This window comes from Myxococcus sp. AS-1-15 (assembly GCF_020037055.1).
GTDB lineage: Bacteria > Myxococcota > Myxococcia > Myxococcales > Myxococcaceae > Myxococcus > Myxococcus fulvus.
The window spans coordinates 57672-112490 of the sequence record NZ_JAIQDF010000023.1 but is presented as its reverse complement, the minus strand read 5'-3'; the positions used below and the strand labels follow the sequence as shown (position 1 = coordinate 112490).

General features: G+C 70.4%; 57 protein-coding genes, 1 tRNA gene and 1 pseudogene (2 of these 59 running past the window's edge). 35 read left to right on the top strand and 24 right to left on the bottom strand.

The annotated features are described in order from the left end of the window. Positions 1 to 1292, top strand: the 3' portion of a protein-coding gene (locus K8625_RS40260) for a family 16 glycosylhydrolase (RefSeq protein ID WP_223745776.1). 67 nt of this gene lie to the left of the window's left edge; the window shows 1292 of its 1359 coding nt (coding positions 68-1359); its start codon lies off the left edge, out of view; its stop codon occupies positions 1290 to 1292. A 55-nt stretch (positions 1293 to 1347) separates the two neighbouring features. Here the strand turns inward: K8625_RS40260 and cml are convergent, their stop codons facing one another. From cml to K8625_RS40240, 4 genes are all read right to left on the bottom strand, one after another. Beyond that, positions 1348 to 2532 carry a CmlA/FloR family chloramphenicol efflux MFS transporter gene (cml, locus tag K8625_RS40255; protein WP_255652652.1) on the bottom strand — a complete coding sequence of 395 codons (1185 nt, stop codon included), beginning with the start codon at positions 2530 to 2532 and terminating at the stop codon, positions 1348 to 1350. A gap of 178 nt (positions 2533 to 2710) precedes the next feature. After that, the gene (locus K8625_RS40250; protein WP_223745778.1) at positions 2711 to 3265 is read right to left on the bottom strand and encodes a TlpA disulfide reductase family protein; all 555 of its coding nucleotides are present in this window, start codon (positions 3263 to 3265) and stop codon (positions 2711 to 2713) included. 99 nt (positions 3266 to 3364) lie between these two features. Beyond that, positions 3365 to 3730, bottom strand: a complete 366-nt coding sequence (locus tag K8625_RS40245; protein ID WP_223745779.1) for an HPF/RaiA family ribosome-associated protein — start codon at positions 3728 to 3730, stop codon at positions 3365 to 3367. A 395-nt stretch (positions 3731 to 4125) separates the two neighbouring features. Further along, the gene (locus K8625_RS40240; protein WP_223785682.1) at positions 4126 to 5127 is read right to left on the bottom strand and encodes a hypothetical protein; all 1002 of its coding nucleotides are present in this window, start codon (positions 5125 to 5127) and stop codon (positions 4126 to 4128) included. Positions 5128 to 5299: 172 nt separating this feature from the next. On the opposite strand from K8625_RS40240, the gene K8625_RS40235 reads away from it, so the two are divergent. Continuing rightward, positions 5300 to 5593, top strand: coding sequence for a hypothetical protein (locus K8625_RS40235; protein WP_223785681.1), 294 nt, complete (start codon positions 5300 to 5302; stop codon positions 5591 to 5593). A gap of 255 nt (positions 5594 to 5848) precedes the next feature. Here K8625_RS40235 and K8625_RS40230 read toward each other — a convergent pair. Beyond that, positions 5849 to 5922: transfer RNA gene (locus K8625_RS40230), tRNA-Arg, on the bottom strand. A gap of 171 nt (positions 5923 to 6093) precedes the next feature. On the opposite strand from K8625_RS40230, the gene K8625_RS40225 reads away from it, so the two are divergent. Next, complete coding sequence (locus K8625_RS40225; protein ID WP_223745782.1) at positions 6094 to 6243, top strand: hypothetical protein; 150 nt, start codon at positions 6094 to 6096, stop codon at positions 6241 to 6243. Between the two features lie 571 nt (positions 6244 to 6814). Here K8625_RS40225 and K8625_RS40220 read toward each other — a convergent pair. Next, positions 6815 to 7960, bottom strand: coding sequence for a CARDB domain-containing protein (locus K8625_RS40220; protein ID WP_223785680.1), 1146 nt, complete (start codon positions 7958 to 7960; stop codon positions 6815 to 6817). A 391-nt stretch (positions 7961 to 8351) separates the two neighbouring features. Here K8625_RS40220 and K8625_RS40215 point away from each other — a divergent pair, with 391 nt between their 5' ends. From K8625_RS40215 to K8625_RS40205, 3 genes and pseudogenes are all read left to right on the top strand, one after another. Continuing rightward, entirely contained in the window at positions 8352 to 9110 is a 759-nt protein-coding gene (locus tag K8625_RS40215) for a class I SAM-dependent methyltransferase (protein ID WP_223785679.1), read from the top strand. Continuing rightward, positions 9107 to 9799, top strand: a pseudogene (locus K8625_RS40210) (putative N-acetylmannosamine-6-phosphate 2-epimerase). The gene K8625_RS40215 and the pseudogene K8625_RS40210 overlap by 4 nt, the downstream one beginning before the upstream one ends. A 138-nt stretch (positions 9800 to 9937) precedes the next feature. Then, entirely contained in the window at positions 9938 to 10657 is a 720-nt protein-coding gene (locus K8625_RS40205; protein ID WP_223785678.1) for an autoinducer binding domain-containing protein, read from the top strand. 9 nt (positions 10658 to 10666) lie between these two features. Here the strand turns inward: K8625_RS40205 and K8625_RS40200 are convergent, their stop codons facing one another. The 11 genes from K8625_RS40200 to K8625_RS40150 all read right to left on the bottom strand — a co-directional run bounded on the left by K8625_RS40200 (position 10667) and on the right by K8625_RS40150 (position 21164). After that, a complete protein-coding gene (locus K8625_RS40200; RefSeq protein WP_223745872.1) occupies positions 10667 to 11956 on the bottom strand; it encodes a hemolysin family protein in 1290 nt (429 codons plus the stop codon). Between the two features lie 78 nt (positions 11957 to 12034). Further along, a complete protein-coding gene (locus tag K8625_RS40195; RefSeq protein WP_083560251.1) occupies positions 12035 to 12424 on the bottom strand; it encodes a response regulator in 390 nt (129 codons plus the stop codon). Between the two features lie 96 nt (positions 12425 to 12520). After that, positions 12521 to 13372: a metallophosphoesterase gene (locus K8625_RS40190; RefSeq protein WP_223745786.1), complete on the bottom strand. Its 852-nt coding sequence runs from the start codon at positions 13370 to 13372 to the stop codon at positions 12521 to 12523. Between the two features lie 63 nt (positions 13373 to 13435). Continuing rightward, entirely contained in the window at positions 13436 to 14644 is a 1209-nt protein-coding gene (locus tag K8625_RS40185) for a ceramide glucosyltransferase (protein WP_223785677.1), read from the bottom strand. Positions 14645 to 14781: 137 nt separating this feature from the next. Beyond that, on the bottom strand, positions 14782 to 15468 hold the full coding sequence (gene phoU / locus K8625_RS40180) for a phosphate signaling complex protein PhoU (protein WP_223785695.1): 687 nt from the start codon (positions 15466 to 15468) through the stop codon (positions 14782 to 14784). A gap of 23 nt (positions 15469 to 15491) precedes the next feature. Continuing rightward, entirely contained in the window at positions 15492 to 16235 is a 744-nt protein-coding gene (gene pstB / locus K8625_RS40175; protein ID WP_218035661.1) for a phosphate ABC transporter ATP-binding protein PstB, read from the bottom strand. 48 nt (positions 16236 to 16283) lie between these two features. Then, positions 16284 to 17195, bottom strand: coding sequence for a phosphate ABC transporter permease PstA (gene pstA / locus K8625_RS40170; RefSeq protein WP_223745788.1), 912 nt, complete (start codon positions 17193 to 17195; stop codon positions 16284 to 16286). Next, positions 17192 to 18199: a phosphate ABC transporter permease subunit PstC gene (gene pstC / locus K8625_RS40165; RefSeq protein WP_223745789.1), complete on the bottom strand. Its 1008-nt coding sequence runs from the start codon at positions 18197 to 18199 to the stop codon at positions 17192 to 17194. The genes pstA and pstC overlap by 4 nt, the downstream gene beginning before the upstream one ends. Positions 18200 to 18241: 42 nt before the next feature. Then, positions 18242 to 19063, bottom strand: coding sequence for a phosphate ABC transporter substrate-binding protein (locus tag K8625_RS40160; protein WP_223745790.1), 822 nt, complete (start codon positions 19061 to 19063; stop codon positions 18242 to 18244). A 49-nt stretch (positions 19064 to 19112) separates the two neighbouring features. After that, positions 19113 to 20381 (bottom strand): porin, encoded by a 1269-nt coding sequence (locus K8625_RS40155; protein WP_223745791.1) that lies wholly within the window; start codon positions 20379 to 20381, stop codon positions 19113 to 19115. A gap of 90 nt (positions 20382 to 20471) precedes the next feature. Next, positions 20472 to 21164: a response regulator gene (locus K8625_RS40150; protein ID WP_223745792.1), complete on the bottom strand. Its 693-nt coding sequence runs from the start codon at positions 21162 to 21164 to the stop codon at positions 20472 to 20474. A gap of 585 nt (positions 21165 to 21749) precedes the next feature. On the opposite strand from K8625_RS40150, the gene K8625_RS40145 reads away from it, so the two are divergent. From K8625_RS40145 to K8625_RS40115, 7 genes are all read left to right on the top strand, one after another. Continuing rightward, positions 21750 to 23147, top strand: coding sequence for a hydroxymethylglutaryl-CoA reductase, degradative (locus K8625_RS40145; protein ID WP_223785676.1), 1398 nt, complete (start codon positions 21750 to 21752; stop codon positions 23145 to 23147). A gap of 74 nt (positions 23148 to 23221) precedes the next feature. Next, positions 23222 to 24898: a PAS domain-containing sensor histidine kinase gene (locus K8625_RS40140; protein ID WP_223785675.1), complete on the top strand. Its 1677-nt coding sequence runs from the start codon at positions 23222 to 23224 to the stop codon at positions 24896 to 24898. Continuing rightward, positions 24895 to 26238: a sigma-54 dependent transcriptional regulator gene (locus K8625_RS40135; RefSeq protein WP_141332964.1), complete on the top strand. Its 1344-nt coding sequence runs from the start codon at positions 24895 to 24897 to the stop codon at positions 26236 to 26238. The genes K8625_RS40140 and K8625_RS40135 overlap by 4 nt, the downstream gene beginning before the upstream one ends. Positions 26239 to 26468: 230 nt before the next feature. Further along, entirely contained in the window at positions 26469 to 28013 is a 1545-nt protein-coding gene (locus K8625_RS40130) for a SulP family inorganic anion transporter (protein ID WP_223745795.1), read from the top strand. Further along, positions 28010 to 28765 (top strand): carbonic anhydrase, encoded by a 756-nt coding sequence (locus K8625_RS40125; protein WP_223785674.1) that lies wholly within the window; start codon positions 28010 to 28012, stop codon positions 28763 to 28765. The genes K8625_RS40130 and K8625_RS40125 overlap by 4 nt, the downstream gene beginning before the upstream one ends. A gap of 99 nt (positions 28766 to 28864) precedes the next feature. Continuing rightward, positions 28865 to 29710 (top strand): sulfite exporter TauE/SafE family protein, encoded by an 846-nt coding sequence (locus K8625_RS40120; protein WP_046714866.1) that lies wholly within the window; start codon positions 28865 to 28867, stop codon positions 29708 to 29710. Continuing rightward, positions 29707 to 30156, top strand: a complete 450-nt coding sequence (locus tag K8625_RS40115) for a DUF1634 domain-containing protein (RefSeq protein WP_223745797.1) — start codon at positions 29707 to 29709, stop codon at positions 30154 to 30156. Before K8625_RS40120 ends, K8625_RS40115 begins: the two co-directional genes overlap by 4 nt. 2 nt (positions 30157 to 30158) lie before the next feature. On the opposite strand, the gene K8625_RS40110 is transcribed toward K8625_RS40115, so the two are convergent. From K8625_RS40110 to K8625_RS40085, 6 genes are read right to left on the bottom strand one after another with little or no spacing between them, the layout of a single operon-like run. Continuing rightward, on the bottom strand, positions 30159 to 30662 hold the full coding sequence (locus K8625_RS40110) for a histidine phosphatase family protein (protein WP_223785673.1): 504 nt from the start codon (positions 30660 to 30662) through the stop codon (positions 30159 to 30161). A gap of 60 nt (positions 30663 to 30722) precedes the next feature. Next, positions 30723 to 31667: a metallophosphoesterase gene (locus K8625_RS40105; protein ID WP_223785672.1), complete on the bottom strand. Its 945-nt coding sequence runs from the start codon at positions 31665 to 31667 to the stop codon at positions 30723 to 30725. A gap of 12 nt (positions 31668 to 31679) precedes the next feature. Then, positions 31680 to 33035: a cell wall metabolism sensor histidine kinase WalK gene (locus K8625_RS40100; RefSeq protein WP_141327730.1), complete on the bottom strand. Its 1356-nt coding sequence runs from the start codon at positions 33033 to 33035 to the stop codon at positions 31680 to 31682. A gap of 20 nt (positions 33036 to 33055) precedes the next feature. Beyond that, positions 33056 to 33736: a response regulator gene (locus tag K8625_RS40095; protein ID WP_046714861.1), complete on the bottom strand. Its 681-nt coding sequence runs from the start codon at positions 33734 to 33736 to the stop codon at positions 33056 to 33058. Between the two features lie 56 nt (positions 33737 to 33792). Further along, positions 33793 to 34302, bottom strand: a complete 510-nt coding sequence (locus tag K8625_RS40090) for a hypothetical protein (RefSeq protein WP_223745800.1) — start codon at positions 34300 to 34302, stop codon at positions 33793 to 33795. Next, positions 34299 to 35222: a lipopolysaccharide assembly protein LapB gene (locus tag K8625_RS40085; RefSeq protein ID WP_223745801.1), complete on the bottom strand. Its 924-nt coding sequence runs from the start codon at positions 35220 to 35222 to the stop codon at positions 34299 to 34301. The genes K8625_RS40090 and K8625_RS40085 overlap by 4 nt, the downstream gene beginning before the upstream one ends. A 164-nt stretch (positions 35223 to 35386) precedes the next feature. Here K8625_RS40085 and K8625_RS40080 point away from each other — a divergent pair, with 164 nt between their 5' ends. Further along, on the top strand, positions 35387 to 35989 hold the full coding sequence (locus K8625_RS40080; protein WP_141327738.1) for a DUF177 domain-containing protein: 603 nt from the start codon (positions 35387 to 35389) through the stop codon (positions 35987 to 35989). Between the two features lie 138 nt (positions 35990 to 36127). Here K8625_RS40080 and rpmF read toward each other — a convergent pair whose 3' ends face one another. Then, positions 36128 to 36316: a 50S ribosomal protein L32 gene (gene rpmF, locus K8625_RS40075; RefSeq protein ID WP_046714857.1), complete on the bottom strand. Its 189-nt coding sequence runs from the start codon at positions 36314 to 36316 to the stop codon at positions 36128 to 36130. A gap of 524 nt (positions 36317 to 36840) precedes the next feature. On the opposite strand from rpmF, the gene plsX reads away from it, so the two are divergent. The 21 genes from plsX to K8625_RS39970 all read left to right on the top strand — a co-directional run. Further along, positions 36841 to 37902 (top strand): phosphate acyltransferase PlsX, encoded by a 1062-nt coding sequence (gene plsX, locus K8625_RS40070; protein ID WP_223745802.1) that lies wholly within the window; start codon positions 36841 to 36843, stop codon positions 37900 to 37902. 198 nt (positions 37903 to 38100) lie between these two features. Then, positions 38101 to 39033, top strand: a complete 933-nt coding sequence (gene fabD / locus K8625_RS40065) for an ACP S-malonyltransferase (RefSeq protein WP_141327742.1) — start codon at positions 38101 to 38103, stop codon at positions 39031 to 39033. 4 nt (positions 39034 to 39037) lie between these two features. After that, positions 39038 to 39784, top strand: a complete 747-nt coding sequence (fabG, locus tag K8625_RS40060; protein WP_223785671.1) for a 3-oxoacyl-[acyl-carrier-protein] reductase — start codon at positions 39038 to 39040, stop codon at positions 39782 to 39784. A 104-nt stretch (positions 39785 to 39888) separates the two neighbouring features. After that, positions 39889 to 40131 carry an acyl carrier protein gene (gene acpP, locus K8625_RS40055; RefSeq protein WP_046714853.1) on the top strand — a complete coding sequence of 81 codons (243 nt, stop codon included), beginning with the start codon at positions 39889 to 39891 and terminating at the stop codon, positions 40129 to 40131. Positions 40132 to 40215: 84 nt separating this feature from the next. Next, positions 40216 to 41472: a beta-ketoacyl-ACP synthase II gene (gene fabF / locus K8625_RS40050; RefSeq protein ID WP_223785670.1), complete on the top strand. Its 1257-nt coding sequence runs from the start codon at positions 40216 to 40218 to the stop codon at positions 41470 to 41472. 21 nt (positions 41473 to 41493) lie between these two features. Beyond that, a complete protein-coding gene (rpiB, locus tag K8625_RS40045) occupies positions 41494 to 41937 on the top strand; it encodes a ribose 5-phosphate isomerase B (protein ID WP_046714851.1) in 444 nt (147 codons plus the stop codon). A gap of 38 nt (positions 41938 to 41975) precedes the next feature. Then, complete coding sequence (glyA, locus tag K8625_RS40040; RefSeq protein WP_223785669.1) at positions 41976 to 43232, top strand: serine hydroxymethyltransferase; 1257 nt, start codon at positions 41976 to 41978, stop codon at positions 43230 to 43232. Between the two features lie 40 nt (positions 43233 to 43272). Continuing rightward, the gene (nrdR, locus tag K8625_RS40035) at positions 43273 to 43776 is read left to right on the top strand and encodes a transcriptional regulator NrdR (protein WP_223745806.1); all 504 of its coding nucleotides are present in this window, start codon (positions 43273 to 43275) and stop codon (positions 43774 to 43776) included. A gap of 10 nt (positions 43777 to 43786) precedes the next feature. Further along, positions 43787 to 44950 carry a bifunctional diaminohydroxyphosphoribosylaminopyrimidine deaminase/5-amino-6-(5-phosphoribosylamino)uracil reductase RibD gene (gene ribD / locus K8625_RS40030; protein WP_223785668.1) on the top strand — a complete coding sequence of 388 codons (1164 nt, stop codon included), beginning with the start codon at positions 43787 to 43789 and terminating at the stop codon, positions 44948 to 44950. A 108-nt stretch (positions 44951 to 45058) separates the two neighbouring features. Then, entirely contained in the window at positions 45059 to 45718 is a 660-nt protein-coding gene (locus K8625_RS40025) for a riboflavin synthase (protein ID WP_223785667.1), read from the top strand. A 40-nt stretch (positions 45719 to 45758) separates the two neighbouring features. Beyond that, on the top strand, positions 45759 to 46262 hold the full coding sequence (gene ribE / locus K8625_RS40020) for a 6,7-dimethyl-8-ribityllumazine synthase (RefSeq protein ID WP_223785666.1): 504 nt from the start codon (positions 45759 to 45761) through the stop codon (positions 46260 to 46262). A 3-nt stretch (positions 46263 to 46265) separates the two neighbouring features. Further along, positions 46266 to 46697, top strand: coding sequence for a transcription antitermination factor NusB (nusB, locus tag K8625_RS40015; protein WP_141327756.1), 432 nt, complete (start codon positions 46266 to 46268; stop codon positions 46695 to 46697). A gap of 25 nt (positions 46698 to 46722) precedes the next feature. Beyond that, positions 46723 to 47214: a M17 family peptidase N-terminal domain-containing protein gene (locus K8625_RS40010; protein ID WP_223785665.1), complete on the top strand. Its 492-nt coding sequence runs from the start codon at positions 46723 to 46725 to the stop codon at positions 47212 to 47214. A 59-nt stretch (positions 47215 to 47273) separates the two neighbouring features. Then, on the top strand, positions 47274 to 47648 hold the full coding sequence (locus K8625_RS40005; protein WP_046714844.1) for a response regulator: 375 nt from the start codon (positions 47274 to 47276) through the stop codon (positions 47646 to 47648). Further along, positions 47645 to 50272, top strand: coding sequence for a chemotaxis protein CheA (locus tag K8625_RS40000; protein ID WP_223785664.1), 2628 nt, complete (start codon positions 47645 to 47647; stop codon positions 50270 to 50272). Before K8625_RS40005 ends, K8625_RS40000 begins: the two co-directional genes overlap by 4 nt. A gap of 34 nt (positions 50273 to 50306) precedes the next feature. After that, complete coding sequence (locus tag K8625_RS39995; protein WP_223745810.1) at positions 50307 to 50873, top strand: chemotaxis protein CheW; 567 nt, start codon at positions 50307 to 50309, stop codon at positions 50871 to 50873. Next, positions 50870 to 51394, top strand: coding sequence for a chemotaxis protein CheW (locus K8625_RS39990; protein ID WP_223745811.1), 525 nt, complete (start codon positions 50870 to 50872; stop codon positions 51392 to 51394). Before K8625_RS39995 ends, K8625_RS39990 begins: the two co-directional genes overlap by 4 nt. A gap of 18 nt (positions 51395 to 51412) precedes the next feature. Beyond that, positions 51413 to 51793 (top strand): hypothetical protein, encoded by a 381-nt coding sequence (locus K8625_RS39985; protein WP_223745812.1) that lies wholly within the window; start codon positions 51413 to 51415, stop codon positions 51791 to 51793. Further along, complete coding sequence (locus K8625_RS39980; protein WP_223745813.1) at positions 51790 to 53766, top strand: HEAT repeat domain-containing protein; 1977 nt, start codon at positions 51790 to 51792, stop codon at positions 53764 to 53766. The genes K8625_RS39985 and K8625_RS39980 overlap by 4 nt, the downstream gene beginning before the upstream one ends. Positions 53767 to 53781: 15 nt before the next feature. Next, complete coding sequence (locus tag K8625_RS39975; protein WP_223745814.1) at positions 53782 to 54663, top strand: protein-glutamate O-methyltransferase CheR; 882 nt, start codon at positions 53782 to 53784, stop codon at positions 54661 to 54663. After that, positions 54660 to 54819: the start of a chemotaxis response regulator protein-glutamate methylesterase gene (locus K8625_RS39970; protein WP_223745815.1), read on the top strand. Its footprint extends 878 nt past the window's final position; the window shows 160 of its 1038 coding nt (coding positions 1-160); its start codon is at positions 54660 to 54662; the stop codon falls past the right edge of the window. Before K8625_RS39975 ends, K8625_RS39970 begins: the two co-directional genes overlap by 4 nt.

Below are 54819 nucleotides of genomic sequence, written 5' to 3'. Positions count from 1 at the left end.
GTGGGAACGAGGTTCCGGTGGAGTCCGAGCCGCCGCCGTTGGTCGCGCAGGAGCAGAAGGAGCTGGCCTACGACCCGGGGCCGGGCTGGAACCTGGCGTGGCAGGACGACTTCACGGGCTCGGCGCTGAACTCAGCGAACTGGAACGTGCTGACGAGCAATTACGACCCGGTGACGGGCAACTGCAACTTCGGCACGGGGGAGCTGGAGTACCCGCGCGCGCAGAACGTGACGGTGAGCGGGGGCAAGCTCATCCTCACCGCCGAGCGCACCAACGACGCGCCCAATGACTCGCGTTGTACCGGCTATGGGCCGCGCTCGTTCTACTCGGGGCGCATCCACACCAAGGGCAAGGTGGAGCGGACCTACGGCAAGCTGGTGGCGAGCATCAAGGTGCCGTCCGGCTACGGCATGTGGCCCGCGTTCTGGACGCTGGGGGCGAACATCTCCAGCGTCGGCTGGCCGGCGGCGGGGGAGATCGACATCCTGGAGTGGCACTCGAACGAGCCGTCGTGGATGAAGGTGGCCACGCACTGGGGCGAGGGCGCGAGGGATTGGGGCTCCGGGGCGAACCGGGGCTACAGCCTGGCGGATGCGTTCCACGTCTACGAGCTGGAGTGGACGGCGGACCGGATGGTGTTCCGCTTGGACAACCAGGTCCGGGCGAACGCGGACTTCGTGCACGCGGCGCAGGCGTTCCGGCAGAACCACTACATCCTGTTGAACCTGGCGCTGGGTGGGAACTGGTATGGCAATACGCCGGCGGGCAACGTGGACCTGCCGCTGGGGCAGCGCAAGACGATGGAGGTGGAGTGGGTGCGTTGGTACCAGGCGGGCAGCACGCCGGGGGGGACGCTGACGAACCCGGGCTTCGAGTCGGACATGGCTGGCTGGGCGACGTGGAGCCCCAACGGCACGGAGGCCGCGGACTTCAGCGAGACGCACAATGGTGGACACTCGGGCAGCTATCACCTGACGCACTGGAACAACGCCGCGCCCTTCGAGGTGTGGACGTATCAGACGGTGTCGGGGCTGGCGTCCGGCAACTACCGGGTCCGCGCGTGGGTGCGAAAGGGCGGCACCTTCGACCTGTCGCGCATCCAGGCGAAGACGTGTGGCTCGTGTGCGCCCGTGTTCACGGAGCTGGGGACGTATGGCGCGTGGACGCTGGTGGAGACGCCGGTCATCTCCGTCACCGGCGGCTATCTGGAGCTGGGCTTCCACACCCGTGCCACCACGGCCAATGGTGCCAACTTCGTGCACATGGATGATGTGCAGTTGGTGAAGCTGTAGCCGCTGCACGCCGCGCCGGAGGCTGAACGTCCCTCCGGCGCGGTGGGAGCCCGCGCTAGGGGGAGGGCACCCGCCTGCGTCGCAGGTTCGCCTGGGCGCTCAGCGTCACCGTCGCCATGAGCGAGGCATACGCCACCAGGGGCCACGCCGTGTCGCCGTCGAGCAGGACGACCATCAGCGTGCCCACGGTGCCGACGATGAGGCTCTGGACGCAGAAGTAGAGCGCGACGGCGGTCCCCGCCACGGCGCCGAAGGCCTGGAGCGCGCCGTTGGCGGTGACGGACGCCGCGAAGACGATGCCCGCCGCGATGACCCACATCGGCGCGACGAACGTCCAGAACGACGGGGCCGCGAACAACTGCCCCGCCGCGAGCAGGGCCGCGCCGGTGAGCAGCAGGAGCATGCCCCGCGTGAGGCTGCCCGCCAGGCCCCACGCCGCCACGAAGCGCCTGGCGAAGCGCGTCGTCGCAATCATCGCGAGCGCCGCGGTGGCAAAGGCCAGGCTGAACCCGAGCTCGGTGAAGCCCGCCTGTCCGATGAGGACCCGGGGCGCCGTGGAGAAGAACACGAAGAACGCGCCCATGGCCGAGCTGAAGCCCAGCGTGTACGTCCAGAACGCGGCGTCGCGCAGGATGGGACGGAACGCGACGGCGGGACGTGGCCCGTCCGCCGCGTGGGTTTCGTGCCACCGGGGCCACGCATTCACCACGGCCGCCGTCGCCAGGCCGCCGAGCGTGATGAAGATGGCCCGCCAACCGAAGTGTCTCGCGAGCAGCGCCCCGACGATGGGGCCCAGCGCGGGCACGCAGGCCAGCATGGCGCTGAACAGGCTGTAGATGACCGCGCTCTCCGGCCGCTCCGCGTAGACATCACGGACGGTGGCGAACGTGGCGACGAGCGCCGCGGAGGCGCCGACGGCTTGCAGAGTCCGCAGGCCGACGAACGTCATCGCGTCCGAGGTGCCCGCGAGCAGGAACGACGTGGCCGCGAACAACAGCGCGCCTCCCAACAACACCCGACGCCGACCGATGCGGTCCGACAAGGGGCCGAACACCACCTGTCCCAGCCCGAGCACCGCCATGTAGAGGCTGAGCGTGAGCTGGATGATGGCGGGAGACGTCTGGAGGATTCCGACCATCGCCGGAACCACGGGCAGGTAGATGTCCATGGCCAGCGAGGCCAGGAGGTCGAAGGGGGCCATCAGCAACAGCGCTGCTGGCACGGAGTACGTCCACGACAAGGTTTTCGAGTGAGCCACGATGGCATCCGCACAAAAGGGGAACAGCGGGCGGCCATCTGCCTCTCCACGGGAACGTGATGAGCTTTGGACAGAGGGCCGCGGCAACAGGGTCGCCGCGGCTCACTCATCTGCGGATTTGGTCGTTCCCATCCGTTGGCTCCGAGAGGTGCTCCGGACTCTACAACATCCACCGCCAGGACAGGCCGAGCAGGGTGGTGTAGCCCACCACGGAGCGCTCGATGCGCCCCTCGGCGGACAGGAAGAACACGGTGGGGAACATGCTCACCCGCCACGCTTCCTGTATCGAGTCGTCGCCGAGCAGCACCGGGTAGTCCACCGCGTGCTCCTGGGCGAAGCGCTGCACGGCGGCGACGTCTTCATAGGCCAGCGCCACCGACACGACGTGCGCGGAGTCTCCGGCGATGCGGCGCAGCTGGGAGAGGTTGGAGGACTCGGCGCCGCACACGCCGCACCACGGGGCCCAGAAGGCGAGCACCACGGGTTTTCCTCGCAGCGAGGCGAGCGACACCGTCTCTCCGGAGAGTGTCTGCACGGTGAAGTCCGGCGCGGGCGCTCCGGAGCCGGGCAGGTGGCGCGTCTGCCAGGCCGCGACGGCGGTGAACACGAGCGCCAGCAGCACCAGGTCCACGCCCCATCGCACCCACCAGCGCTGCCTCGCGCGGGCCCATGCGGCCCGTCCTCGCGCCAGCACGCCCGGCCCCGCCGTCTGCATCGGAAATCCTCCAGGAAAGGGACGCGCGACGCGCGTCATGGACCCATCCTGACATCGCCGGGGCCCTTCGGGGAGAAGGGCCCTCGGCGGCGCTTCACGTCAGAGGGGGCTGTGCTGCTCCTCGACCTCCCAGGGGCCGGTCCTCACGCTCTCGCTGTCCTGGCGGTGCGAGCGTCCCAGGGCCTTGCCCACCGCGTGGCCGGCGCGCTCCAGGGCCCGGTCCACCGCGCCGGGGAAGGTCGCGTCCATCGCCTCCGACGCGAGCTGTCCGCCGTGCTCCAGGCGCACCGTGACCTTCGCCACCTTGTCCACGCCTCCGCGTGGGCCGTTGATGTCTTCCAAGCGCACCGTCACCTCGCGGACCCGGTCGGACAGTCGCCCCATGGCGAAGCGCGCGCGGCGCTCGACGTGGGTGCGGAGGGTCTCGGTGAGGGTGAAGTGTCGGGCTCGGATTTCGATTCGCATCCTCGGCTCCTTCCGGCCCACCATGGGCCTATCTCCTATCTGCTGGTCCGCGGAGTTTCGCGCCAATAGGAAAAGCTCCCGGGAGGCTTCGAAAAAACGAAGGTCTCCGGGCGGGAATGCGGTGGAGCGTGAGGGTGTTGGACCCAGGCTACGTCCGGGCGGCGATGGGGACCCGTGTGTCTCGCGGCCGCCCGAGCGCCATGAGGATGCCTGACGCGCTGTACCAGCCGAGGACGTGACCGGCGCCCGTGCCCATCACCGGGATAGGGAAGTGGCCGAGTCCCTGTGGCCCGATGCGGCGCGGCATGGTCGCGGGGGCGTGATTTCCGAGGGGCAAAGGCAAGCTCGATGCGCCCGTGTGAGGAGGGAAGCCGCGGTGGCCGCCCCCCGAGTTGCTACGGACGCAGCGGGAGGCAGTGCTGCCGTAGTGCGACTTCCAATCCGTGATCCAGGATCTCGTCTGTCATGGGCAGTTCGCTGAACAGGCTGCCTCTCGATGGATGGTTGCTCAAGTAGAGTCGGTCGTGCAGGGTCGGGTCCTCGCTCGTGCGCTTGGCCAACCGTTGAAAGAACGGATAGAAGCGCATTGTCGAGGTTTTCCTGGCAAAGAGTTCCTTGTTGCCGAGAATCCAGACGTGGGCCCCAGTTATCTGTGCCAGTTGGCCAATGGCCTCAGCCATCGCCAGGAGGGATTCGTCGAGGATTTCCTGCTGCTTCGGGGACAGGTCGTCCAGTTCATCCATGTTGGAGCTGGCAAGGCTTGTTTGATTCAAGGCCAACACGAAGTCCCAACTGGGGACATCATGCCGCAACAGCACATGCATTGGTGCGCCTGACGGTCCCGCTGGGTGCAGGTAGCGACCGTCTCTCGCCTCCAGTTTCCCGGGATTGATCCCCGCCACGATCCATTTGATCTGGTGCGGACCCTCCTTCTCCAGGAGTCGATCCAGTTCCTTGTTCCAGATTGATTCCAGATGACCTTTGACTCCCTCGTGCCACCTGGCGACCTTCTCTTTGAGTGGCCTCAGCACCTGGCGGACCTGCTCCAATTGGTACTTGTTCAAGGCCGGAACGGGGGTCACCAGGACGAGTTGGGTCGTCTGGTCTGGCATCGTGAGCGTTGCCCAGCGGGAGCCCAATAGGGTTTTCGCCCGCACCTGAACCTCCACGTCATTAGCCGGGTGCAAGGGGACGTCTTTGGGGTTGACCTCGACCAGGATCTGCCGCGTGCGCCCTCGCGGGCCGTGCAGCAGCACAACCCGGGTGTCTCCCAGGTGAACAACAGCCAGCGCACCCTGGCTGGCAATCGCGGCAGTTGGGAACCGGGCTCGAAACCACCGGGTTGCCTCCTCGACTATGGGAACCGCGATCACGATGCTTGTGGGGAGGTCGTTCATATTCGGGGGCTCGAAGTGTGTCAGACGCCGGCAGAAGCTCAATCGCGCGTCACCCGGACGGGGTCGTTTGTGACGGAGTCCTGGGGTGTCGTCGACTCTCATGGACAGTCTATCGCATTCACCTCATAGTTGTGGTTGCCTCATGGGCACCCACTGGAAAGGCATACGGCCAATGAATATCCGTCAGGTTGCGGCGTTCGTGTTCTTCGCGGCGGTTTCAACGGGTTGTGGCGGCGTCTCCGACCCGGAATATCGTATCGAGCATGGTGAGAATGGCTCGATGGTCATTCACAGTGACTCAGGCTCCATGCCGGTGACATCGGGTACGGTCGTGAAGACCGACGGGACTGAGGCGAAGCTCTCTTCGACCGATACTACGCAATCCATTGTCTATGTCGACTGTTGCGAATACTGCGTGTTCTGGTCGGATGGCACCTTCTACTGCGCGGGATGCGACGTCTGCTGAGTCGCCTCGAGACCGCATGAAGCCATTGGCGCGCCCTTGCCTGGGCGGAGAGCCGGGGCGAGCCGTGGTGGTGTCTTGCGCCACGGTCATCCGGACGTCGAATCCCGGAGGCGGCCCGGTCCCAGCGACGGGACCACGCCACAGGCGCTTCGCTGACGGGGACATTGCCGCGAGTCTGTTGGGGGAGCCTGGAGGGGCAGGATTTCCCGCCCGGTCTCCATCAGTTTCCTGAGGAAGACCGGGCGGTTGTCCCTGCGCGCGATGCAGGAGTCGAACCTGCGGCCTTTGGCTCCGGAGGCCAACGCTCTATCCAGCTGAGCTAATCGCGCAGAACCGCTGCGGCGAGGGCACAAGTAGCCGAACTTGCTGGCCGACGCAAGCACACATTCGGCCTGAGGCTGGCGAGAGGACACTGCTGGCTGGCCCGCGGCAGCCTCCGTGCCCTAGGGTCGAGCAGGCACGGAGGCTCCTCCTGTCGGGACTCCTCCTGGAGGACTCGAATGACGCGGACGACTCGATGGGTGCTCCTGGGCGCCGTGGGAGCCCTGCTGGCCGCGGGGGCCGGGGCCTACCTCTGGGCCCGGGCCTATGTCCGACGGAGCCCCTCCATCATCCACCCGGATGAGCCCCTGCCGACTCCGCGGCAGTAGCCTCGAGGCGAGTCGAAGCCGCCCGGACTCCGCCTAGAGAGTGTTGCAGCGCAGGATTCCACTGAGGGTGCAGACGCAGACGCTCTCAGCTCCCGAGGCCGTGCAGCACGGCTCCCTGGAGCCGGGGGCGCAGACGCTTCCCACCAGGTCTCTGCACCGCGGCAGGTCGCCACACGCCGGGGGCGTCGTGGGACACGCGATGAACGTTCCGTTGCACGTCACCCCGGAGTTGTCCTGGGCGGAGCAGACCGTCGTTCCCGACGGACAACTCACCGACCCCGTGGCGCAGGCCGCCGTACAGGTCGACAGCTCCTGCGAAGACTCCTGGATGCCTTCCGTCGTGACGACATCTTCAGCAGACGGCGCTCCACAGCCCATGGCCATGGTCACCAGCAGTCCCAGTGCCGCTCCAATGCAATACCTCGTCGACATGGTTGCCTCCTTGGGGAGGATGCAACGGTATTCGACGAGAGATGGGCATGCCCATCCCAGGAATCTGGGATTGCGGAGTCATTGGGCCACTGCACCCCGTCCGGAACGACTCCGAGCGGAGTGCCGCGACCTCAATCCATTACAGCAGCGAGCAGAGCAGCCCGGGGTACGTCGTCCCCGAGGGGCAGCCCTCGCCCTGGCAATACCGGGCCCCCGAGTCGACGGCGGGGTTGCCCAGCAGCGCGGGAACGCGGACATGACAGGAGCCCACGGACTGGTTGCCCGTGTTGTCCGACACGCCATACACGAACGTGTAGACGCGGCCGTTGCCCAGCAGCGCCGCCTCCGCGCGCACCATCGCGGACTTGCCATCCGCGCTCAGCTTGATGTCGTCGCAGGCCAGCAGCCGCAGCAATGACAGCGCGTCGTTCTGCTCGTCGGAGGTGACGCGCAGCAGCGAGCCCGCCTGCGCCAGGGGCAGCGTGCCGCCACAGTTGTCCGTGGCTGGCAGGGCGCAGTCATCCAGCGACACCAGCACGTAGTCGGAGCCCGCCGAGGGCGTCAGGGTGATGCCCCGGCTCGCGCCCGGCGTGGGCGCCGTGACGTCGACCACCTTCACCGTCGCGGAGCAGGTGCTCGTGCTGGCGCCATCCGTCACATCCAGACGGACAGGCGTCGTCCCCAGGGAGAACGGGCCTGCGGGGGTCTGGCTCACGCTGAACGGCCCCGGGAAGCCATCCGGGTCGAACGAGCCGTGGTCCACGGAGGCCTGCCCCCGGCACGTCGCGTCCGCCTGGACGGTGACATCCTGGCAGCTCGCCACCGGCAGCTGATTCGTCGCACACGGAATCGGGAAGTCGAACGCGGCGCGGTTGTTCGCCTCGTCCCCCTCGTCGAAGACGCCGTCGTCGTCCGCGACCACCACCACCCGCTGCGTCCCCTCCGGCACCGTGAAGGAGAGCTGGAAGGGGAAGCGCTCACCCCCCACCAGGAAGGGAACGCTGACGATTCCCAGGCGCGTGCCGCCCGCGCCCGGCTCGCCTGCGTAGATGGCCGTCGTCGAGCCGGCGATGCCGGTGGCTCCCAGGTTCTGCACCGCCGCGGACAGCGTCAGCGCCGTGGCCTGGCAGGACGCCACCAGGTCCACCACCGCCAGGTCCAATTCGCCTACCGCCGACTCCTGTGTCTGCAAGGAGGATGGCGCGCCCACTTCGGAAGAGCTGCCATCGCAGCCGCCCAAGAGAAACAGCGCCGCGAGCGCGGGGAATCCATATACACGTGTCATGTCTGGCTCCGGTCAATGGCCTCGCAATGAGGCATGCCCATGTTAGGTCATTTGCGTGGGTGTATTGAACTGGGTCAAATCATTCACGCAATGACTCACCGAGGGGTGGTTTCCACCCAACCGAGGTTGTTCGTGTAACCGAGTCCCAGTCAGTAAAGCCCAGATTCCGTGTCCCCTGGGACCCGCCGTGCATCACGGTGTCTGAAACGGCGAGAAAGAGCGGGCGCCCGCCCGGGGTGTCTGGGATTCGCCGCGGAGGCTCGGGCGCCGTCCGGCGCGAGGGCAGGGGCGCGGCCATCGCTGAAGGGGCCCATCCTGTCAGTCCTGACAGGTTTCCCACCCGGGGTGTCTGGCTTTAACTCAGGGGAACCCTTCGCACGGGAGGTCGTCGATGTCCGCCACCGCCGCAGAGCGCCAGTTCGACGAACTGGCGAGCCTCTACGAGGACGTCGCCCCCTGGCCCTTCCGTCGGGACATCGAGGTGCCCTCGGTGCTCCACTCGCTGGGAGACCTGACGCGCAGCGACGTGCTCGACTTCGGCTGTGGCGCGGGGCTGTACTCCCGGCTGCTCGCCGGGCGAGGGGCCCGCCGGGTGGTGGGCCATGACGCGTCCGAGGGGATGCTGAGCGCCGCGCGGCAGCGGGAGGCGAAGGAGCAGCGCGGCATCGAATACGTGTCTCGGCTGACGCCCGAGCTGGAGCAGCGGTTCGACCTGGTGTTGGCCGTGTACGTCCTCCCGTATGCCTCCACGCGGAGCGAGCTGCGACAGATGTGCGCGAGCATGGCCCGGGTGCTGCGCCCGGGAGGACGTCTGCTCGCGCTGCCGCTCCATCCCGACCACGCGCCCGACCCGGACTACTACGCTCCCTATGGCCTGCGGCTGGTCTCGGACGCGCCCCATGCGGAAGGAGGCGCGCTGCGAGTCGAGCTGCGCGCCGCGGGCGTGGAGGCAGACGTCACCGCCTGGTACTGGTCCAGGAATTCCATCGAGGAGGCCTTGCGAGACGCGGGCTTCGGGCCCGTGTTCTGGGCCGACCCCTGGCCCCCGGGGCTCGCCCGCGTCGAGGACGCCCCTCCCGCGCTGCACGCCTACCTGCGAAGGCCCCACGCCGCGATGCTCGACTGCCGACGGGCGCGGGTCTCCGGATGAGGCTGCTCCAACAACTCCAGGGAGGCCTCGTGGTGGCCTGCGAGGCCCTGCCCGGCGAGCCGCTCCATGGCAGCGCGTTCATGGCCGCCATGGCCGTCGCCGCGGTCCGGGGCGGGGCGCAGGGCCTCCTCGCCAACGGGCCCGCGGAGATCGCCGCGATTCGCGCGAAGGTCCCCCTGCCGCTCCTCGGCGTCCTCCTCCGCGAGTATCCAGGCTCGAGGGTGCGCGTCACTCCGACGCTCGCGGAGGTGGCCGAGGTGGTGGACGCCGGCGCCCAGCTGGTGGGCATCGACGCGACGTAGCGGTGGCGTCCGGAGGGTGAGTCGCTCCCGGACCTGGTCCGCAAGGTCCGCGCCCGCTACCCGGACGTCCCGTTGATGGCGGAGGTGGCCACCGTCCGCGAGGCCGCGCTCGCCCAGGAGCTGGGGTTCGACTGTGTCTCCAGCGGCCTGTATGGCTTCACCCGGGAGACGGCCGGACGCCACCTCTGCGACGATGACTTCGAGCACCTGAGGGCGCTGCGCGCCGCCGTGGTGCGCTGCCCGCTGGTGGCCGAGGGCGCCATCTCGACGCCGGCGCAGGCCGCGCGGACCTTGCGGCTCGGCTCGGACCTGGTCGTCGTGGGCAGCGCCATCACCCGCCCTCAATTCATCACCGCGACCTTCGCCAAGGCCCTCCGCGCGCGCTGAATGCGCGGTGCGGGCCAGGTGCGCGCCCCATGCGGGGCAAAGACAGCCATCGAGGGTGGTCCGCCGGGGGAGGGCTGTCTATATCATCCACTCATCGTCTGTCTCATCCAGCCTGGCTCCGACGAGGAGGGAGGGCAGATGGCCACGGGGGAGGCGAGCGGACCGCCGTCGCGGCGCGCGGATGAGGCGCAGGCCTTGTTCGAGCGCGTGGACGCCCTGGCCCGCACGCTGGGCTTCGACTTCTGCGGCTACCTGTTGCGCATGCCCTGGCCCGTCGCCCATCCCGTGGTGGCGACCTTCGACTCCTATCCGCCGGGATGGATGGCGCACTACCGGAAGCACGACTACCTGCGCATCGACCCGGTGGTCCGCCTGGGCGTGAGCAGCACCGAGCTCGTGGTCTGGTCCGACGAGCTCTTCGCCCAGGCGCCCCAACTGCTCGAGGATGCCCGCGCCTTCGGGCTGGCCTCCGCGGTGGCCCAGTCGTGCTGGGCGGCGCATGGCGTCTTCGGCCTGCTCACCTTCGCCCGCGCGTCACCCGAGCCGCTCTCCGACGCCGCGCTCGCGGCGCTGCGTCAGCCGATGCTGATGGCCGCCCACCAGCTCCACGCGCGGATGATGGGCCTGCTGGTGCCCCGGCTCGCGCCGGACGTGGACACCGCGCTGACGCCGCGCGAGCGCGAGGTGCTGCTCTGGACGGGGGAGGGCAAGACGTCCGCGGACATCAGCACCATCCTCGACATCTCCGAGCGCACCGTGAACTTCCACATCGGCAACGCCCTGCTCAAGCTCAACGCCACCAACAAGGTCCAGGCCGTGGTGAAGGCGCTCACCCTGGGGCTGATGGACGCGGGGTGAGCACGGGCCTCAGGCGCTGTCGCCTTCTTCCGGCTGGGGCGGCGGCAGGAAGATGCGCACCGTGCGCACGCGCCGGGGCGAGGCCTCCACCACCTCCAGCTCCAGGCCGTCCTTGGTCTTCAGCTTGGTGCCGGGCTCGGGGATGGCGCCGCCCGCCAGCGCGATGCTCAGCCCCGCCACCGTGGAGTAGTCGCCGTCCTCGGCCAGCTCCAGCCCCAGCTCGCGGTTGATGTCGCGGATGGCCGCGCTGCCCTGCACCACCGCCGCCACGGGGCTCTCGCGCCGCACCAGCTCCTCGGGCGTCTCCGACTCGCTGAGGATGTCGCCCACCATCTCCTCGACCAGGTCCTCCACCGTCACCAGGCCCACCACGCCGCCGCGCTCGTCCACGATGATGGCCAACTGCATGCGACGGCGCTGCAGCTCCTTCAGCGCGTCCATGGCCCGCATCGTCTCCACCAGGAAGAAGGCCGGCCTGAGCACGTCCTCCAGGACGATGAGGTTCCCCTCCCACGCCACGGCGAGCAGGTCCTTGGCGATGACGTAGCCGACGATGTTGTCCAGTGAACCCTCGAACACCGGCATCCGCGAGTGCCCGCGCTCCAGCAGCATCTGGCGAATCTCGTCCGCGCTCGCGTGGCGACGCAGCGCGACGATCTGCTCGCGCGTCACCATCAGCTCGCCCACCGTCAGCTCGCCCATCTCGAACGCGCGCGAGGCGATTTCGCCCGCCTTCGGGTCCAACGAGCCCTGCTTCGCGGCCTCCTCCACCAGCGCCTGGAGCTCCTCCGCGGACAGCCGGCTCTCGGTGAAGTTCGTCTTGTCGCCGAACAGCCGCAGCACCACGTTGGAGCTGGCCGTGAGGAACCACACCACCGGCCGCATCACCCACGACAGGCCCAGCAGGGGCCGGCCGATGAGCATCCCGTAGCGCTCGGACGCGCGCAGCGCCAGCGACTTGGGCACCAGCTCCCCGAGCACCAGCGACAGGAACGACACGAAGACGACCACCGCGGCCAGGGCCACCTCGTCCGCCGTCGTCTCCGGCAGGCCCAGCTCCATCAGCACCGGGGCCAGGCGGTTGGCGATGCTCGCGCCACCGAAGGCCGCCGCCGTCGCGCCGATGACGGTGATGCCGATCTGCACCGTGGCGAGGAACCGCTCGGGGTTGGCCCGCAGGGCCTCCACCGCCTTGGCGGAGCCACTGCCTTGCTCCATCAGCTCCTTCAGCCGCGTCCTTCGGATGGAAATGATGGCGAGCTCGGCCCCGGCGAACACGCCATTGGCCAGGACGAGCAACAAGATGACGAGCAGCTCCGATGCGATGACGGCCCTCCTCTCAGGAGCCCTCTACCGTATCCCCGGTTGGCCGGCGGCTCACCCACCAAGTGACTGCAAGAGCAGAGACAGTTGGTCCCGGCTGGCGCCCTTGGGCAGGTAGTAGTGGGGGCCGGCCAAGAGGGCCATGCCCACGTCCTGGGCCGCCGCCGAGGTCAGGAACACCACCCGGGGGTGGGGCCCTCGTGGCAGCCGCTCGAGCTTCTCCACGACCTCCAGGCCGCTCATGCCCGGCATGTTCAGGTCCAGCAGCATGACCTCGAAGCGCTCACCGCGCCGGAGGCTGTCCAGGGCCTCCTGGCCGTCGGCCGCCTCCATCGTGTCATACCCCAGTTCCTCCAGGCTGAGCCGCAGGAACTCCCGCCAGTCCGCGTCGTCGTCGACCACCAGCACTCTTCTCGAGCCGTCATCGGTGTCCAGTCGCGCCAAGCATCCTCCCCAACATGGGAAGAACCCCACCGCGCCCCCGGGCCATTCGCTTCCCCCGGTGGAATGGCTTCCGCTCGCAGAGCGAGCGGGCGGACATCAGAAGAGGGCCATGCCCAGCTGGGTGACGAGGTACTGCAGCGCGGGGCGCACGTTGTGGCTGGCCGTGCGCGGACGCTCCGGCTGGGTGGAGTGGCACCACACCGGCTCGCTCAGCAGGCGACCCTCCGAGTGCTGGAGCAGCCGGAAGCGCCCCAGGTCGGTGGAGCTGCCCGCGTTGAAGACGCGCAAGGGGCGGCCATGGGCCGTGTCCACCACCGTCTCGTTGGGGTGGTGGCGGTGGCCGTGGAGGACCAGGTCGCACCTGCCCTGGATGCGCGCCACCAGCTCCGCGCCCAGGGACAGCTCGGACGCGTGGGGCCAGCCCATGCGAGTGGCGAGCCGCTCCGGGAAGCTCTCCTCGGGCAGGGGCAGCACGTGGTGGTGCACCAGCACCGCCACCAGCGCGTCCTTGGGGGCGCGGCCGAGCGCCTTCTCCACCTGCTCCACCGTCTCGAGCGACAGCTCGCCGTGGCTCGCGAAGTAGTTGCGGTTGTGCTCGCCGGTGGAGTCCACGCACACCAGATACAGCCCGGGGCGCTCCACGGTGCGGACCTTCAGGCCGTCCATCCAGCCGCCGCCCACGTCCTCGCCAGGGCGGTCGTGGTTGCCGGGGATGAGCGTGAGCCGTCCGGTGTCCAACAGCGGCGAGAAGATGTCGAGGAAGCGACGGTACTCCTCGTGCGAGCCCTGGTGCGTCAAGTCACCGGTCACCACCACGTGGTCCGCGCGGTTCGCCTGGAGCGCGGCGACGAGCGCCCGGGCCTGGGCGTCACTGGCCGGGCTCAGGTCCAGGTGCAGATCCGAAAGGTGCGCCAACGTCCTTGGGGGCATGCACAGCAACGTAGGCATCGACCGCGTCGGCTTCACGTCCGCCACGTGAATCCGTCGCGAGCGTGATGAAACACCTGTGCATCAGCCGGCGACCCACTCGTCCCGAGGGGCCAGCGCCGCGTCCGCCGTGGACACGCGCGCGCGCGGCGGCAAGAGGCGGGTGCCCGGGCCCACGCGAAGCCGCGTCCCGCGCCAGTCCACCGTGCGGCAGAACACGCCGTGCCACCACGCGGCGAACAGCAGCGCGTCCTTGAGCAGCACCGCCGGCGCGGCGCGCCATGACACCGGCTGGGGACGCAGCGCGCGAAACGCGCCCAGGTCCACCAGGACCTTGCCGAGCACGACGAGCGTGGCCAGCGTCACCGACTCCAGGCAGGGGCTCACCAGCGCGCCCGCCACGGCCAGCGGCGCGGGGTTGAGCAGCGACTGCGCGACATACGTGGACGGCGTCACGGCCGTCCGGTGGATGACGCTCCAGCGCAGGTAGCGCTGGAAGAAGGCGCGCACGCTCTTGCCCAGCGACACGTTGTACACGGGAGCACGCGCCACCACGACGCGGCGTCCCAGCTTGCGCGTCACCCACTGGCCGATGACGAAGTCCTCCGCGAGCACGTCGCGCACCGAGTAGAAGCCGCCCAGCGCGTCGACGTCCGCGCGCTTGAGCGCCATGGACTTCCCCACGACGATGTCCTGGTCCGCCAGGCGCTTGGCGCCAATCATCCCCGCCGCCGCGCTGGACGTCAGGTAGAGGTTGTCCAGGAGCGAACCCAGGCTCCTCTCGCCGACGCCCGAGACGGGGTGCGTCACGCAGCCCACCGTCGGGTCCGCGAAGCTGGCGGCGATCTCCTCCAGGTAGCCTGGCGCCACCCGCGTGTTGCTGTCGCTGATGACGAAGAGGTCGTACCGGGCCCGGTCCGCCAGGGTGATGAGCTGGTTCACCTTCGGATTGAGGCCGGGGGCGCCCTCCTGCAGCGCCAGGCGCATGACGCCGGGCCAGCGGCGCACCGCCTCGCACGCCACGGGGTACGCCGCGTCGCGGGTGTCCTTGACGCCCAGGACGACCTCGTAGGCGCCGGGGTAGTCCAGGTGGGCGAAGTGCTTGAGGTTGGTCTCCAGGTCGTCATCCGCGCCGCACAGCGGCTTGAGGATGGAGATGGCGGGCCACGCGGCGCCGGAGGGGAGGGCCCGGGGGGCCTCCCGGCGGTGGCGGAGCACCAGCACGTACTGGACGGCGAGCGCGGTGAGGCCGAAAGAGGCGGCGAACAGCAGGAGGGCGGAGGCGAGCGACATGCGCGGGCGGTCCCCGGGGACTGGCGCGCGGGCATCGCGCGACCGGTTGCCACGCTAGGGGGCCCGCGCGTCAGGAGTGGGGAGCGCCCGGGGCGCCCCGGGCAATTCCACGTGACGGCGCGGTGAAGCCGTCCGCGCTAGTCGCCCAGGTTGCGGCTGCGCGGATGGCGGATGTCCTTGCCCCGCACCATGTAGACGACCATCTCCGCCACGTTCAGCGCGTGGTCGCCGATGCGCTCCAGGTGCTTGGCGATGAACATCAGCGCGGTGGCCCGCCGGATGTTGCGCGAGTCCTCCATCATGTACGCCAGCAGCTCGTTGAAGATCTTGAGGAACAGCGCATCCAGCAGGTCATCCCCCTGGAGCACCTCCTCCGCCTTCGCCACGTCGTTGGACACGAAGGCATCCAGGGAGCGCTTCACCTGCTGCTGGGCCAGCTCCGCCAGCTTGGGCGTGTCGACGTAGGGCGCCAGCGGAGGGACCTGGTTCAGGTCCATGGAGCGCTCGGCGATGTTGACGGCGAGGTCGCCGATGCGCTCCAGGTCGGTGACGATCTTCAAGGCCGTGGTGATGAGGCGCAGGTCACTGGCGGCCGGCTGGCGCAGCGCGAGGATTCGCCGGCACAGCTCGTCGATCTCCACCTCCAGCCGGTTGACGTCCTTGTCGGCCGCGACGACCTTCTCCGCCAGGGCGCTGTCGCGGTCCGTGAGGGCGCGCATGCTCTGGACGATGAGGCCCTCCACCTTGGCCCCCATCGCGAGGAGCTTCTCGCGCAAGTCCCTCAGGTCCTGCTCGAACGCCTTGTCCGTGTGGGTCAACGGCATCTGCGACAATCCCTTCTCTGCGCTCACCCGAACTTCCCGGTGACGTAGTCCTCGGTGCGCTTCTCGCGCGGGTTGGTGAAGATCTGCTCGGTGGGCCCGCACTCCACCAGCTCACCCATGTAGAAGAAGGCAGTCCTGTCGCTCACGCGGGCGGCCTGCTGCATGTTGTGGGTGACGATGGCGATGGTGTACGTCGCCTTCAGCTCGTGGATGAGCTCTTCGATCTTGGCCGTGGCGATGGGGTCCAGCGCGCTCGCCGGCTCGTCCATGAGCAGCACCTGGGGCTCCACCGCCATCGCGCGGGCGATGCACAGCCGCTGCTGCTGGCCGCCGGACAGGCCCAGGGCGCTCTCATGCAGCCGGTCCTTCACCTCGTCCCACAGGGCCGCGCCGCGCAGGGACTTCTCCACGCGCTGGGCCAGGGCCGCCTTGTCCTTCATCCCGCCCACGCGCAGGCCGTAGGCGACGTTCTCGAAGATGCTCTTGGGGAACGGGTTGGACTTCTGGAAGACCATGCCCACGCGGCGGCGCAGGTCCACCACGTCCACGCTCCGGTCATGGATGTCCGTGTCGTCCAGCAGGATGGTGCCGGTGTGGTTGGCGCCCGGAATCAAGTCATTCATCCGGTTGAGCGAGCGCAGGAAGGTGGACTTGCCGCAGCCGGACGGGCCGATGAGGGCGGTGACGCGCCGGTCCTGGATGGCCAGGGAGACCTTCTTGATGGCCTCCTTGGCGCCGTACCGGAGCGTCAGCTCGCGGGCCTCCATCTTCGGGCGGGGAGCGTTGGGCGTGAGGGACATGGAGGGCGTGTACCGTCAGTGGGCGCCCGCGGCCTTGCGGCGCGTGCGGGTCCGGATGATGACCGCGACCAGGTTGAGGGCGAACGTGAGCAGCAGCAGCACCAGCACCGTCGCGTAGAGCAGGGGACGGGTGGCCTCCACGTCCGGCGACTGCGTGGCCATCACGTACGTGTGGTAGCCCAGGTGCATGAACTGCGAGTTGAGGTGCGAGGGCAGGTCCGGCAGGAAGTAGGCCGCGCCCGTGAAGAGGATGGGCGCCACCTCACCCGCGCCGCGGGAGATGGCCAGCACCGCGCCGGTGAGGATGCCCGGCAGCGCGCCCGGCAGCACCACCCGCGCCAGCGTCTGGGACTGGGTGGCGCCCAGGGCGAGGCTCGCGGTGCGGTGGTCCATGGGGACCGCGCGCAGCGCCTCCTCGGTGGAGACGATGACCACGGGCAGCGTGAGCACCGCGAGCGTCAGCGACGCCCAGAGGATGCCGGGCTGGGCCCAGTACATCTCCTCGTGGCCGAGCGCCCGGTCCATGCCCTGGCCCACGAAGAGGATGAAGAAGCCCAGGCCGAACAGGCCGAACACGATGGAGGGCACGCCCGCCAGGTTCACCACCGCCACGCGGACGACGCGGGCGAAGAGGGAGTTCGGGGGCGCGTACTCGTGCAGGTACACCGCGGTGAGCACGCCCACCGGCATCACCGCGAGCGTCATCAGGAGGGTGAGCGCGGCGGTGCCGAAGATGGCGGGGAAGATGCCGCCCGCCATCATCCCGTCCTCGGGCGGCTGGGTGAGGAAGGTCCAGGTGACGCCCCCGGCGCCGTTCTCCACCACGTTGAAGAGGATGATGGCCAGCACCGCGACGATGACGAACGCGGCGAGTCCAGTGAGCGACGTGAGCGCGAGGCCCACGGCGCGGCGGGTGCCGGGCGTCACGCCGCACCTCCGGTGAGCTTCTTCACCACCCGCCGGGTCCACGTGGAGGCGAGCAGGTTGAGGACGAAGGTGAACAGGAAGAGCTGCACGCCGATGAAGAACAGCAGCGAGTAGTGCGGGCTGCCCACCACCACCTCGCCCATCTCCGCGGCGATGGTGGCCGACAAGGAGCGCGCCGAGTCCCCCAGGCTCCAGGAGATGACGTCCGCGTTGCCGGAGGCCATGAGGACGATCATCGTCTCACCGATGGCGCGCCCGAAGCCCAGCACGCAGGCGGCGAGGATGCCGGGGGCCGCGGCGGGGAGCACCACCTTCCAGGCCGTCTCCCAGGGCGTGGCCCCGAGCGCGAGCGACGCCTCGCGGTAGCTGCGCGGCACCGCGGTGAGCGCGTCCTCGGACACGGTGAAGATGACCGGGACGATGGCGAGCGCCAGGCCCAGGCCCGCCACCATGGCGTTGAGCGGCCGGTCGAAGGCGAAGACGTCCTTGATGACGGTGGACATCACCATCAGCGCGAAGAAGCCGAGCACGACGGAGGGGATGCCCGCGAGCAGCTCGATGACGGGCTTGAGCAACTCCCGCAGGCGGCGGGGCGCGAACTCCGCGGCGAACAGCGCGCCGAACACGCCCAGCGGCACCGCGACGAGCATGGAGACCACCGTCGTCTTCAGCGTGCCGACGAACAGCGGAATCATGCTGACCTTGGGAAGCTTCGACACCGGCTGCCAGCGGAAGGGCGGGCGGCCGGGGGGGACCTCCTGCGGCAGGAACATCTTCGACAGGCTGGCCTCGTGTCGGGCCTCGGCCTGGGTGAAGAGGGCCAGGGCCTCCTTGGCCACGAAGATGAGGATGAGGATGAGCGCCGCGATGCCGGTGAAGGCCATCAGGGTGATGAACCCCGCGATGGCCTTCTCCTTGAGCTGCCGTCGCCGCGCGGCCGGGGACAGCGAGGGCGCGACCAGAGGCTGAGTGAGACCCTGCTCCATGACGGCCTGTCTATCCATGTGGCCTCCAGCCCCGCGTGACATTCGTGTGACGGCCCGGCGTCACTTCACCGGGAAGTAGCCGACCTTCGTGACGACGGCCTGGCCTTCCGGGGACAGCGCGAAGTCGATGAACGCCTTCGCGTCTCCGGCGGGCTTGTTGCGCAGGTAGAAGTAGAGGTCGCGCGACAGCGGGTACTTGCCCGTCTTGATGTTCTCGGCCGAGGGGGAGATCTCCTCGTTGCCCTTCTTGATCTTCAGCTCCTTGATGCCCTTGGCGTAGGCGGAGCCGCCGTAGCCGATGCTGTTCTTCTCCTTGGAGACGGCGTTCACCACGGCGGCGGTGCCCGGCAGCGTCTGGGCGGAGGCGGCGTAGTCCTCGCCGTCCAGGACGTGGTCCTTGACGAAGACGTAGGTGCCCGAGGAGTTCTCGCGCGAGTAGATGATGATGGGCGCGTCGGGGCCGCCCACCTGCTTCCAGTTGGTGACATCCCCCACGTAGATGCCGCGCAGCTGCTCCACGGTGAGGGCCGTCACGGGGTTGCCCTCGTTGACGTAGAAGGTGACGCCGTCCTTGGCGACGGGAATCTCCTGGCCCGTGGTGTTGTAGCGCGCGCGCAGCTTCTGCTTCTCCGCGTCCTTGATTTCGCGGCTGGACATGGCGATTTCGGTGGTGCCGTTCTGCAGCGCGGCCAGGCCCACGCCGGAGCCCCCGCCCGTCACTTGAACCTTGGTGGCGGGCGTCTTCTTCATGAACTCCTCGGCCCATCGCTGCCCGAGGATGACCATGGTGTCAGAGCCCTTCACGGTGACGTTGCCCGCATGGGCGGAGAGCGGGAGGGCGAGCAGCAGGCCCGCGATGAGTGAGCCAATGAAAGTCTTCATGGTGGTCAGCTCCTTGACGAAGCGTTGTGGGTCGGTGGGAAGGTAGGGCCTAGTAGCGAGCCTGCATCTGAAGCGTGAAGAGGTTGTCGTGCGGGTCCTTCGGGGCGCCGGGCGCGGACGTCACGGGCATCTCGTAGGCGGCGGTGACCTTGAAGTGTTCGCCGAAGTAGTGGAGGACGGCGACGGCCAGGGTGCCCACCGAGTTGGTGCTGGCCGGGCGTCCGTCCGTCACCGTGTTCTTGCGGCCGTTCTCCGGGTCGAAGAAGTCGTAGCGGACAGCCACCGCGTCCGTCAGGCCGATGTTCTGGACGATGAGCCCGTACCAGCCGCTGGCGGGCACACCCGGCTGTTCAATCTTCACGTCGCCAGAGCTCTTCCAGTACGAGCGCCCGGTGATGTACTCGCCCTTGATGGCCGTGGCCCCGAAGGGCAGCACGTCCAGGTAGAGCTGGGCGTCCAGTGCCAGACGATCCCGCGTGTACGCCTTGCGGTAGGTGTCCGTGGGGCCCTTGGTGATGGTGTGGCCGTACCAGCCGGAGATGCCGCCGGACACCCAGCCCAGGTCGAAGCCCGCGCGGCCGATGGCGTCCTTCTCCTTGTCGTTGTCGGAGCCGACGTAGCCCTGGTTGAAGATGCCGTCGCCGTCGAACACGCCGCCGCTGAAGTGGAGCTTCCCGTCCAGGAAGTTGCCGGCGAACTTCACGCCGCGATCCCGCTCGTCGGGCAGGAAGGCGCGCACCACGCGGGTGCGCTCGGGAATCTCGCGGTCGCTGGAGGACTGCACGGCCTCGTAGCCGAAGGGCCACTTCATCTGGCCCAGCGTCAGGCCCAGCTGCTGGTGGGTGCCCGGGATGTAGAGGGTGGCCTCCGCGTCGCGCACGGTGACGCCCGTGGTGGGCACGCCGTCGAACTGCAACATCAGCTGGGACCAGTCCGTGGTGTACGTCGTCTTGAGGCGGCCTCGGCGCACGGTGAAGCGGCTGAAGCCGCCCGAGCCGCTGTCATCCAGGCTCTGCTGGTACTGGTAGCGCCCCTGGACGTAGCCCGAAATCTTCAGCTTCTTGAGCGCGGACAGGTCCACCTTCGTCTCCGCGTTCTGCTCCTCCAGCGCGGCCACCTTCCCCTCGGCGTTCGTCATCCGCTCGTCCAGGTCCGCGTCCGCCGGCGCGCTGTCGGCGGGGGGCGGCTCGGCGGGCGCCTGGGCGTCGGCGGAGGGCACCTGGGGGGCGGACGCCTCGGCCGGCGGTGACGCGGGCTCCTGGGCCAGGGCCGGGCCGGACGCCACGCAGAGGGTGAGGAAGGTGGTGACGAGACGCATCGAGGAGGGTTTCGGGAGGGTCACGAAACTGGCTTCTAGGTAACGTCCGTGGCTGTTTCGGGTCCCTTGTGTGACATCCGTGTCACGAAGTCAGTGGGCCGGGTCGACGATGCGGTAGCCCACCCCGCGCACCGTCTCCAGCAGGGTGCGCGCCGGGCCCAGCTTGTCGCGCAGGCGCATGACGTGGGTGTCGATGGTGCGCGTCTCCAGGGACGAGGACAGGCCCCACACCTCCTCGAGGAGCTGCTCGCGCGTCTGGACCCGGCCCGTGCGCGTCATGAGGTGGCCGAGCAGCCGGAACTCCAGCGCGGTGAGGGGGACCTCCTTGTCCTCCACGTAGAAGCGGTGGGCGGACAGGTCCAGCTTGAGCGCGCCCAGGGCCAGGGGCGCCGTCTCCGCGGTGGTCTGCGACGTGCCGCCCCGGCGCAGGATGGCCTTGAGGCGGAGGACCAGCTCCCGGACGCTGAAGGGCTTGACGACGTAGTCGTCCGCGCCGACCTCGAAGCCGCGGATGCGGTCCGCCTCCTCGCCCTTGGCGGTGAGCATGACGATGAGGACTTCGCGGGACGGGGACTGGGCGCGCAGCTGCCGGCAGACATCGATGCCGGACATGTCGGGCAGCATCAGGTCCAGCAGCACGAGCTCGGGGGGCTTCTCCCGGGCCGCGACGAGGGCGGCCTCGCCCGTGCCTGCGAGCTGGGTGGAGAAGCCGGAGTCGCGCAGGTTGAAGTCGATGAGCTGGGCGAGATCGGGTTCGTCGTCGACGATGAGGACGTGGGCCATGGCGCCCGGAGTCTGCGCGGCCCGATTTCCATGCACGTGACGCGTTTGCAACGATTGTGTGATGCGGGCGGACGCCAGGGCGGGCGAGCCGCCAGGAATGCGGGCCGGGGCGTCCTGACGAGAATGTGACAATGGCCTGGGACCGAGGGGTCCTTCGTCCGCCGGCCCGACCCCATTACTCAAGACAGGTCCGGTGGGGCCGGAGGTCTTCCTCGCGGCCGTGGCCCGCATGCGCAAGACAGCCCGCACGTGTTTCACGGTGCGGAATCAGCGCGGGCTGCAAGGCTTTGTGAAAGACAGACGGATTGCGTGCGGGCCGGAGTGCGGGCGGGGAGGATGGGGCCCCGGGATAAATGCGGGGCGGTTGCAAATGCTGGATGCAAGGAATCGTCCATGAGACCCGGTCCATCGCTCGGGGGCGGGGTTCCTTGTGCCTGGGTTCAATGTCTCTGTGGGCTGACGAACCGCATGGGGGCGCGGATGTCCGCGGTGCGACAATGGTCCCCGGGGGGTGGTGATGTGTCATATTGCTCGTGGGTTGCGCGTGACTCATTTGAGAGGGATTGTCATGGTGTGAGGTGATTGATGACGGATGAGTTTCTGGATACGCAGGGCGTTCGTGGTGACAGGTCCACCCAGTCCGTATTCGCGGGCTTCCAGCGGTTGTCGCTGGAGGAGCGTCGCGAGCGGGTGGGGGTGGAGCTGGGGTTGGACGCGGAGGCGTTGAGCGGGCTCACCGGGGAGCAGGGCCCCCGGATGCAGACGACCTTGTCGGCGGTGGAGAGCGCGGTGGGGCTGTTCAGCCTGCCCCTGGGCCTGGGGCTCCACCTGAAGGTCAACGGGCGCGCCTACGCGGTGCCCATGGTGGTGGAGGAGCCGTCGGTCATCACGGCCGCCTCCTTCGCGGCGAAGCTGGTGGGAGAGGCGGGTGGGTTCCTCGCGGAGGCGGACCCGTCGCTGATGCTCGGTCAGATCCAGGTCACCCGCTTCGGGCCGCCCAGCTTCGCCATGGCGCGCGTCCTGGAGGCGCGCACGGAGCTGCTCGCGCTGGCCAACAGCCTGCATCCCCAGCTGGCGGAGGAAGGCGGAGGGGCGCGGGAGGTGGAGGTGCGGCTGTTGCCCTCGCCGGAGCCCGGGATGGATCCGCTGCTCGTGGTGCACGTGCACGTCGATACGCGGGAGTCGCAGGGCGCGGTCGTGGTGGACTCGATGATGGAGACGCTCGCGCCGCGCATCGAGCAGCTCACCGGGGGCAAGGTGTACGTGCGCGCCCTGACGCACCTGTCGGCCCAGTGCCTGGCGCGCGCGCGCTGTTCCATCCCCGAGCGGACGCTGGGGGACTTCGGGTTGTCCGGCACCGAGGTGGCGGAGGGCGTGGTCCAGGCCAGCCGCTTCGCCCAGGCGGACCCGTACCGGGCGGCCGCGCACAACAAGGGCATCATGAACGGCATCGACGCGCTCGCGCTCGCCACGGGGCAGGACTGGCGCGCCATCGAGGCGGGCGCGCACGCGTTCGCGGCCCTCCGGGGGCGCTACGGTCCGCTGTCGGTGTGGCGCAGGGAGGCCGGCAACCTGGTGGGCGAGCTCCAGCTGCCGCTGGCGCTGGGCACCGTGGGCGGCACCCTCCAGTCGCACCCCGGCGTCCAGTCGGCGCTCACCCTGCTGGGGCGGCCCAATGCGCGGGAGCTGGCGTGCATCTTCGTCTCGGTGGGGCTGGCGCAGAACCTGGCGGCGCTGCGCGAGCTGGGCGCGGCGGGCGTGCAGCGGGGCCACATGGCGGTGCATGCGCGCACCGTGGCCTCGAGCGTGGGCGCGCCGCCCGAGTGGGTGGAGGCCATCGCCGCGCTGCTCGTGCAGGAGGGCGAGGTGAAGCCGGACCGGGCGCGTCAGGTGCTGGACAGGATGCGCGGCGGAGGGGAGGCGGCCAGCCTGGCGCCGCCGCCACCCACGGGGGACCTGCGGCGTCGCGAGGACCTGGAGTGAGCGCGGGCTGACGCCCGCGCGTTGTCGGTTCCCCAGGCGCGGGGGCTGTGCCACAACGGCGGGGCGAGCACGCCATGACCCCGCCCGAACCGCCTCCCGCGCCACCCTCCACCGCGCCCCTGCGCCACCTGCCGGTGCCCACGCTGACGCCCACGCCGGGGCAGCTGGCGCAGGAGCAGCGGCGGGGGGGCCGCTCGGCGCTCCTGGGGCTGGGCCTGGTGGGCGTGGTGGCGCTGACGAGCCCCGTCCTCGGCTACCTCGAGGATGTGGACAACGCGCGGGAGGAGCTGCTCGGCCACCTGTCCAACCAGGCCCGGGTGCAGGCGGACGCGCTGGGGGTCCACCTGCTGCTGCTGGAGGCGGAGCTGGCGCGCGTCGCGGGCCATCCCATGCTGCTGCCCGAGGACGGCGCGTCCCCGGCGGAGCAGGCGCTGCTCGACAGCGCCTTCTACCACTCGTCGCTCTTCTCGGAGGGCGTGGCGCTGCTGGGCCCCAAGGGGGAGCGCGTGTGGAGCGACCCGCCCGGCATGTCCCTGGGCGCGACACCCATCACCCGCAGGCCCTGGTTCCAGCGCATGGTGGAGAGGAAGGCGCCCACCATCGACCTGCTGGAGGGCGAGGGCGGCCCGCTGGTGGTGGCGGTGCCCATGATGAGCGAAGGCCAGCTCAAGGGGGTGCTGCTCGGCGAGGTGCGCACGGAGGCTTTGCCCACGCGCGCCACGGAGGAGACGGCGCTGTTCCTGATGGACGCGCGCGGGCGGCTGCTGCTGCCGTCGGCGACCTTCAGCCACGCGGAGGACTTCTCGCAGTCGCTGCGCGCCCTGGCGAAGGCGCCCGGGCCGCTGATGCTGGAGGGCACCCGGCTGATGGGGGCCGCGGCGTGGGTGGGACGCAGCGAGCTGCTCTTGGTGGTGCTCGAGGAGGAGCAGTCCGCCACCGCGGGCCTGCGCTCGCGCTTCCTGCGCCAGCTCGCCTTCCACATCGCGCTGCTCACCTGCACGCTGGGCCTGTTCCTCGTCCTGCTGCGTCACTCCTACCGCTCGCTGCTCGCGGCGGAGGAGCGGCTGCGTCGTCAGGAGACCATGGCGGCGCTGGGCACGGCGGCCGCGCTCATCGCCCACGAGGTGAAGAACGCGCTCAACGGCATCCAGGCGGCGCTGTCGGTCTTGAGGACCACGCCCGCGGGCAGCGAGCTGCCCGTCATCGGCCTGCGCTCGCAGGTGGAGCGGCTGGGGCACCTGGCGCGCTCGCTCTTGTCGTTCGGCGCGCCGCGTGCCGCGCTGCGCCGCAGCTGCGAGCTGCATCTGTTGGTGGGCGAGGCGCTGCAGTCGGTGCGCATGCTGCCGGAGTCGGAGACGGTGGAGCTGCGCACGTCGCTGGAGGAGCATCTCACGGTGCAGGGGGACGCGGCGCTGCTGGTGTCCGCCGTGGACAACCTGGTGCGCAACGCGGTGGAGGCGGGCGCGGTGGCGAAGGACACGGGCCTGCGCCCCTCGCCGTGGGTGTCGGTGAGCCTGTCGCGCGAGGGCCCGGAGGCGGTGCTGGTGGTGGAGGACAACGCGGGCGGGGTGGACCCCCGGCTGGAGCCCCGGCTGTGGGAGCCCTTCGCCACCGGACGGGCCAAGGGCGTGGGCCTGGGGTTGCCCATGGCGCGCACGTCCGTGGAGGCACATGGTGGAAGCCTGACCTATACCCGCCGTCCACAGGGCAGCCTCTTCACGCTGCGGTTGCCCCTGGAGCGCACCTCATGAGCACCCATCTGTTGCTGGTGGATGACGACCGGACCTTCGCCTCGCTGGCGGCCACCGTGCTGCGTCACGAGGGCTTCCGCGTGACGCTGGCGCACTCGCTCCATGACGCGCGCGCGGCGCTCGCCCGGCAGGCCCCCGAGGTGGTGGTGCTCGACAGGCGCCTGCCGGACGGGGACGGCATCGACTTCCTGCCGGAGCTGCGCGCGCAGTTCCCGGACACGGCGGTGATGATGGTGACGGCGCACGGCGACATCGCCAGCGCGGTGGACGCCATCAAGCAGGGCGCGCGCGACTACCTGTCCAAGCCCGTGGAGCTGGACGACCTGGTGCTGCGCGCGCGCAGGGCCGCGCAGGACCTGCAACTGCACGAGCGGCTGCGCCAGGCGGAGAGCGAGCTGGGCGGGCGGCGTCGGCTCTTGCGTCCGCGCGCGCCGGCCATGGTGGAGGCGCTGCAGATGATCGAGCGCATCGCCACCGCGCCGCGCAGCCCGGTGCTCATCACCGGCGAGACGGGCGCGGGCAAGGAGGTGCTCGCGCGCCACCTGCACAACGTGCAGGGCGGGCAGGGGCCCTTCGTGCACGTCAACTGCGCGGCGCTGCCGTCGGCGCTGGTGGAGAGCGAGCTGTTCGGCCACGAGCGGGGCGCCTTCACCGACGCGCGCGCGGCCCGGCGCGGGCTGGTGGAGGTGGCCGACGGCGGCATCCTCTTCCTCGACGAGATTGGCGAATTGCCGCTGAGCCTGCAGGCCAAGCTGCTCACGTTCCTGGACCAGGGCGCCTTCCGGCGGCTGGGCGGGACGACGGAGCTGACGAGCAACGCGCGCGTGGTGACGGCCACCAACCGCGACCTCACGCGCGAGGTGGCCGAGGGGCGCTTCCGCGAGGACCTCTACTTCCGGCTCAGCGTCTTCCGCGTGGAGATTCCGCCCCTGCGCGAGCGGCGCGAGGACGTGCTGCCGCTGGCGGAGTCGCTCCTGGTGGAGCTGTGCGCGGAGCTGGGGCGCAGGCCGGTGGACTTCTCCAGCGCGGCGAAGGCCCGCCTGGAGCGCTACCGCTTCCCGGGCAACGTGCGCGAGCTTCGCAACGTGCTCGAGCGCGCGCTGGTGCTCGAGTCCGGCCCCGCGCTGGAGCTCCAGGCGCTGGAGCCCCGCGGCAACCAGGGCCCCGCCGCGGTGGACCCGGACGCCTTCGTCGTCTCCGGCGGCCCCCGCACGCTCGACGAGGTGGAGCGGCTCTACGTGAAGCACGTGCTGGGCAGGCTGGAGGGCCGCCGCATGGAGGCCGCCAAGGCCCTGGGCCTGTCGTATCCCACCTTCCTGCGCAAGCTCGAGGAGTCCTGAGCCGCCGTCCCACGGCGGCCGCCCGGGGCAGGGGACTTCAAGTTCCTTGCTCAAGTTTCTTGAAGTCGGCCCCCGGCCACTGAAGTTTCCTTTCATCGCCCGCCCTCCCTTGATGGGGGATTCGCATGTGAATCCAAGGGGTTGGTGCGTGGCACATTCATTGCCATGACGCGCCGCGAGACTCAGCGTGCGCCACCCCCGGTGGCGTCTTCTCGTGGAGGTGTATGGCGATGTCGACGAGTCATGGGAACGCTGGCTCGGCCTGGAAGAACCTGGCCGCTGACCTGCCCGCTTCCTTGGTGGTGTTCCTGGTGGCGTTGCCGTTGTGCATGGGCATCGCCCTGGCCTCCGGTGCGCCGATCGTGTCGGGCCTCATCGCCGGCGTGGTGGGCGGCGTGGTGGTGGGCCTCTTGGGCGGCGCGCCGATGCAGGTGAGCGGCCCCGCCGCCGGCCTGGCGGTGATGGTGTTCGGCTTCATCCAGACCATGGGCCTGGCGATGACGTGCGCCGCGGTGGCCGCCGCGGGCCTGCTGCAGATGGCCTTTGGTGGGCTGAAGGTGGCGCGCGCGGCGCTGGCCATCTCCCCCGCGGTGATTCACGGGATGCTGGCCGGTATCGGCATCCTCATCGTGCTGGGGCAGATCCACATCGTGCTGGGCGGCAGTCCCCAGTCGAGCGCCTGGCAGAACATCAAGGAGCTGCCCGAGCAGCTCATCGGGCTGCACGGCCCGGCCGCGCTGCTGGGCCTGGTCACCATCGGGTTGATGGTGGTGTGGCCGTTCATCGGCAAGGGCAAGCTGAAGCTGGTGCCCGCGCCGCTGGTGGCGGTGGTGGGCGCGACGGCGGTCTCGGTGTTCTGGGGCGCGGACGTGGCGCGCGTGCAGCTGCCGGAGAACGTGTTCAGCAGCATCCAGCTGCCGGCGCTGCCCGCGGCGGGAAGCTGGGGCACGTTCATCGCGGCGGTGCTGTCGCTGGCGCTGGTGGCGAGCGCGGAGTCGCTCCTGTGCGCGGTGGCCACGGACAAGATGCACACGGGCCCCCGGGCCAACCTGGACAAGGAGCTGTTCGCGCAGGGCGTGGCGAACACGGTGTCGGGTCTCATCGGCGGCCTGCCGATCACCGGCGTCATCGTGCGCAGCGCGGCCAACCTCGCCGCGGGCGCGAAGTCGCGCTGGTCGGCCGTCATGCACGGCCTGTGGCTCCTGCTCTTCGTCACCACGCTCGGCTCGGTGGCGGGCCTGGTGCCGCTGACGGTGCTGGCCGGTCTGCTCGTCGTCGTCGGCACCAAGCTGGTCAACCTGCACCACATCCGCGAGCTGCAGAAGCGCGGCGAGGTGCTCGTGTACGCGGTGACGGTGGCGGGCGTCGTCGGCATCAACCTGCTGGCGGGCATCGGCCTGGGATTGCTGGTGGCCATCCTGCGGTTGTTGTGGCGGCTGGGCAGCGTGAAGGTGGACGTGAAGCAGGTGCAGGACGAGTACCTCGTCCAGGTGTCCGGCTCGCTCACCTTCGTGGGTGTCCCCCGTCTGTCCATGGCGCTGGCGCAGGTGCCCGCGGGGAGCAAGGTCCGCGTGGACCTGGCCGTGGATACGCTGGACCACTCGGGCTTCGAGGCCATCGAAAGCTGGAGTGACACGCATCGCAAGACGGGCGGCTCGGTCGTCATGGAGTCGCTCGAGGAGGTCTGGGTCCGCAGCGGGACGTCCAAGACCTCGAGTCCTGTCCTGGGTCACCAGGTTCCCAACAACACTCTCGCCTCAGAAGGTGCCCGATGAAGAAGCTCATTCGTGGTCTCTTGGACTTCCAGCTCAAGAGCCGGCCCGCCTACCGGGACGTGTTCGCCAGGCTGGCGAAGGGTCAGTCTCCGGATTGTCTCTTCATCTCCTGCTCGGACAGCCGGCTGGTGCCCAACCTCATGGTGTCCACGGACCCCGGCGACCTGTTCGTCGTGCGCAACGTGGGCAACATGGTGCCCGCGTCGGACGCGCAGGGCGTCTCCACGGGCGACCAGTCCGAGGCCGCGGCGCTGGAGTTCTCCATCGCCAACCTGGAGGTCCAGGACGTGGTCATCTGCGGCCACTCGAGCTGCGGCGCCATGAAGGCGCTGCTCGCGGGCGGTCAGGTGCCCGGCGCGCCGAACCTGTCGGCGTGGCTTTCGCACGGCAACGAGTCGCTCAAGACGTTCAAGGCCGGCAGCAAGCTGGGGGAGGACCTTCCGGACTACGACCGCCTCTCGCAGCTCAACGTGCTCCAGCAGTTGGAGCACGTGGCCTCCTACCCGCTCGTGAAGGAGCGCGTGGCGGCGGGCAAGCTGCGGCTGCACGGCTGGTGGTTCGACATCGCCAACGCGCAGGTGCACGTGTGGCGTCCGGCGCACGGCCGCTTCATCCCCATGACGGAGCTGGTGGGGGAGGCGCTCCTGCGCGAGCTGGGCGGCGACGCGCTGACCCCCGGCGAGGGCGCGGCGGCGAACCAGTCCAACGGCGCGGGCGCGGTGCACCTGTCGGCCGTGGCCAGCGGCCACTAGTCGTCTCGTAGCAAGCAGGCAAGGGGCACGGCCCGTTTCGGGCCGTGACTCCTGATTGGAATTCGGGCGGAGGAGAGGAAGGATGCGGGCCGGCGCCGCATGACACCCTTCCTCTTCACGTTCGTCGTCCTCGCCTTCTCCGTGGGGGCGGGCCTGTTGGGCTCGCTGCTGGGGATTGGCGGCGGGCTCATCCTCATCCCCGTGCTGACGCTGCTGTTGAAGGTGGACATCCACTACGCGGTGGGTGCGTCCATCGTCTCCGTCATCGCCACGTCCAGCGGCGCCGCGGCTGCGTACGTGCGCGAGCGGATGGCCAACCTGCGCGTGGCCATGTTCCTGGAATTGGCCACCACGGCGGGCGCGCTCACCGGGGCCTTCCTGTCGGGTCGGGTGGGCGGGCGCGGGGTATACCTGGTCTTCGGCGCCGTCATGGCGTACTCGGCGCTGGTGATGCTGCGCCGGCTGAAGTCGGGCGCGGTGCCCACCGAGGTGCCCGAGGACGCGCTCGCGGACCGGCTGGGGCTGCACGGCAGCTACTTCGACGAGTCGCTGGGGCGCGAGGTGGGCTACCGCGTCACCCGGCCCGTGGCGGGGCTGGGGCTGATGTACGTGGCCGGCACGGTGAGCGGCATGCTGGGCATCGGCTCGGGCGCGCTGAAGGTGCCGGCCATGGACCTGACGATGCGGCTGCCGCTGAAGGTGTCCACGGCGACGAGCAACTTCATGATTGGCGTCACGGCGGCGGCCAGTGCGGGCGTGTACTTCGCGCGAGGCCACATCGACCCGTTCATCGCGGGGCCTGTGTGCGTGGGCGTCACGTTGGGCGCGTGGCTGGGCTCGCGGCACCTGATGGCCCGGGTGAATGCCGCGTGGCTGCGCGCGCTCTTCGTGGGCGTGTTGCTGTGGGTGGCCTTCGAGATGTTGCGCAAGGGGTGGACGTCATGAGCGAGCCTTCGTCGAACGAGCCCCGCGTGGAGGTCCGAGCGGTGGTGGTGCCTCCCGCGGGGGACGCCCCGCTGAGCGCGGAGTTGCTCATCAGTGACCTGCTGCGCTACGGCGTGCTCGCCAGCATGGCGTTGGTGACGCTGGGCACGGTGGTGACGTTCTTGCGCCACCCCGACTACCTGGTGTCGTCGGAGGCGCTGGAGCGGCTCACCGCGCCGCACCCGGTGCCGCATGGGCTGGCGGACGTGGTGGCCGGCGCCCTGGCCGCGCGCGGGCAGTCCTTCGTGATGGCGGGCCTGCTGGTGATGATGGCCGTGCCGGTGATGCGCGTGGCGCTGTCGCTGCTCATCTTCCGGCAGCAGAAGGACCGGCTCTACGTGGCCATCACCACGTGCGTGCTGACGCTGCTGCTGGTGTCCTTCCTGGTGGGCGCGGCGGAGGGCTGACGTCAGCCTTCCGCGTCGTAGCGCTTGAGCGAGCGGCCCGGCGCGGCCCACCACACGAGCTGGTAGCCGCCGTCGTCGGCGAGGGCGCGCAGGGCCACCGCGGTGCCCTTGCGCAGCTTGTCGGGGGCGCGGGTGTCGTCGCCCAGCGCGAGCGCGAGCGCCTTCTCCAGCGAGGGGTTGTGGCCCACCAGCGCGAAGCCCGGGCCCAGCGTGTGGGCGAGCTTCAGGATGCGGCGCGCCGCGCCCTTCCTCGGCAGGAGCGCGGGGTGGACGTCCACCTGGGCCAGGCCCAGGGCCTCGGCGAGCAGCTCCGCCGTCTGGACGGCGCGCACCAGGGGGCTGGTGATGATGCCGCGCAGCGGCGTGAGGCGGGCGAGCTTGCGCGCGTGCTGGCGGAACAGGGCGCGGCCCTCGGGGGTGAGCGCGCGGGCCTCGTCGCCCAGCACGTGGGCCTCCTCGGCTTCGGCGTGGCGGACGAGCAGCAGGGGCAGTTCGCGAGGGGACATGGTGGCCTGCCCTCAACCACCCGGCGCGCCCCGACTCAAGCAACGCCCTGGCGACAAATCTCAGCCGTCCAGGTCGTTCAACACATCCAGCGGCAGCGGCGTCGCGTCCGTGACGGTGCCGTCCATGTCCGTGGGCAGGGAGGTGGGGTCGACCTCCGGGGGCGCCCGGCCCTCCAGCGGCACCGCCGCGTTGCGGATGGGCGCGCCCGGCGGGGGCCGCAGCACGGGGCCCGGAGGCGGCAGGCCGGAGTGGCGGCGCGCGGCCTCCATCAGCGCGTGGTGGTGGCGGTAGCGTGCCTCCACCAGCTTGTGGATGAGCAGCGGCCCGCCCGGCACGCGGCGCGCGGTGAGCGCCTGGGTGGCCTTGCGCACCGGGTAGCGCACGCGGCGGATCTGCACGCGCCAGCCCTTGGGCGTGTACGTGAAGACGCCGTAGGCGGGGCGCAAATCCCCGTCACGGGGGATGCCCGCGCTGGCCACGTCCGCGATGAGCATGCGGCCCACGCGGCGGCGGTAGGGGAAGTGCAGGTGGCCGAAGGCGCACGCGGCCGCGTCCAGGTGGGCGAAGAAGCGGCGCACCGCCACGTCATCCAGCGTGGGGTCCAGCGACTCCTCGAGGTTGCGCGGGTTGGCGTGGCACACGAAGAGGTCCTGCCCCTTGCGCGGCGTGTAGCGCACGGAGAAGGGCAGGGCGCCCAGCTTGCGCAGGTGCTCCTCGCCCAACTGCTCCCGCGTCCAGCGCAACAGCTCCGTCTTCCAGTGGTCCCGCTCCCGGTACGCACCCCCCAGGTAGTTCCCGGCGAGGTAGCAGTCCGTGTTCCCCATCAGCACGGAGTCGCAGCGGTCGAAGATGAGGTCCACCGTCTCGCGAGGGTGCGCGCCGCGCAGCGCCAGGTCTCCGGCCGCGACGATGAAGTCGGGCGCCACCGAGCGCTCGATGTCCTCCAGCACGGCCTCGCAGGCGGGGAGGTTGCCGTGAATGTCCGCGAGGATGGCGACCCGCATGGTCGCGCCATCCTATCCCGTCGCAGACCGCGCGGGGGCCGCCTGGGGCAGAAAAATGGTGAAGGTGCTGCCCTCGTTCGGTTGGCTCTCGACCTTGACCTCGCCGTCCATGGCCTGGAGCAGGTGTTTCACGATGGAGAGCCCCAGCCCCGTGCCGCCCATGTCCCGGCTGCGACCCTTGTCCACCCGGTAGAAGCGCTCGAAGATTCGCGACAGGTGGCGCGGCTCGATGCCCACCCCCGTGTCCCGCACCCGCACCACGCACCGCCCGTCCTCGCACGCTCCGTCCACGTCCACCCGCCCGCCCGCCGGCGTGTACTTCACCGCGTTGTCGAGGAGGTTGAGCAGCACCTGCTCCACCGCGCGCGGGTCTCCCACCGCCCGCAGGCCCGCCGGGACGTGGAGTGAAACCACGTGGCCCTTGCCCTCGGCCTTCAGGCGCACCGTGTCGGCGGCCCGGGCGGCGGCCTCGGCGAGCGAGACTTCCCCGAGTTTCAGGTTCACCTCGCGCGACTCCAGCCGTGACAGCTCCAGCAGGTCCTCCACCAGCTCGGAGAGGCGCTCGGACTGACGGTGGATGATTTCCACCATGCGTGGGGCCATCTTCGCGTCCCCGAGCGCGCCGCCCTGGAGCGTCTCGGCGTAGCCGCGGATGGCGGTGATGGGCGTGCGCAGCTCGTGGGACACGTTGGCGACGAAGTCCTTGCGCACCTTCTCCAGCCGGCGCAGCTCGGTGACGTCGTGGAAGACGGCGGCGCTGCCCGGCAGGTCCTTGCCCAGCGGCGTCACCCGGATGGACAGCGTGCGGGGGAACAGCCCCTCGAGCGACAGCTCCAGGTGACGGGAGGCGCCCTCGCGGCAGGCGCGCATGACGGCGTCATGGAGCTGGTCGTCGCGCAGGATGGCCAGGGGGCGCTGGCCGACGAGGGACGCGCCGGGCTGGAGGATGCCGCGCAGGGCGTCGTTGTGGCGCACCACCGTGCCCTCGGCGTCCGTCACCCAGACGCCCTCGGCCATGCTGTCCAGCACGGCGGTGAGCGTGCGCGTCTCCTGGCTCAGCTCGGTGTTGCGCGCGGACAGGCGCGCGTGCAGCGAGTCGATGGCGCCCTCCAGGCTCGCCACCTCCTCCAGCCGGTCCGGGTCCGGCGTGGGCCCGTTGCCGCCCTCGGCGCGGCCGCGCGTGCTGCGCTCCAGCCGGTCCAGCTGGCGCTGCAGCGCGCCTCGGCTGAGCCCCAGCGCCATGAGCGAGCCGGCCAGGGTGATGAGCGCCACCGGCACCGCGCCGCTCGGCGTCCCGAGCGAGGCCACGAGCAGGCCCACCACCGTGGCGGGCAGGAGCAGGGGGAGCAGCGTGTAGCGCAGGGGCATGGCGCGTGGGGGCTCGTCGGCTACGGAGGGCTGAGCTTGTAGCCCACGCCGCGCACCGTCTCGATGATGTCACCGGCGGGGCCGAGCTTCTCGCGCAGCCGCTTGATGTGCGTGTCCACGGTGCGGGTGTGGATCTCGGCCTGGATGCCCCAGACGTCGGACAGGAGCACCTCGCGCGTCTGCACGCGATCGCTTCGCTCCAAGAGCGTGCGCAGCAGGCGGAACTCCAGCGCGGTGAGGATGACCTCCTCGTTCTTCACGCGCACCTGGTGGCGGGAGGTGTCCAGGAGGATGTCGCCCGCGGCGAGCACCTGCGCGGGCCCCTCGTCGGCGTCGCCCCGGCGCAGCACCGCCTTGACGCGCAGGAGCAGCTCGCGCACGGAGAAGGGCTTCACCACGTAGTCGTCCGCGCCCAGCTCCAGGCCCTGCACGCGGTCGGACTCCTGGCCCTTGGCGCTGACGATGATGACGGACGTCTTGCGCAGCTCCGGGTCCTGCTTGAGCATCCGCAGCACCTCGCCGCCCGCGATGTCCGGCAGCATGAGGTCCAGCAGCAGCAGGTCCGGCGGGTTGGCGCGCGCGCGGGCCAGGCCCCCGGCGCCCGTGTTGGCGGACTCGGTCTCGAAGCCGGCGGCCCGCAGGTTGTATTCGACGAGGCCGGCGAGGTCCTGCTCGTCCTCGATGATCAGGATTCGCGTCATGGCGTCCTCTTAAGGCGGTGGGCGGCGCTGTGCCCGGAGCGTGGGCGCACGGCTGCTCAGGGGGCGATGCTCGGGTCGCAGGACTGCTCGGTCAGCACCAGCGGCGCGGCGAGCACCGGCGCGTTGTTCCCGGAGTTGACCACCTGCAGGTAGTTGCAGGAGCTGCCCAGGAAGCGCGAGGGCGAGCCCACGGCGATGGCCTCGATGACGAGCGCGTAGTCGCGCCCCACCGGCACGTCCACCTCGAGCGCCTGGCTGCCGCCGTTCTCCAGGGCGGCCATGTCCACGGTGAAGCGCAGCGCGCGGCCCTCGTTGCCGCGCGAGTCCTCCAGCATCACGAGGTCCTCGCGCTTCACCTGCGTGTTGAGGCAGGTGCGCTGCAGCTCCGTGCAGCTTCGGCCCGAGCCGTTCTTGAGCACGCTCACCTGGAGCGCGTGGACCTCGTTGGCCACCGCGCGCGACATCGTCACGTCCAGCGGGAAGCGGCCGGCGTGGGAGGAGGGGGCATCACCGCACGCGAAGAGCAGGGCGGCGAGCGGCAGGACGTTCAGGAGGCGCAGGCTCATGGCTGGGAGGGGTCCACGCGGATGGTGATGGGGACGCGGCCGCGATCTTCCGACGAGGTGAGGGCGACGACGCCCGCGGTGCCGCCGATGGCCACCGCGCCCACGGCCACCCAGAGCCAGGGGCTCTTGTACCAGGGGCGGCCCTCGGAGGCCTCGGCGGCCGTGGCCGTGGCCTTCTCGGGGGCGACCTGGAAGAGCAGCGGCTGGAACGAGTCACCGCGGCCGGCGAGCCGGCGCTGCGCCGCGTCCACCACCTCGAAGTAGTACTCGACCTCGTAGGGCTCGGGCTCCACGGGCACGTCGTAGGCGGGGACGACGGCGCGGAAGCGCTCCTTCTCGCCGCGGTCCTTCACGAAGTCGACGGAGTTGTACGCCTGGCCTCCGGCGCGTCGGTAGAACAGCCGCGCGCGGGCGCCGAGCGCCAGCTCCTGGATGGTGGCCTCCACGACGATGGGCTCTCCGCCGCGCGGGTCCGGAATCGGGTCCACGTCCAGGGTGACGGGGCGCACGCGCCGGCTGCGGATGTCCTCCTTGATGCGCGCGTAGAGCGAGCGCAGCTTGGGCGGCGCCGTGCGAGGCAGCTCGTAGTCGGGACGGGCCTGGAGCAGCTTCTCGTAGGCCTCGCGCGCCTGGTGCTCGTCGCCCAGGTAGAGCGCCGTGAGGCCGAGCAGGCGGTAGAGCTCCACCAGCTGGTCGTCCGTCACATCCGGCGCGTCCAGCCCTTCCTGGAGCGTGCGTCGGGCCTCCTCGAACTCACCGTCGTCGATCTGCTCGCGCGCGCGGTCGATTTGAGGGCTGGTGGGGCCGAGCTGTGAGAGGACGGGCGCGGGGAAGAGCGGACGGGCCAACCCGGGGGGCGCCAGGAGGCCCACGACGAGAAAGAGCGCCCCCACCCGCGACGGCGAATCATGCCTGTGCATCAAACCGACCCTAGCAAAGCGTTGTCTGGAGGATCCACGAAGGCCACTCCACCGGTGGTGACGGCGGCGTGACATCTTCGCGGTGCTGTGGAACCCGGGCGTGTTGACGCTGGAGGGTCCGCCTTCTATGTTGCCCGCCCCATTTTGACCGGGAAGTCGCGTAAATGCTCGTAAAGGTTGAACAAATTCATGAGTCCGGGCTGAAGCTGGACGAGCCCATCGCGCAGGAGCTGCTGAGCGCCGCGCTGGACGGCGAGTCGTCTGGCCAGGAGACCGGCTTCCGAGCGACGCGGGCCTCCCAGCTCAAGGCGTCGCTGCGCAAGGTGAGCGGCGGCGTGCTGCTGGAGGGGAAGTTCACCGCCCAGCTGACGGCCCCCTGCAAGCGCTGCCTGAAGGACGTGGAGCTGGCCCTGCCCGTGTCCTTCACCCTGAACCTGGTGCCCGAGTCGCTGGCCCGCGGCGACGACTTCAAGGACGACGACGAGAAGTCCATGGAGAAGAAGGAGCGGCAGCAGGGCGAGACGGGCGGCTCGTTCGAGCTGGACGACGCCGACCAGGAGCTCTTCGATGGGAAGACCATCCACCTGGACCCCATCCTCCGCGAGCAGCTGCTGCTGGCGCTGCCGATGAACCTCGTCTGCAAGGAGGACTGCAAGGGCCTGTGCTCGCAGTGCGGCACCAACCTCAACGAGGCGACGTGCCAGTGCGACACCCGGCCGGTGGACCCGCGGCTGGCGAAGCTCAAGGACATCAAGCTCAACAACTGAAGTTTGGATGATTGCTCACGGCCCCGCGCGGTTGGCGGGGTCGTGAAAAGAGCAAGGGCCGCGACCTCCGGAAGCAGGAGGCGCGGCCCTTCGCACTGAAGCGACGCTCCCGGGAAAGGGAGCGTCAGTGAGGCAGACTCAGGCCTCGGCCTGGGGCAGCAGCTCGCGGCCCTTGTACTGGCCACAGGACGTGCAGGCGCGGTGAGGCATCACCGGCTCCTTGCAGTTCGGGCACTTGGTCACCTGCACCGCGGTGCGCAGGTTGTTGTTCGCCGCACGACGGCGGTCACGACGCATCTTGGAAGTACGCTTCTTGGGGACGCCCACGGCTCACCTCTGTCTCACGCGCTGTGCCGGGGTCCCCGGCTCCCTGCGCAACATGTCGGTCCAACGCCGGGCTGGAAGCGGTCGAGATCAACTCGCGTACTCCCCGTCCGGCATGAAAGGCGGCGGACCCTAGCGGCTCACAAGGTCCGAGTCAATGAGCGTGTATGGCTTGGATCCATCATCCAGACCTCGGCGCTCGAAGGCCACCCCGGGGCCAGATATCCCATGGGGCGCGTCGGGACAACGCTCGTGACGCCCAGCCCATTCTGCGCCACCGCGTGGATCATCCCCGGAGCCCTGGAGCCGCGGATCCACGCCGCCCGCCCGGCTGACCTCCACCCCAGGTACGGGACACCGATGCGGAGCGTCTCCCGGGCCGTCGCCCACCTGCTCCCACCCCACGTGGCGGGGCCAGCGATTCGTTGCCCCCCTGGGAGGTTCCTGGTCTCCTGCGCGCCGCCTCGCGCCCGGAAGGCGCGGGCCGGGTGGGACATGACACGCGCACAGACGAGGGGACGGCAGGGATGAGGCTGGTCCTGGACGCGATGGGGGGAGACCATGCCCCGGCCGCTCCGGTGGAGGGTGGCGTGCTCTTCGCCCGCGCCCACCCCGAGCATCAGGTCGTCCTGGTGGGGGACACCGCGCGGGTGACGCCCCACCTGGGCCGAGGGCTGCCGCCGCCGAACCTGCGGGTGCATCACGCCTCGGAGGTGGTGGAGATGGACGACCACGCCTCCACGGCCTTCCGCCGCAAGCGCGACTCGTCGCTGCGCGTGGGCTTCGAGCTGGTGCGTGACGGCCACGCGGACGCGCTCGTATCCGCAGGCAACTCCGGCGCGGTGATGGCGGGGGGCCTGATGACGCTGGGGCGGCTGCAGGGCGTGGAGCGTCCGGCCCTGGCCGCGCTCTTCCCCGCGCTCAAGGGCGGCGGGCGCTGCCTGCTGCTGGACGCCGGCGCCAACGTGGACTGCAAGCCCTCCCACCTGGCCCAGTTCGCCGTGCTGGGCGAGGCCTACGTGCGCCTGCGCATGGGCGTCGCGCGTCCCCGGGTGGCGGTGCTCTCGAATGGAGAAGAGGCCTCCAAGGGGACCCCCCTGACGCGCGAGGCGAGCGACCTCTTGCGCCAGTCGGACCTGGACTTCGCCGGCTACGTCGAGGGCAAGGACCTGTTCTCCGGCGACGTGCAGGTGGTGGTGACGGACGGCTTCACCGGGAATGTCGTCCTCAAGACATCCGAGGGCGTGGGCATGGGCGTCATCGGGCTGTTGCGGCAGGCCATCGAGAAGCGGGGCGGCCTGTCGGAGAAGCTGGGCGCGATGCTGCTCCAGCCCGCCCTGGCGGGCCTGCGCAAGATGGTGGACTACGCCGAGGTGGGCGGGGCTCCACTGCTGGGCCTGAACGGGGTGGGCATCGTGGCCCATGGCCGCTCGTCCCCACGCGCCATCCACAACGCGCTGGGTGCCGCGCTGGCCACCGCCCAGGCCGGACTGCAGGAGGAGTTGACGCGATGCATCGCCCGCGCCGCGTCCTGGCTGCCTGCCCACCCGAGGGGAAAAAAGGGGACAGAGCAATCGGTTTCCGATTAGAGAGCGGACGCCTGGGCATTGGGCTGCGACGGGTCTCCTCGAGGTGACGTCAGGACCGGCTGGAGACAGGACGCGCCCCGCGACCCACGACGTCGGGTGAGTGCTTCCCGGCGGAAGACCGTGGCCCGGGGGATGTCGGCGCGAAGGCGCCCGATGTCACAGGACGGATTTGGACGTATCAGGAGGCAGAGACCGCACATGGCGAAGGTCGCATTCGTGTTTCCCGGGCAGGGCAGCCAGGCCGTCGGGATGGGCAAGGACCTCTTCGAGAAGTTCCCCGAGGCCCGCGCCGTCTTCGAGGCCGCGGACGACGCGCTCGGAGAGTCGCTCTCCAAGCTCTGCTTCGAGGGACCAGAAGACGCGCTGAAGCTCACGGCCAACACCCAGCCGGCCATCCTGACGGTGTCGGTGGCGGCGCACGCGGTGTTCGCGAAGCGCGGGCCCCAGGCGGCCTTCGTGGCCGGCCACTCGCTGGGCGAGTACTCCGCGCTGGTGGCCGCGGGCGCCATGTCGCTGGGCGACGCGGCCCGGGCCGTGCGCGCGCGCGGCAGCTTCATGCAGGAGGCGGTGCCCGCGGGCGTGGGCGCCATGGCGGCGGTGCTGGGGCTGGAGCCCGCCAAGGTGAAGGCGGCCTGTGACGCGGCGGCGGAAGGGCAGGTGGTGTCGCCGGCCAACTACAACTCGCCCGAGCAGACGGTGATTGCCGGCGACGCGGCGGCGGTGGAGCGCGCGGGCGTCAAGTGCAAGGAGGCCGGCGCCAAGCGGGTGATGCCGCTGCCCGTCTCCGCGCCCTTCCACTGCGCGCTGATGGAGCCGGTGAAGCCCCGGCTGGCGGCGGTGCTGGGCGGCGTGAAGCTGTCGGCGCCGGCGGTGCCGGTGGTGACGAACGTGGAGGCGCGGCCCAACCAGGACGTGTCCCGCGTGGTGCCGCTCCTGCTCGAGCAGGTGAGCGCGCCGGTGCGGTGGATTGAATGCGTGGAGGCGCTCAAGGCCGAGGGCGTCACGCGCGTGGTGGAGCTGGGGCCGGGCAAGGTGCTGTGCGGGCTGGTCAAGCGCATCACCAAGGACATCGAAACCTTCAACGTCGAGGACGCCGCGAGCCTGGAGAAGGTGCTCGCGGCGCTGGGGTGAGCGCATGAGCTTCAAGGACAAGGTGGTGCTGGTGACGGGTGGCTCGCGCGGCATCGGCCGGGCGTGCGCGGTGGCGTTCGCCAAGGCGGGCGCCTCCACGGTCATCATCAGCTACGCGGGCAATGAGGCCGCGGCCCAGGAGACGGTGGGGATGCTCACCGCCGCCGGCGCCAAGGCGGAGTCCGTGCGCTTCGATGTGTCGGACACCGCCGCGTGCGCCGCCGCCATCGAGGGCATCGTCAAGAACCACGGCCGGCTGGACGTGCTCGTCAACAACGCGGGCATGGCCGTGGACGGCCTGGTCATGCGGGTGAAGGACGACGACTGGGACAAGCAGCTCGACGCCAACCTGCGCGGCCCCTTCGCCCTCATCCGGGCCGCCAGCCGGCCCATGATGAAGCAGCGCTCGGGCGCCATCGTCAACGTCACCTCCGTCGTGGGCGACATGGGCAACCCCGGCCAGTCGGCCTATTCGGCGGCCAAGGCGGGCCTCGTGGGCCTGACGAAGACGGTGGCCAAGGAGCTTTCCAGCCGGGGCATCCGGGTCAATGCCGTATCGCCCGGGTTCATCAGCACGGACATGACGGCCCACCTGAACGACGAGCTGCGCCAGAAGATGGTGGAGGGCATCCCGCTGGGGCGGCTGGGCAACCCGGAGGAGGTGGCCCAGGCCGTCCTCTTCCTCTCAGGTGACGCTTCCTCCTACATCACCGGCGAGGTCCTCAAGGTCAACGGCGGCATGTACATGTAACCCAAGGTTGGATTGCCAGCGGGCGTGGGATATACCGCGCCGGCTTTCGACAGGGCTCGGGAAGCCTTCCGGGCCTACATCTGGTTCCTGGAGGGTTCAGCATTATGTCGACGTCCGCTATTGAGGCCAAGGTCAAGAACATCATCGCCGACCAACTCGGCGTGGGAGAGGACGAGATCAAGCCCGAGTCGTCCTTCATCGAAGACCTTGGCGCCGACAGCCTCGACATCGTCGAGCTCGTGATGGCGATGGAAGAGGAGTTCGAGGTCGAGATTCCCGACGAGGAGGCCGAGAACATCAAGACCGTTGGCGACGCCATCAAGTACGTCACCGACCACAAGAAGTAGACAGCACACAGCGTGCCGGGGGGCGGGGTGACGCCGCGTTGAAGCGCGGCGTCCCCGGCGTCTCAGGCGCCACCGGAGAGGACCGTGTCACACCGTCGAGTCGTCATCACCGGTACCGGGCTCATCTCGGCACTGGGCACAGGAACCGAGAAGAACTGGCAGGCGCTGCTTGCTGGCACTTCAGGCATTTCCCTCGTCACCCGCTTCGACCCCAAGAAGATCGACACGCGAATCGCCGGCGAGGTCCGGGACTTCGAGCCGGAGAAGTTCATCGACAAGCGCGAAGTGCGCCGCATGGACCTCTACGCGCAGTACGCCATGGCCGCCGCGGCGATGGCGGTGGAGGAGTCTGGGCTGCCGGTGGGCCCGGACGTGCCGCACGGCTATGTGCCGGAGCGCGTGGGCGTCATCGTGGGCTCGGGCATCGGAGGCATCTCCTCCTTGGAGGAGCAGCACCGCAAGGGCCTGGAGAAGGGGTTCGACCGGCTGTCGCCCTTCTTCATCATCCAGATGATCGTCAACATGGCGCCTGGGCTCATCTCCATGCGCTACAACTGCAAGGGGCCCAACTGGGCTCCGGTGTCCGCCTGCGCCACCAGCGCCCACGCCATCGGCGAGGCCTGGAAGTCCATCAAGCTGGGCGAGACGGACGCGGCCATCGCCGGCGGCGCCGAGGCGGCCATCACCCCGCTGGGGCTGGGTGGCTTCTCGGTGATGAAGGCGCTGTCCACGCGCAATGACGACCCGGCGGCGGCCAGCCGTCCGTTCGACAAGGACCGGGACGGGTTCGTCATGGGCGAGGGCGCGGGCATGCTGGTGCTCGAGGAGATGGAGGCCGCGAAGAAGCGCGGCGCGAAGATCCTCGCGGAGCTGGTGGGCTACGGCGCCAACTCGGACGCGTACCACGTGACGCAGCCGGCGCCGGAAGGCGAGGGCGCGGCGCGCTGCATGCGGCTGGCGCTCCAGTCGGCGGGGATGAACCCGGAGGACGTGGGCTACATCAACGCGCACGGCACCTCCACGCCCTTCAACGACGCGAACGAGACCAAGGCCATCAAGGCGGTGTTCGGCGACCACGCCCGCAAGGTGGCGGTGTCGTCGACCAAGTCCATGACGGGCCACATGCTCGGTGCGGCGGGCGGCTACGAGGGCGTGGTGAGCGCGCTGGCCTTGTCGCGCAACATCCTGCCCCCCACCATCAACCAGACGACGCCCGACCCCGAGTGCGACCTGGACTACGTGCCCAACCAGGCGCGCGAGCTCCGGGTGGACGCGGTGATGAGCAACTCGTTCGGCTTCGGCGGCACCAACGCGGTGCTGCTGTTCAAGCGCTTCCAGTAACGGGGAGCGAGGAGACCCCGCGTGAAAGTCATTCTCGCTTCGGACCACGCGGGCCTGGAGCTCCGCCAGGAGTTGGTGGCGGCGCTCCAGGAGCGGAAGGTGGCCCACGAGGACGTGGGGCCCTTCGCCCGGGACTCGGTGGACTACCCGGACTTCGCCGCGCGCGTGGCGAAGGCGGTGACGTCCGGCGAGGCCACGCTGGGCGTGCTGGTGTGTGGCACCGGCATCGGCATGAGCATCGTCGCCAACAAGCACAGGGGCGTGCGAGCGGCCCTGTGCACCACGGAGTTCGAGGCCCGGATGGCGCGGGCCCACAATGACGCCAACGTGCTGTGCCTGGGCCAGCGCGTGGTGGGTGCCGGCGTGGGCCGGGCCATCCTGGAGGCGTTCCTCGGCACGGCGTTCGAGGGCGGTCGCCACGAGCGCCGCGTGCAGAAGATTCGCGAGGCCGAGTCCCAGGGCTAGCGGCCTTCGCAGTACCCGTCGTCGTGAGGAGATCAGCCATGGAGAACACCCGCACTCTGGCCGAGGTGGACCCCGAGATTGCCCAGGCCGTGCGTCATGAGACCGAGCGCCAGGAGCAAGGCCTGGAGCTGATCGCCTCGGAGAACTTCGTCAGCCCCGCGGTGATGGAGGCGGTGGGCTCGGTGCTCACCAACAAGTACGCGGAGGGCTACCCCGGCAAGCGCTACTACGGCGGCTGCGAGGTGGTGGACGTGGTGGAGAACCTCGCCATCGACCGCGCGAAGCAGCTGTTCGGCGCGGACTTCGTCAACGTGCAGGCGCACTCGGGCAGCCAGGCGAACATGGGCGCGTACATGGCGCTGATGAAGCCCGGTGACACCATGCTGTCCCTGGACCTGAACTCCGGCGGCCACCTCACCCACGGCGCCACGTTCAACTTCTCCGGCAAGCTCTACAAGGTCGTCCACTACGGCCTGACGCGCGACACGGAGACCATCGACTTCGCCCAGGTGCGCCAGCTGGCCCTGGAGCACAAGCCGAAGGTCATCGTCGTGGGCGCCAGCGCCTACCCGCGCACGCTCGACTTCGCGAAGTTCCGGGAGATCGCCGACGAGGCGGGCGCCTCCATGATGGTGGACATGGCGCACATCGCGGGCCTGGTCGCCGCGGGCGTGCACCCCTCGCCGGTGCCCTTCGCGGACATCGTCACCACCACCACGCACAAGACGCTGCGCGGTCCGCGCGGCGGCCTGGTGATGGGCAAGGAGCCGTACGCGAAGTCCATCAACAGCCAGATCTTCCCCGGCATCCAGGGCGGCCCGCTGATGCACGTCATCGCCGGCAAGGCCGTGGCCCTGCGCGAGGCGCTGACGCCGGAGTACAAGGCGTACCAGCAGCAGATCGTCGCCAACGCCCGGGCGCTCGCGGAGGCGTTGCTGTCCGCGGGCCTGCGGCTGACGTCCGGCGGCACCGACAACCACCTGATGCTGGTGGACCTGCGGCCCAAGAAGCTGACGGGCAAGGTGGCCGAGGCGGTGCTCGACAAGGCGGGCATCACCGTGAACAAGAACATGATTCCGTTCGACCCGGAGAAGCCGATGGTGACCTCCGGCGTCCGGGTGGGCACGCCCGCCATCACCACGCGCGGCATGCGCGAGGCCCAGATGGCCACGGTGGGCAAGCTCATCGGCGCCGCGCTGGACGCGGCCCAGGACGACGCCGCGCTCGCACGCATCCGCGGACAGGTGAAGGAGCTGGCCCAGAGCTTCCCGCTGTACGCCTCGCGTCTGAAGTAGCCGCCGCTCGTTCGCCGACAGGAGCTTCTCTCCCGCCTCCATGCGTTGCCCGTTCTGCCAGGATGCCGAAAACAAGGTCATCGACTCGAGAGAGTCACACGAGGGCTCCGTCATCCGGCGGCGCCGCGAGTGTCTGGCCTGCAAGCGCCGCTTCACGACGTACGAGCGGGTGGAGGAGCTCTACCCGCTCATCGTGAAGAAGGACGGCCGGCGGGAGGCGTTCGACCGCGAGAAGATCGTCAGCGGCCTGAAGAAGGCCTGCGAGAAGCGCCCCGTCTCCGCCGACAAGCTGGAGGAGACAGTGGTGGCCATCGAGCGGCTCTTGCAGGGCATGGGCGAGAAGGAGATCAACTCGTCCGTCATCGGCGAGGAGGTCATGCGCCGGCTGCAGCAGATGGACGAGGTGGCCTATGTGCGCTTCGCCTCCGTGTACCGCAGCTTCCGCGACATCTCCGAGTTCATGCACGAGCTGAAGGACCTGCTCGAGGACCAGGAGCGCGAGCGCAAGGCGAAGCCGCCGCTCCTCCCGGGCCGGGGCAGTTGAAGGAGAACGGATGAGGCTGCTCACGCGGGCAAAGCTCGAAGCCACGAGGGCGCCCCGGGCGAAGCGGGCGGCGGACTTCGACCGCGCGGTGGCCGAGTTCTTCATGCGCATCGCCCTGGAGGAGGCCGCCAAGGGCCTGGGCCGCACCAGCCCCAACCCCGTCGTGGGCGCGGTGCTGGTGAAGGGCGGCCGCATCATCGCCCGCGGCTACCACAAGAAGGCGGGCACCGCGCACGCGGAGGTGGTGGCGCTGGAGGCCGCGGGCGCCAAGGCGCGGGGCGCGGACCTCTACTCCACGCTGGAGCCGTGCGACCACTACGGCCGCACGCCGCCGTGCAGCCTGGCCATCATCGAGGCGGGCGTGCGCCGCGTCTTCTGCGGCTCGGCCGACCCCAACCCCAAGGTGAGCGGCAAGGGTGTGGCCCGCATGCGCCGCGCGGGCGTGAAGGTCGTCACCGGCGTGCTCCAGGCGGAGGCCGACAAGCTCAACCGGCCCTTCTTCAAGCTCATCCGCACGGGCATGCCCTGGGTGACGCTCAAGGCCGCGGCGACGCTGGACGGCAAGCTGGCGACGGCCACGGGTGACTCGCGCTGGGTGACGGGGGAGAAGGCGCGCGAGTGGGTCCACCGGCTGCGCGACTCCGTGGACGTCATCCTGGTGGGCGCCAACACCGTGCGCCACGACGACCCCAAGCTCACCACGCGGCTGCCCGGCGGCGGGGGCAAGGACGCGCTGCGCGTGGTGGTGGACAGCCGGCTGCGCCTGTCGCCGCGCTACACCGTCTTCAACCAGAAGAGCTCCGCGCGCACCATCATCGCCACGCTGGAGGACCCCGAGGGCCGCAAGGCCCGGCGCTTCCTCGCCCAGGGCGTGGAGGTGTGGCAGGTGCGCTCCAAGGCGGACCGGGTGGACCTGAAGGCGCTCCTGCGCCGGCTTGCCCGCTCCGGCCACAACCACGTGCTGGTGGAGGGCGGCGCGGAGATGTACGGCTCCTTCCTGCGCGAGAAGCTGGCGGACGAGCTGGCGCTGTTCCTCGCGCCCAAGCTGCTCGGCCGCGAGGGCATGTCGTGGGCCGGGGACCTGGGCGTGAAGGAGATGGCCCAGGCGCTCGCGGTGAAGGACCTCACCTTCGAGCAGCACGGCCCGGACATCCTGCTCCAGGCGCTGCTCTAGGCACTTTCGGCGCCCATGAGCGGGGCGCATGGTGTCGGTGAATGACGGACACATCGGCGCGCCGGACGAGGGCGACCCGGGGGGCCGTTCGTTATAAGCCTGGGCATCATGTTCACCGGGCTCATTCAGGACATCGGCAGGGTGGAGCGCGTCAGCCCGGGTGGGATGACGGACTTGTGGATTCACACGGCGCTGGGGGCCTCGGGCTTCGCGCTGGGCGAGTCGATCGCCGTGGATGGCGCGTGCCTCACGGTGGTGGAGCGGTCCGGGGACACCTTCCGGGTGCAGGTGGCGCCGGAGTCGCTCAGGCGCACCACGCTGGACGGGGTGCGGCCCGGGGACCGGGTCAACCTGGAGCGGGCGCTGGCGCTGGGGGACCGGCTGGGCGGCCACCTGGTCTCCGGGCACGTGGACCAGGTCAGCTCGGTGCTGGAGACCTACCCGGAAGGCGGCTCGTGGGTGATGGTGTTCGGCCTGCCCGAGTCCCTGGCGCCGTACTTCATCGAGAAGGGCTCGGTGGCCATCGACGGCATCAGTCTGACGGTCAACAGCGTGGGCGCGGACCGCTTCGGGGTGCAGCTGATTCCGGAGACGCAGGAGCGCACCACCCTGCGGGCCAAGGCGGTGGGGGCCCGGGTCAACCTGGAGGCGGACCCGATTGGGAAGTACGTGGCCCGGCTGTTCTCGCTCCAGCGCGGGCAGGTGGGCGCTTCCCCGGGTGGGGTGACGGAGGCGACCGTCCGGGCGGCGGGCTTCGGCACGCCGTAGCAGGCGACGGCGGGGGCGCGGGTGGTGTAGGAAGCCCCGCATGCCTCGCTACATCGAAGGTGACTTCCTCTCCCCCAAGGGCCGCTTCGCCATCTGCGTTGCCCGCTTCAATGGCTTCATCACCGAGGAGCTGGCCAAGGGCGCCGTGGACACGCTGGTGCGCCACGGCGTGGCCGACGCGGACGTGGACGTGTACCGCTGCCCCGGCACGTACGAGCTGCCCGGGCTGGTGCGCCGCGTGACGGAGTCGCGTCAGTACGTGGGCGTCATCGCCCTGGGCGCCGTCATCCGCGGCGGCACGCCCCACTTCGACTACGTGGCCGGCGAGTGCGCCAAGGGCATCGGCGCGGTGGCCTTCAACGCGGCGGCGGCCAACCCCGCGACGTCCGTGACGTTCGGCGTGCTCACCACCGACACGGTGGAGCAGGCCATCGACCGGGCGGGCGTGAAGGCGGGCAACAAGGGCGCCGAGGCCACGCTGGCCTGCATCGAGATGGTGAACCTGTACGCGCGCATCCCCGCGCTCGACGCGAGGAAGGGGTAGTCCATGGGCGCGCGCAGAACGGGACGTGAGCGGGCGTTGCAGGCGCTCTACCAGCTGGAGATGGCGCCGGGGACGTCGGTGTACGAGGCGCTGGAGTCGGCGTGGACGGCCTCCGCCGAGGCCGAGGAGCAGAAGCGCGATCCGGACGCGGTGAAGTTCGCCCGCGAGCTGGTGGACGGCGTGCAGGGCCACCGCGCGGAGATCGACCGGCTCATCGAGTCGCACAGCCACAACTGGCGGTTGGACCGCATGTCCCGCATCGACCGCAACGTGCTGCGCGTGGGCATCTTCGAGCTGAAGTACCGTCCGGACATCCCCCGCAAGGTCACCATCAACGAGGCGGTGGAGCTGGGGAAGAACTTCGGGACGGAGGAGTCCAGCGCGTTCGTCAACGGCCTGTTGGACCGGGTGGCGGTGGCGCTCAAGAAGGACTGAAGTCCCGAGCCGAGGAGCAACCGCGGTGAGCCAGACGACGACGCACGACATCGGGATGGAGGGGCTGGACTCGCTGACCGGCGTGGACGCCCTGTGCCTGTTCGTGGCCGAGGATGAGCGCCCGTTGCCGGCCACCGCGGGCTACGTGGACTGGCGCCTGTGCGGTGCGTTGTCGCGGGTGCTCAAGGGCGGCTTCTTCTCCGGCGTGAAGGACGACTGGCTCCTGTTGCCCGCGGACGGGAAGCTGGAGGTGCCGCGCATCTTCGTCGTGGGCCTGGGGGCCCGGAAGGCGCTGGACGCCGAAAGGCTCCACGAGGCGCTGGCCGAGGCGGGCAAGGTGCTCAGCCGGGCCAAGGTGGCGTCGGTGGCGCTGGAAATCCCCGGCGGCGGTTCGTTGGATGACGCGGCGCGGGCAGAGGCCTTCCAGAAGGGCTTCTTGCCGGCGTTCAAGGGCGGACGGGTGGCCCTCCTGACGGACAAGGCGCTCGTCCGACTCCTACCAGGCAGGAAGGGCTGAAGCTCGGCGACCGGGCAGGCCTTCTGTTAGCATCGGGGGACCGTCCGGGGCGTGCACGCATGCGTGTCAAGGTGTTGATTGTCGAGGACTCCAAGGCGTCGCGCGAATACATCGCGTCGACGGTGGAGGCGGTGGAGGGCATCGAGGCCGTCGTCACCTCCAGCGGCTTCGAGGCGCTGAAGCTGCTGCCGCGTCACCGCTTCGACCTCATCATCACCGACATCAACATGCCCGACATCAACGGGCTGGAGCTCATCAACTTCGTCAAGAAGAACCCCAACTACCGCGACGTGCCGCTCTTCATCATCACCACGGAGGGGCGGGAGCAGGACCGCGAGCGGGGCATGGCGTTGGGGGCGGCGGAGTACCTGGTCAAGCCGTTCCAGCCCGGCAGCCTCGAGGGGCTCTTGCGCCGGTACCTGAAGCTGCCGTGAGTCCCCCGAGCAAGGCCCTGGCCGAGTTCGTGGCCGAGGCGACCGAGATTCTCGAGGCGCTCGGCAAGGACCTGCTGGTGCTGGACGAGCGGCGCGGCCAGGAGGCGGACCCGGAGCGGGTCAACGGCATCTTCCGCGCGGCGCACTCGCTCAAGGGCCTGGCGGGGCTGTTCGGGCAGGAGCGCATCTCCCGGCTGGCGCACGGGACGGAGGACCTGCTCGACCGGCTGCGGCTGGGCAGGCTGCTGTTGGACGACGCGGTGCTCGACACGCTGATTGAAGCGCTGGATGCGTTCCAGTCGCTGCTGGCGGAGACGGCGCGGGGGTTGGAGACGGAGGGGCTGAGCCGGCGCGTGGAGGGCATGGCGGAGCGGTTGATCCGCCTGGGCGAGGTGCCCGTCGCTCGGGACGAGGACCCGCTGGAGCGGCTGGAACTGGAAGCACAGGTGCGCTCGGTCTTCACGGAGTACGAGGAGCATCGGCTCCGGGAGAACATGCGGCGGGGCGTGGCGCTGTGGCGCGTGCGCGCGGCGTTCGACCTGTCGGACTTCGACAAGGGGCTGGCGGACCTGAACACGCGGCTCAAGCCGCTGGGCGAGGTCATCAGCACGCTGCCGTCCGCGCGGCCGGGTGGGGCGCATGGCATCGCGTTCGACCTCATCTTCGGCACGCACGTGTCGGTGACGGAGCTGGAGTCCGGGTTGAGTGGGACGCCCGCGGAGCTGGCTCCCCTCAATGTGCGGCCCGTGGGAGTGCCCGCGACGGCCCACTCGGCCGAGGTGCTGGCCCGGGTGGTCGAGCCGCCCGCCATCGTCGTGGAGCCGCCGGGCACGCGCCCCGAGAGTCCCGGGGTGGCGACGCCCGCGCCGAAGCGCGGTGGGAAGAAGCGCGGCGCGAAGGGGGCGGCGGAAGGGCGACAGCCGTCGCTGCCGCTCACGGAGCAAGGGCCTGGGGCGGTGCAAGGTGACGCCGGGCATGAGAACGCGGGCGCGCAGGGCGCTGATGGCGTCCCCGCCACGTACCTGGCGGGCTCATATCCGATGGGGCAGGGTGCTGGAGGCGTGAATCCCTCGTCGGTGCACCCCACGGGCGCGATTCCCCCTGGCGTCGTTCCTCCCGCGGACTCGGGACTCGCGGCTGGGGCGCGCGGCCCCGGGGCCCCCTCCGCCGCATGGAGCGCGACCGTCGCAAGCTCGGGCGCATTCCCCTCGGGGCTGCGCTCCTCCCCGTCGACGGGTCCGGGCGGCGGACCGTTGCCCCAGGGCGCTTCGGGCACCACCGGGCCGTCGCTCGTCACGTACCTCCAGGGCCCCGGAGGCCGCGCTCCCGTGCGCGCAGTGACGACCTCCGCCGACGCCTCGACCTCGACACCTCCGACGACCGTGGCCGCGACCGCGCCGGAGCCGTCGCTGCGCTCGTTGACGCAGACGGTGCGCGTCGACATCGGCAAGCTGGATGGCCTCATCAACATGGTGGGCGAGCTGCTGCTCATCAAGGCGAACCTCCAGCGGCTCGCCGAGTCCGCGCGGCAGGACGGCGTGGTGCCCCTGTCGAAGCTGTTCGGTCAGGAGCTGGCGCGCGAGACGCGGGGCCTGGAGCGCAAGCTGGAGGCCCTCCAGGAGGGCCTGCTCGAGGCACGCATGGTCCCCGTGGGCCAGGTGTTCGACAAGCTGGCCCGGCTGGTGCGTCGCATCACCCGCGAGGCGGGCAAGGAGATCGACTTCGTCATCGGCGGCGGCGAGGTGGAGCTCGACAAGCTCATCGTCGAGGAGCTGAGCGACCCGCTCATGCACCTCATCCGCAACGCCATCGACCACGGCGTCGAGTCACCGGACGCGCGACTGGCCGCGGGCAAGTCCCGCCGCGCGGTGGTGGCGCTGCGCGCCGTGCAGAAGGGCAACCACGTCGTCATCGAGGTGAGCGACGACGGCGCGGGCATCGACGAGCTGCGCGTGCGCGAGGTGGCGCTGACGCGGGGCCTCATCACCTTCGCGCAGGCCGAGGAGATGGGCCGCCGCGAGCTGCTCAACCTCATCTTCCTGCCGGGCTTCTCCACCGCGCGCAGCGTGTCCGAGCTGTCCGGCCGAGGCGTGGGCCTGGACGTGGTGAAGAACAACCTGGGCAACCTCTCCGGCATCATCGACGTGTGGAGCGAGCGCGGGAAGGGCACCGCCTTCCACCTGACGCTGCCCGTCACGCTGGCCATCATCCGCGCGCTGGTCGTGGGCGTGAGCGCGCGCACGTACGCGGTTCCCCTCAACAGCGTGCTCGAAATCCTCTCCGTGCAGCCCCTCGAGATTCGCACCGTGGAGCGGCGCGAGGTGCTGGACCTGCGCGGACAGACGCTCCCCTTCGTGCGCCTGTCGCGCCTGTTCGGTCTGCCCGAGCGGCCGGTGAGCCGCTACTTCGTGGTGGTGGTGGGGCTTGCCCAGGAGCGGCTGGGCATCGCCGTGGACGAGCTGCACGGGCAGCAGGACATCGTCACCAAGCCCCTGGGCGGCCGGCTGCAGTCGGTCCGGGGCATCTCCGGCGCCACGGACCTGGGAAACCGGACTCCCGTGCTGGTGCTGGATGTCGGCGCGCTGCTGGAAGACGGGCTGGCCCTGGAGCGAAGGCGGGCCTGACGTCCGGCGCGGCCGGCTGCTATCCTCGCGAGCCGTGTCCCGGTTCGCCGAACTGCTCGACGACTTCTTCTTCCGTCCGGACGAGGACGTCAGCGGGCTGCAGGACTTCGCCGCCGGCAGCGACGGCGTGGCCTCCGTCACGCCCGAGGAGGTCCCCGAGGAGTACCTCGCCTTCCGCCTGGAGGGAGAGTGCTACGCGGTGCCCATCCGCGCGGTGCGCGAGATCGCCAAGGTGCCGCCGCTGACGGAGATTCCCAGGGCCGAGCCCCAGCTGCTGGGCGTGCTGAACCTGCGCGGCGAGCTGCTGCCCGCGTACGACATCAAGGTGCGCCTGGGCCTCGCGGAACGCGCGCCGCTGGTCGCCGGCCCCGACGCGCCCGTGCCGCCGCGAGACGCACGCATCCTCGTGCTGCGCACGCAGACGGGGCCCGCGGGTGTGTGGGTGGACAGCGTCAGCGGCGTGGTGAAGCTCAAGCCCTCCATGTTGGAGCCGCCACCGCCGAGCCTCCGAATCGGGGACCGTGACTGCGTGGTGGCCATCGGCCGACGCGGACCCTCGCTGTTCATCCTCCTGGACCCCGAACAGGCGCTGGCGTCATGAAGGACTCCGTCAACCTGCTGGCGCATCATCCTTCCGGTGTGCCCGAGGCGCCCGCGGGACACCCGGACTCGCCAGTGCAGCTGTGCGCCTTCTTCGTCGGCGAGGACGAATACGCGCTCGACATCCAGCGCGTGGAGGAGGTGCTCCCGCTCCAGCGCGTGACACCCATCCCCCACGCGCCGTCGTTCGTCGAAGGCGTGCTGCACCTGCGCGGCGTCATCCTGCCGGTGGTGGACCTGCGCAAGAGATTGCAGGGGCAGCCCTCGGTGGAGTCGCGCAAGGCGCGCCTCTTGGTCTGCAGGCTGGGCGCGCGGCGGGTGGCGGTGAAGGTGGAGCGCGTGGCGGAGGTGCTGCGCGCGCGTCGGGGTGATATCAAGCCCGCGCCCGCGTTGAGGGTGGCGGGGCGCTCGCCCTTCGTCGTGGGGGTGTGCGGTCCACCGGACCGGTTGCGACTGTTGCTGGACTTGAAGGCGCTGTTGCGCGCGGAGCTGGAGCGCGAGGCGGTTCGTCCGGCGCGATGACACGTGAAGGGAAGGGCCATGCCTCGCAGTGACCTGGACAACCACCGCCGCATCCTCGGCATCAGCTTCCTGGTGGTGAACGGCTTGACGGTGCTGGTGGGCGTCGGCGCGATGCTCTTCTTCACGGTCATGGGGCTGGGCATCATCAGCGACACCGCTTCGGCCAAGGACCGCGCCGACTTCTGGTGGTTCGGCGGCGGCGTGAGCGTCTGTGTCCTGGTGTACTGCCTGCCGGGGCTCTTCACGGGCATCGGCTTGTTGAAGCGGCGCGCGTGGTCGCGGGTGCTGGCGCTGGTGCTGGGCATCCTGAACCTGGCGAACTTCCCGCTGGGCACGTGCCTGGGCATCTACGCCCTCTGGTTCTACGCGCAGGAAGGGTCCGACCGGGTCTTCGAATGAGCCACCTGCCCGTCTTCCCCGCGGAGGAGGAGCGCTACCGCGCGCTCCAGGAGCTGGACCCGCGAGCAGAGGGCATCCTCGACGTGCTCGTCACCGGCCTGCACGACGAGAGCTGGCGCGTGCGGCACGCGGCGGCGACGGGCCTGCAGCGGCTGACGCCCCCCGAGCAGGTGGCCTCCCGGCTCGTCGCCGTGCTGGGCGAGCGCGGGGAGACGGGCGCGCGCAACGCCGCGGCGGAGGCCCTCTCCGGCCTGGGCCCGGCCGCGCTCGCGCCGCTGGTGAAGCTCTTGGGCCACGTGGACCCGGACCAGCGCAAGTTCGCCGCGGACATCCTCGGGCAACTGGGGCTCGGCGCCGCGGAGCTGCCGCTCGTCCAGGCCCTGGAGGACCCGGACCTGAACGTGCGCGTGGCGGTGTCGGAAGCGCTGGGGCGCGTGGGCGGGGAGCACGCGGCGCGCGCGTTGTCGCGGCTGCTCGGTGACGCGGAGCCGCTGCTGCGCCTGTCCTCGCTGGAGGGCCTGGCGCTCCTGCGTCGCCCTCCGCCCCTGCCCGTGGTGGTGGCGCTGCTGGACGACGCGAAGCTGCGACGCAGCGCCTTCCGCGTGCTGGGGCTCATCCCCCAGGTGGCCGCCACGGAGCGGCTGTGTCAGGGCCTGTCGTCGGACGCGCGCTCGATTCGCGAGGCCGCCCTGGCGGCGCTGGGCACGCAGGCCTCGCTGGTGGAGGCGTCGCGTCGCTGTGAGCTGGAGGCCGTCATCGTCGCGGCGCTCCGGCGCCTGCCGGACGCGGTGTCGCGGCTGGAGCAGGCGATGGAGGCGGAGGACGTGGCGGTGCGCTCGGGCGCGCTGCTCGCGGTGGCGGCGCTGGGCGAGGCCTCGCTCGCGGTGCGGGTGGCGGAGGTCGCCCGCGAGGACCGGCTGCTGCGGGATGTGCTGGGCACGCTGGGGCGGCTGGGCTCCGAAGGTGGCCGGCTCCTGCTCGCGGCGATGGCGGACCTGTCCGCGCCGGCGAGGGCCGCGGCGGCCGAGGCGCTGGTGGACCTGGTGGACCCCGGCTCCGTCACGCCGCTGTGCGCGCTGCTGGAGTGGGCGGAGGATGACCTGCGCGGGGTGGTGGTGCGGGCGTTGGGGCGGACCCGCTCACCGGAGGCGGCCAGCCCGCTGGTGGATCTGCTGCGGGACCCGGTGACGGCGGGCGCGGCGACGCGGGCCCTGGGCGCGCTCGCGGGGAGCTGCCGGGCGGCGGTGCTGTCGGCGCTGGAGGAGGCGGTGGCGCGTCGGGCCACCCCCGTGGCGGTGACGGCGCTGGGCCGCGTGGGAGGCGCGCCCGCGCTGCCGTCGCTGCGTGCGCTCGCGCGCGATGTCGACCCGCGCTGGCGAGCCGCGGCGGTGGAGGTGGCCGGAGAGGTGGACGGCGGCGTCGGTCGGGAGCTGGCGCGCGCGGCGCTCGCGGACGAGGCCTCTCCCGTGCGGGCGGCGGGAGCGCGCGCCATGGGACGGTTGGGAGGCGCGGAGGCGGGCGCGCTGCTGCGCTCCGCGCTCCAGGACGAGGACGCCTCCGTGAGGCGGGCCGCGGTGGAGGCGGTGGGGGAGAGCGGCGCGGTGGACCGCGCGCCGGAGCTGGAGCGACTGGTGCGTCATCCGGACGGCGCGTTGGCGGTGGCCGCGGTGCGGGCGCTGTCGAGGCTGGGCCGGGTGGAGGCGAAGGTGCTGCGGGAGGCGTCTGGGCATTCCGACGAGGAGGTGGTGAAGGCGGTGTTGTCCGCGGGTGCGGTGTCGCGGGAGGGCGTGACTCTGGCGGTATCCTTGCTGGAGCATCCCCACTGGGATGTGCGCGCGGCGGCGGCGCGAGTGCTGGGAGACTCGGGAGGGCCGGAGTGTCTGGAGCCGGCCCGTCGGGTGCTGGAGACGGAGCCGGACGCGCTGGCTCGACAGGCACTGGCGGACGCGGTGGAGCGCTTGTCGCGGCGCTGAGCGGGGGGACTCGGGGTGGCTCGCTTCGACGACAGTCGGCCGGAGATGACCGCGGAGGAGTTCCGGCTCCTGCGCGACCACGTGTATTCGCACTGCGGCATCCTCGTGCACGAGGACATGAAGTTCGTGATGGAGCGGCGGCTGTGGCCGCGCCTGGAGACGCTGGGCGTCCCGGACTTCAGCGCCTACCACCGCTACCTGCGCTACGACGCCAACCGGCACGCGGAGCTGGAGGCCGCCGTCGAGTCGCTCACCACGCACGAGACGTACTTCTTCCGCGAGCCCTCGCAGCTCAAGGCCTTCCGGGAGGAGCTGCTGCCGGTGCTCGAGAAGCGCAACGCGCGCACGAAGCGGCTGCGCCTGTGGTCCGCGGGGTGCTCCTCCGGCGAGGAGGCGTACACGCTGGCGATGGTCCTCAAGGACGAGCCCCGCTTCGAGGGCTGGGACGTGGAGGTGTACGGCTCCGACATCTCGCGGCGCGTGCTGACGATGGCGCGGCGCGCGGAGTACGGCCCGTCCGCGCTGCGCGCCACGTCCGCGGACCTGCTGGAGCGCTTCTTCGTCCCCGCGGGCAACACCAAGGTGCGCGTGCGCGACGATGTCCGCGCCATGGTGTCCTTCGGCCACCACAACCTTCTGGACGAGGCCGGCAGCCAGCTGGTGATGAAGATGGACGCGGTGTTCTGCCGCAACGTGATGATCTACTTCGACCAGTCCGCGCGCAGGAAGGTGCTGCGAATCCTGCGCGACAGGCTGGTGCCCGGGGGCTACCTGCTCCTGGGGCACTCCGAGAACCTGCTCAACCTGGGCGCCGACTTCGAGCTGGTGCACCTGCGCGGAGACCTGGTGTACCGCAGGCCCGAGCTGCCGGGGCTCGCGGGCGGTGAGGTCCGATGAGCGAGCGGGGCACGGTCTCGGTGCTCGTCATCGATGACTCCGCGCACAACCGGCACACGCTCACCACGCTGCTGGAGTCCGCGCCGGACGTGCGCGTGCTGGACCGCGCGGCCGACGGCGAGGAGGGCCTCAAGAAGGTCCTGGAGCTCAAGCCGG

Coding starts and splice junctions, on each gene's coding strand:
- K8625_RS40250 (WP_223745778.1), bottom strand. CDS start 3,265: ATGCAGACGGCGGGGCCGGGCGTGCTGGCGCGAGGACGGGCCGCATGG.
- K8625_RS40245 (WP_223745779.1), bottom strand. CDS start 3,730: ATGCGAATCGAAATCCGAGCCCGACACTTCACCCTCACCGAGACCCTC.
- K8625_RS40240 (WP_223785682.1), bottom strand. CDS start 5,127: ATGAACGACCTCCCCACAAGCATCGTGATCGCGGTTCCCATAGTCGAG.
- K8625_RS40235 (WP_223785681.1), top strand. CDS start 5,300: ATGAATATCCGTCAGGTTGCGGCGTTCGTGTTCTTCGCGGCGGTTTCA.
- K8625_RS40225 (WP_223745782.1), top strand. CDS start 6,094: ATGACGCGGACGACTCGATGGGTGCTCCTGGGCGCCGTGGGAGCCCTG.
- K8625_RS40220 (WP_223785680.1), bottom strand. CDS start 7,960: ATGACACGTGTATATGGATTCCCCGCGCTCGCGGCGCTGTTTCTCTTG.
- K8625_RS40215 (WP_223785679.1), top strand. CDS start 8,352: ATGTCCGCCACCGCCGCAGAGCGCCAGTTCGACGAACTGGCGAGCCTC.
- K8625_RS40205 (WP_223785678.1), top strand. CDS start 9,938: ATGGCCACGGGGGAGGCGAGCGGACCGCCGTCGCGGCGCGCGGATGAG.
- K8625_RS40190 (WP_223745786.1), bottom strand. CDS start 13,372: ATGCCTACGTTGCTGTGCATGCCCCCAAGGACGTTGGCGCACCTTTCG.
- K8625_RS40185 (WP_223785677.1), bottom strand. CDS start 14,644: ATGTCGCTCGCCTCCGCCCTCCTGCTGTTCGCCGCCTCTTTCGGCCTC.
- phoU (WP_223785695.1), bottom strand. CDS start 15,468: ATGCCGTTGACCCACACGGACAAGGCGTTCGAGCAGGACCTGAGGGAC.
- pstB (WP_218035661.1), bottom strand. CDS start 16,235: ATGGAGGCCCGCGAGCTGACGCTCCGGTACGGCGCCAAGGAGGCCATC.
- pstC (WP_223745789.1), bottom strand. CDS start 18,199: ATGGATAGACAGGCCGTCATGGAGCAGGGTCTCACTCAGCCTCTGGTC.
- K8625_RS40160 (WP_223745790.1), bottom strand. CDS start 19,063: ATGAAGACTTTCATTGGCTCACTCATCGCGGGCCTGCTGCTCGCCCTC.
- K8625_RS40155 (WP_223745791.1), bottom strand. CDS start 20,381: ATGCGTCTCGTCACCACCTTCCTCACCCTCTGCGTGGCGTCCGGCCCG.
- K8625_RS40150 (WP_223745792.1), bottom strand. CDS start 21,164: ATGGCCCACGTCCTCATCGTCGACGACGAACCCGATCTCGCCCAGCTC.
- K8625_RS40145 (WP_223785676.1), top strand. CDS start 21,750: ATGACGGATGAGTTTCTGGATACGCAGGGCGTTCGTGGTGACAGGTCC.
- K8625_RS40140 (WP_223785675.1), top strand. CDS start 23,222: ATGACCCCGCCCGAACCGCCTCCCGCGCCACCCTCCACCGCGCCCCTG.
- K8625_RS40135 (WP_141332964.1), top strand. CDS start 24,895: ATGAGCACCCATCTGTTGCTGGTGGATGACGACCGGACCTTCGCCTCG.
- K8625_RS40130 (WP_223745795.1), top strand. CDS start 26,469: ATGTCGACGAGTCATGGGAACGCTGGCTCGGCCTGGAAGAACCTGGCC.
- K8625_RS40125 (WP_223785674.1), top strand. CDS start 28,010: ATGAAGAAGCTCATTCGTGGTCTCTTGGACTTCCAGCTCAAGAGCCGG.
- K8625_RS40120 (WP_046714866.1), top strand. CDS start 28,865: ATGACACCCTTCCTCTTCACGTTCGTCGTCCTCGCCTTCTCCGTGGGG.
- K8625_RS40115 (WP_223745797.1), top strand. CDS start 29,707: ATGAGCGAGCCTTCGTCGAACGAGCCCCGCGTGGAGGTCCGAGCGGTG.
- K8625_RS40110 (WP_223785673.1), bottom strand. CDS start 30,662: ATGTCCCCTCGCGAACTGCCCCTGCTGCTCGTCCGCCACGCCGAAGCC.
- K8625_RS40105 (WP_223785672.1), bottom strand. CDS start 31,667: ATGCGGGTCGCCATCCTCGCGGACATTCACGGCAACCTCCCCGCCTGC.
- K8625_RS40100 (WP_141327730.1), bottom strand. CDS start 33,035: ATGCCCCTGCGCTACACGCTGCTCCCCCTGCTCCTGCCCGCCACGGTG.
- K8625_RS40095 (WP_046714861.1), bottom strand. CDS start 33,736: ATGACGCGAATCCTGATCATCGAGGACGAGCAGGACCTCGCCGGCCTC.
- K8625_RS40090 (WP_223745800.1), bottom strand. CDS start 34,302: ATGAGCCTGCGCCTCCTGAACGTCCTGCCGCTCGCCGCCCTGCTCTTC.
- K8625_RS40085 (WP_223745801.1), bottom strand. CDS start 35,222: ATGCACAGGCATGATTCGCCGTCGCGGGTGGGGGCGCTCTTTCTCGTC.
- K8625_RS40080 (WP_141327738.1), top strand. CDS start 35,387: ATGCTCGTAAAGGTTGAACAAATTCATGAGTCCGGGCTGAAGCTGGAC.
- plsX (WP_223745802.1), top strand. CDS start 36,841: ATGAGGCTGGTCCTGGACGCGATGGGGGGAGACCATGCCCCGGCCGCT.
- fabD (WP_141327742.1), top strand. CDS start 38,101: ATGGCGAAGGTCGCATTCGTGTTTCCCGGGCAGGGCAGCCAGGCCGTC.
- fabG (WP_223785671.1), top strand. CDS start 39,038: ATGAGCTTCAAGGACAAGGTGGTGCTGGTGACGGGTGGCTCGCGCGGC.
- acpP (WP_046714853.1), top strand. CDS start 39,889: ATGTCGACGTCCGCTATTGAGGCCAAGGTCAAGAACATCATCGCCGAC.
- glyA (WP_223785669.1), top strand. CDS start 41,976: ATGGAGAACACCCGCACTCTGGCCGAGGTGGACCCCGAGATTGCCCAG.
- nrdR (WP_223745806.1), top strand. CDS start 43,273: ATGCGTTGCCCGTTCTGCCAGGATGCCGAAAACAAGGTCATCGACTCG.
- ribD (WP_223785668.1), top strand. CDS start 43,787: ATGAGGCTGCTCACGCGGGCAAAGCTCGAAGCCACGAGGGCGCCCCGG.
- K8625_RS40025 (WP_223785667.1), top strand. CDS start 45,059: ATGTTCACCGGGCTCATTCAGGACATCGGCAGGGTGGAGCGCGTCAGC.
- ribE (WP_223785666.1), top strand. CDS start 45,759: ATGCCTCGCTACATCGAAGGTGACTTCCTCTCCCCCAAGGGCCGCTTC.
- nusB (WP_141327756.1), top strand. CDS start 46,266: ATGGGCGCGCGCAGAACGGGACGTGAGCGGGCGTTGCAGGCGCTCTAC.
- K8625_RS40005 (WP_046714844.1), top strand. CDS start 47,274: ATGCGTGTCAAGGTGTTGATTGTCGAGGACTCCAAGGCGTCGCGCGAA.
- K8625_RS39990 (WP_223745811.1), top strand. CDS start 50,870: ATGAAGGACTCCGTCAACCTGCTGGCGCATCATCCTTCCGGTGTGCCC.
- K8625_RS39985 (WP_223745812.1), top strand. CDS start 51,413: ATGCCTCGCAGTGACCTGGACAACCACCGCCGCATCCTCGGCATCAGC.
- K8625_RS39980 (WP_223745813.1), top strand. CDS start 51,790: ATGAGCCACCTGCCCGTCTTCCCCGCGGAGGAGGAGCGCTACCGCGCG.